This is a genomic window from Ruegeria sp. AO1 (genome assembly GCF_056535985.1).
The window spans coordinates 2,538,242-2,592,973 of record NZ_JBQFJC010000001.1 but is presented as its reverse complement, the minus strand read 5'-3'; the positions used below and the strand labels follow the sequence as shown (position 1 = coordinate 2,592,973).

Annotated in this window: 61 protein-coding genes, 1 tRNA gene and 2 riboswitches (1 of these 64 running past the window's edge); of the genes, 36 read left to right on the top strand and 26 right to left on the bottom strand. The window is 57.0% G+C overall.

The window, feature by feature from the left end:
* Positions 1-719 precede the first annotated feature (719 nt).
* Positions 720-989, bottom strand: a complete 270-nt coding sequence (locus tag ACR3FB_RS12820) for a hypothetical protein (protein ID WP_480563359.1) — start codon at positions 987-989, stop codon at positions 720-722.
* 237 nt (positions 990-1,226) lie between these two features.
* Between ACR3FB_RS12820 and ACR3FB_RS12815 the strand changes: the two genes are divergently transcribed.
* Positions 1,227-2,198 (top strand): hypothetical protein, encoded by a 972-nt coding sequence (locus ACR3FB_RS12815; protein ID WP_480563361.1) that lies wholly within the window; start codon positions 1,227-1,229, stop codon positions 2,196-2,198.
* A 35-nt stretch (positions 2,199-2,233) separates the two neighbouring features.
* Here the strand turns inward: ACR3FB_RS12815 and ACR3FB_RS12810 are convergent, their stop codons facing one another.
* Together ACR3FB_RS12810 and ACR3FB_RS12805 are read right to left on the bottom strand one after the other, a co-directional pair.
* A complete protein-coding gene (locus ACR3FB_RS12810; RefSeq protein ID WP_480563364.1) occupies positions 2,234-3,517 on the bottom strand; it encodes a DUF6602 domain-containing protein in 1,284 nt (427 codons plus the stop codon).
* A 116-nt stretch (positions 3,518-3,633) separates the two neighbouring features.
* Positions 3,634-3,936 carry a hypothetical protein gene (locus tag ACR3FB_RS12805; protein ID WP_480563366.1) on the bottom strand — a complete coding sequence of 101 codons (303 nt, stop codon included), beginning with the start codon at positions 3,934-3,936 and terminating at the stop codon, positions 3,634-3,636.
* An 87-nt stretch (positions 3,937-4,023) separates the two neighbouring features.
* Here ACR3FB_RS12805 and ACR3FB_RS12800 point away from each other — a divergent pair, with 87 nt between their 5' ends.
* Positions 4,024-4,527, top strand: coding sequence for a hypothetical protein (locus tag ACR3FB_RS12800; protein WP_480563368.1), 504 nt, complete (start codon positions 4,024-4,026; stop codon positions 4,525-4,527).
* A gap of 47 nt (positions 4,528-4,574) precedes the next feature.
* Here ACR3FB_RS12800 and ACR3FB_RS12795 read toward each other — a convergent pair whose 3' ends face one another.
* The 3 genes from ACR3FB_RS12795 to ACR3FB_RS12785 all read right to left on the bottom strand — a co-directional run bounded on the left by ACR3FB_RS12795 (position 4,575) and on the right by ACR3FB_RS12785 (position 6,134).
* Complete coding sequence (locus ACR3FB_RS12795; RefSeq protein WP_480563371.1) at positions 4,575-5,210, bottom strand: recombinase family protein; 636 nt, start codon at positions 5,208-5,210, stop codon at positions 4,575-4,577.
* Between the two features lie 375 nt (positions 5,211-5,585).
* Positions 5,586-5,798 carry a hypothetical protein gene (locus tag ACR3FB_RS12790; protein WP_480563373.1) on the bottom strand — a complete coding sequence of 71 codons (213 nt, stop codon included), beginning with the start codon at positions 5,796-5,798 and terminating at the stop codon, positions 5,586-5,588.
* A 135-nt stretch (positions 5,799-5,933) separates the two neighbouring features.
* Positions 5,934-6,134, bottom strand: a complete 201-nt coding sequence (locus ACR3FB_RS12785) for a hypothetical protein (RefSeq protein WP_480563376.1) — start codon at positions 6,132-6,134, stop codon at positions 5,934-5,936.
* A 184-nt stretch (positions 6,135-6,318) separates the two neighbouring features.
* Between ACR3FB_RS12785 and ACR3FB_RS12780 the strand changes: the two genes are divergently transcribed.
* A complete protein-coding gene (locus ACR3FB_RS12780; RefSeq protein ID WP_480563379.1) occupies positions 6,319-6,498 on the top strand; it encodes a hypothetical protein in 180 nt (59 codons plus the stop codon).
* A gap of 459 nt (positions 6,499-6,957) precedes the next feature.
* Here the strand turns inward: ACR3FB_RS12780 and ACR3FB_RS12775 are convergent, their stop codons facing one another.
* Positions 6,958-7,560, bottom strand: coding sequence for a VPLPA-CTERM sorting domain-containing protein (locus ACR3FB_RS12775; RefSeq protein WP_480563382.1), 603 nt, complete (start codon positions 7,558-7,560; stop codon positions 6,958-6,960).
* Between the two features lie 587 nt (positions 7,561-8,147).
* Between ACR3FB_RS12775 and ACR3FB_RS12770 the strand changes: the two genes are divergently transcribed.
* Positions 8,148-9,389, top strand: coding sequence for an adenylate/guanylate cyclase domain-containing protein (locus ACR3FB_RS12770; protein ID WP_480563384.1), 1,242 nt, complete (start codon positions 8,148-8,150; stop codon positions 9,387-9,389).
* Positions 9,390-9,523: 134 nt separating this feature from the next.
* Here the strand turns inward: ACR3FB_RS12770 and ACR3FB_RS12765 are convergent, their stop codons facing one another.
* The 5 genes from ACR3FB_RS12765 to ACR3FB_RS12745 form a co-directional block, all read right to left on the bottom strand.
* Positions 9,524-10,549 (bottom strand): hypothetical protein, encoded by a 1,026-nt coding sequence (locus ACR3FB_RS12765; protein ID WP_480563386.1) that lies wholly within the window; start codon positions 10,547-10,549, stop codon positions 9,524-9,526.
* A 975-nt stretch (positions 10,550-11,524) separates the two neighbouring features.
* The gene (locus ACR3FB_RS12760) at positions 11,525-11,872 is read right to left on the bottom strand and encodes a MarR family winged helix-turn-helix transcriptional regulator (protein WP_480563388.1); all 348 of its coding nucleotides are present in this window, start codon (positions 11,870-11,872) and stop codon (positions 11,525-11,527) included.
* 176 nt (positions 11,873-12,048) lie between these two features.
* Entirely contained in the window at positions 12,049-13,818 is a 1,770-nt protein-coding gene (locus ACR3FB_RS12755; RefSeq protein ID WP_480563390.1) for a DUF6538 domain-containing protein, read from the bottom strand.
* Between the two features lie 82 nt (positions 13,819-13,900).
* A tRNA-Ala gene (locus ACR3FB_RS12750) sits at positions 13,901-13,976 on the bottom strand.
* Between the two features lie 142 nt (positions 13,977-14,118).
* Complete coding sequence (locus tag ACR3FB_RS12745) at positions 14,119-14,445, bottom strand: TIGR02300 family protein (RefSeq protein ID WP_480563392.1); 327 nt, start codon at positions 14,443-14,445, stop codon at positions 14,119-14,121.
* Between the two features lie 100 nt (positions 14,446-14,545).
* On the opposite strand from ACR3FB_RS12745, the gene ACR3FB_RS12740 reads away from it, so the two are divergent.
* The 3 genes from ACR3FB_RS12740 (at position 14,546) to ACR3FB_RS12730 (ending at position 17,260) form a co-directional block, all read left to right on the top strand.
* Positions 14,546-15,241: a M48 family metallopeptidase gene (locus tag ACR3FB_RS12740; RefSeq protein ID WP_480563395.1), complete on the top strand. Its 696-nt coding sequence runs from the start codon at positions 14,546-14,548 to the stop codon at positions 15,239-15,241.
* Between the two features lie 30 nt (positions 15,242-15,271).
* Positions 15,272-15,919 (top strand): GntR family transcriptional regulator, encoded by a 648-nt coding sequence (locus ACR3FB_RS12735; RefSeq protein WP_480563398.1) that lies wholly within the window; start codon positions 15,272-15,274, stop codon positions 15,917-15,919.
* A gap of 210 nt (positions 15,920-16,129) precedes the next feature.
* A complete protein-coding gene (locus ACR3FB_RS12730; RefSeq protein WP_480563400.1) occupies positions 16,130-17,260 on the top strand; it encodes a lytic murein transglycosylase in 1,131 nt (376 codons plus the stop codon).
* A gap of 4 nt (positions 17,261-17,264) precedes the next feature.
* Here the strand turns inward: ACR3FB_RS12730 and ACR3FB_RS12725 are convergent, their stop codons facing one another.
* The gene (locus ACR3FB_RS12725) at positions 17,265-18,227 is read right to left on the bottom strand and encodes an acetyl-CoA carboxylase carboxyltransferase subunit alpha (protein WP_170639227.1); all 963 of its coding nucleotides are present in this window, start codon (positions 18,225-18,227) and stop codon (positions 17,265-17,267) included.
* Between the two features lie 123 nt (positions 18,228-18,350).
* On the opposite strand from ACR3FB_RS12725, the gene ACR3FB_RS12720 reads away from it, so the two are divergent.
* On the top strand, positions 18,351-19,184 hold the full coding sequence (locus ACR3FB_RS12720) for an AraC family transcriptional regulator (RefSeq protein WP_480563402.1): 834 nt from the start codon (positions 18,351-18,353) through the stop codon (positions 19,182-19,184).
* Here the strand turns inward: ACR3FB_RS12720 and ACR3FB_RS12715 are convergent, their stop codons facing one another.
* Complete coding sequence (locus ACR3FB_RS12715; protein WP_425083942.1) at positions 19,185-19,781, bottom strand: LysE family translocator; 597 nt, start codon at positions 19,779-19,781, stop codon at positions 19,185-19,187.
* A gap of 73 nt (positions 19,782-19,854) precedes the next feature.
* Between ACR3FB_RS12715 and ACR3FB_RS12710 the strand changes: the two genes are divergently transcribed.
* A complete protein-coding gene (locus ACR3FB_RS12710) occupies positions 19,855-20,307 on the top strand; it encodes an Lrp/AsnC family transcriptional regulator (RefSeq protein ID WP_425083941.1) in 453 nt (150 codons plus the stop codon).
* Between the two features lie 107 nt (positions 20,308-20,414).
* Positions 20,415-20,993 (top strand): PA14 domain-containing protein, encoded by a 579-nt coding sequence (locus ACR3FB_RS12705; RefSeq protein WP_480563405.1) that lies wholly within the window; start codon positions 20,415-20,417, stop codon positions 20,991-20,993.
* 54 nt (positions 20,994-21,047) lie between these two features.
* On the opposite strand, the gene ACR3FB_RS12700 is transcribed toward ACR3FB_RS12705, so the two are convergent.
* Positions 21,048-22,010 (bottom strand): L-malyl-CoA/beta-methylmalyl-CoA lyase, encoded by a 963-nt coding sequence (locus tag ACR3FB_RS12700; protein WP_425083939.1) that lies wholly within the window; start codon positions 22,008-22,010, stop codon positions 21,048-21,050.
* Positions 22,011-22,306: 296 nt separating this feature from the next.
* Here ACR3FB_RS12700 and dgcN point away from each other — a divergent pair, with 296 nt between their 5' ends.
* From dgcN to rplQ, 12 genes are all read left to right on the top strand, one after another.
* Entirely contained in the window at positions 22,307-23,308 is a 1,002-nt protein-coding gene (gene dgcN, locus ACR3FB_RS12695; RefSeq protein WP_425083938.1) for an N-acetyltransferase DgcN, read from the top strand.
* Positions 23,309-23,374: 66 nt separating this feature from the next.
* Positions 23,375-24,340: an N-acetyl-D-Glu racemase DgcA gene (dgcA, locus tag ACR3FB_RS12690; protein ID WP_480563407.1), complete on the top strand. Its 966-nt coding sequence runs from the start codon at positions 23,375-23,377 to the stop codon at positions 24,338-24,340.
* A 10-nt stretch (positions 24,341-24,350) separates the two neighbouring features.
* On the top strand, positions 24,351-25,211 hold the full coding sequence (locus tag ACR3FB_RS12685) for a D-amino-acid transaminase (protein WP_170477758.1): 861 nt from the start codon (positions 24,351-24,353) through the stop codon (positions 25,209-25,211).
* Positions 25,212-25,600: 389 nt separating this feature from the next.
* Entirely contained in the window at positions 25,601-25,816 is a 216-nt protein-coding gene (locus tag ACR3FB_RS12680) for a DUF1127 domain-containing protein (protein WP_170472137.1), read from the top strand.
* Between the two features lie 206 nt (positions 25,817-26,022).
* Entirely contained in the window at positions 26,023-26,496 is a 474-nt protein-coding gene (gene rplO / locus ACR3FB_RS12675; protein ID WP_170377635.1) for a 50S ribosomal protein L15, read from the top strand.
* A gap of 109 nt (positions 26,497-26,605) precedes the next feature.
* Positions 26,606-27,970: a preprotein translocase subunit SecY gene (gene secY / locus ACR3FB_RS12670; protein WP_170555668.1), complete on the top strand. Its 1,365-nt coding sequence runs from the start codon at positions 26,606-26,608 to the stop codon at positions 27,968-27,970.
* On the top strand, positions 27,967-28,611 hold the full coding sequence (locus tag ACR3FB_RS12665) for an adenylate kinase (protein WP_170377639.1): 645 nt from the start codon (positions 27,967-27,969) through the stop codon (positions 28,609-28,611). The genes secY and ACR3FB_RS12665 overlap by 4 nt, the downstream gene beginning before the upstream one ends.
* A gap of 79 nt (positions 28,612-28,690) precedes the next feature.
* Complete coding sequence (locus ACR3FB_RS12660; RefSeq protein ID WP_480563409.1) at positions 28,691-29,707, top strand: DUF1254 domain-containing protein; 1,017 nt, start codon at positions 28,691-28,693, stop codon at positions 29,705-29,707.
* A 208-nt stretch (positions 29,708-29,915) separates the two neighbouring features.
* A complete protein-coding gene (rpsM, locus tag ACR3FB_RS12655; protein ID WP_170377641.1) occupies positions 29,916-30,284 on the top strand; it encodes a 30S ribosomal protein S13 in 369 nt (122 codons plus the stop codon).
* A 15-nt stretch (positions 30,285-30,299) separates the two neighbouring features.
* Positions 30,300-30,689, top strand: coding sequence for a 30S ribosomal protein S11 (gene rpsK / locus ACR3FB_RS12650; RefSeq protein WP_008757289.1), 390 nt, complete (start codon positions 30,300-30,302; stop codon positions 30,687-30,689).
* 114 nt (positions 30,690-30,803) lie between these two features.
* Positions 30,804-31,820 carry a DNA-directed RNA polymerase subunit alpha gene (locus ACR3FB_RS12645; RefSeq protein WP_170377644.1) on the top strand — a complete coding sequence of 339 codons (1,017 nt, stop codon included), beginning with the start codon at positions 30,804-30,806 and terminating at the stop codon, positions 31,818-31,820.
* A gap of 118 nt (positions 31,821-31,938) precedes the next feature.
* Positions 31,939-32,358 (top strand): 50S ribosomal protein L17, encoded by a 420-nt coding sequence (gene rplQ / locus ACR3FB_RS12640; RefSeq protein ID WP_170334079.1) that lies wholly within the window; start codon positions 31,939-31,941, stop codon positions 32,356-32,358.
* Positions 32,359-32,461: 103 nt separating this feature from the next.
* Here the strand turns inward: rplQ and ACR3FB_RS12635 are convergent, their stop codons facing one another.
* The 5 genes from ACR3FB_RS12635 to ACR3FB_RS12615 are packed head-to-tail and all read right to left on the bottom strand — an operon-like array spanning position 32,462 to position 35,869.
* Entirely contained in the window at positions 32,462-33,112 is a 651-nt protein-coding gene (locus tag ACR3FB_RS12635) for an energy-coupling factor ABC transporter ATP-binding protein (RefSeq protein WP_425083933.1), read from the bottom strand.
* Positions 33,109-33,891, bottom strand: a complete 783-nt coding sequence (gene cbiQ, locus ACR3FB_RS12630; RefSeq protein ID WP_480563411.1) for a cobalt ECF transporter T component CbiQ — start codon at positions 33,889-33,891, stop codon at positions 33,109-33,111. The genes ACR3FB_RS12635 and cbiQ overlap by 4 nt, the downstream gene beginning before the upstream one ends.
* Complete coding sequence (locus ACR3FB_RS12625) at positions 33,891-34,469, bottom strand: cobalt ABC transporter permease (protein WP_480563413.1); 579 nt, start codon at positions 34,467-34,469, stop codon at positions 33,891-33,893. Before ACR3FB_RS12625 ends, cbiQ begins: the two co-directional genes overlap by 1 nt.
* Positions 34,466-35,077 (bottom strand): cobalt transporter CbiM, encoded by a 612-nt coding sequence (cbiM, locus tag ACR3FB_RS12620; protein ID WP_480563415.1) that lies wholly within the window; start codon positions 35,075-35,077, stop codon positions 34,466-34,468. Before cbiM ends, ACR3FB_RS12625 begins: the two co-directional genes overlap by 4 nt.
* Before the next feature lie 6 nt (positions 35,078-35,083).
* A complete protein-coding gene (locus tag ACR3FB_RS12615) occupies positions 35,084-35,869 on the bottom strand; it encodes a DUF4198 domain-containing protein (protein WP_480563417.1) in 786 nt (261 codons plus the stop codon).
* Between the two features lie 130 nt (positions 35,870-35,999).
* Positions 36,000-36,201, bottom strand: a riboswitch (cobalamin riboswitch).
* A 258-nt stretch (positions 36,202-36,459) separates the two neighbouring features.
* On the opposite strand from ACR3FB_RS12615, the gene ACR3FB_RS12610 reads away from it, so the two are divergent.
* The gene (locus tag ACR3FB_RS12610) at positions 36,460-36,888 is read left to right on the top strand and encodes an FKBP-type peptidyl-prolyl cis-trans isomerase (RefSeq protein WP_480563419.1); all 429 of its coding nucleotides are present in this window, start codon (positions 36,460-36,462) and stop codon (positions 36,886-36,888) included.
* A gap of 12 nt (positions 36,889-36,900) precedes the next feature.
* Here ACR3FB_RS12610 and ACR3FB_RS12605 read toward each other — a convergent pair whose 3' ends face one another.
* The 4 genes from ACR3FB_RS12605 to fabA are packed head-to-tail and all read right to left on the bottom strand — an operon-like array spanning position 36,901 to position 39,723.
* Entirely contained in the window at positions 36,901-37,080 is a 180-nt protein-coding gene (locus ACR3FB_RS12605; protein WP_475218671.1) for a hypothetical protein, read from the bottom strand.
* A 59-nt stretch (positions 37,081-37,139) separates the two neighbouring features.
* Positions 37,140-37,931, bottom strand: a complete 792-nt coding sequence (locus ACR3FB_RS12600; RefSeq protein WP_170377661.1) for an enoyl-ACP reductase FabI — start codon at positions 37,929-37,931, stop codon at positions 37,140-37,142.
* Between the two features lie 5 nt (positions 37,932-37,936).
* Complete coding sequence (gene fabB, locus ACR3FB_RS12595; protein ID WP_480563421.1) at positions 37,937-39,166, bottom strand: beta-ketoacyl-ACP synthase I; 1,230 nt, start codon at positions 39,164-39,166, stop codon at positions 37,937-37,939.
* Between the two features lie 47 nt (positions 39,167-39,213).
* Positions 39,214-39,723, bottom strand: coding sequence for a bifunctional 3-hydroxydecanoyl-ACP dehydratase/trans-2-decenoyl-ACP isomerase (fabA, locus tag ACR3FB_RS12590; protein WP_170378117.1), 510 nt, complete (start codon positions 39,721-39,723; stop codon positions 39,214-39,216).
* A gap of 187 nt (positions 39,724-39,910) precedes the next feature.
* On the opposite strand from fabA, the gene irrA reads away from it, so the two are divergent.
* Positions 39,911-40,330: an iron response transcriptional regulator IrrA gene (irrA, locus tag ACR3FB_RS12585; RefSeq protein WP_480564966.1), complete on the top strand. Its 420-nt coding sequence runs from the start codon at positions 39,911-39,913 to the stop codon at positions 40,328-40,330.
* Here irrA and ACR3FB_RS12580 read toward each other — a convergent pair.
* Positions 40,305-41,228, bottom strand: coding sequence for a LysR family transcriptional regulator (locus tag ACR3FB_RS12580; RefSeq protein ID WP_480563423.1), 924 nt, complete (start codon positions 41,226-41,228; stop codon positions 40,305-40,307). The genes irrA and ACR3FB_RS12580 overlap by 26 nt on opposite strands.
* 84 nt (positions 41,229-41,312) lie before the next feature.
* On the opposite strand from ACR3FB_RS12580, the gene ACR3FB_RS12575 reads away from it, so the two are divergent.
* Positions 41,313-42,110: a phytanoyl-CoA dioxygenase family protein gene (locus tag ACR3FB_RS12575; RefSeq protein ID WP_480563425.1), complete on the top strand. Its 798-nt coding sequence runs from the start codon at positions 41,313-41,315 to the stop codon at positions 42,108-42,110.
* Positions 42,111-42,174: 64 nt separating this feature from the next.
* Here the strand turns inward: ACR3FB_RS12575 and ACR3FB_RS12570 are convergent, their stop codons facing one another.
* Complete coding sequence (locus tag ACR3FB_RS12570) at positions 42,175-43,038, bottom strand: hypothetical protein (RefSeq protein WP_480563427.1); 864 nt, start codon at positions 43,036-43,038, stop codon at positions 42,175-42,177.
* A 122-nt stretch (positions 43,039-43,160) separates the two neighbouring features.
* Between ACR3FB_RS12570 and miaB the strand changes: the two genes are divergently transcribed.
* The 11 genes from miaB to cmk form a co-directional block, all read left to right on the top strand.
* Entirely contained in the window at positions 43,161-44,483 is a 1,323-nt protein-coding gene (miaB, locus tag ACR3FB_RS12565; RefSeq protein WP_480563429.1) for a tRNA (N6-isopentenyl adenosine(37)-C2)-methylthiotransferase MiaB, read from the top strand.
* A gap of 170 nt (positions 44,484-44,653) precedes the next feature.
* Positions 44,654-45,406 (top strand): outer membrane protein, encoded by a 753-nt coding sequence (locus ACR3FB_RS12560; protein WP_480563431.1) that lies wholly within the window; start codon positions 44,654-44,656, stop codon positions 45,404-45,406.
* Between the two features lie 122 nt (positions 45,407-45,528).
* A complete protein-coding gene (locus ACR3FB_RS12555) occupies positions 45,529-46,551 on the top strand; it encodes a PhoH family protein (RefSeq protein ID WP_170472113.1) in 1,023 nt (340 codons plus the stop codon).
* Positions 46,552-46,585: 34 nt separating this feature from the next.
* Positions 46,586-47,080 (top strand): rRNA maturation RNase YbeY, encoded by a 495-nt coding sequence (ybeY, locus tag ACR3FB_RS12550; RefSeq protein WP_425083923.1) that lies wholly within the window; start codon positions 46,586-46,588, stop codon positions 47,078-47,080.
* 36 nt (positions 47,081-47,116) lie between these two features.
* Positions 47,117-47,998, top strand: coding sequence for a hemolysin family protein (locus tag ACR3FB_RS12545; RefSeq protein ID WP_170640489.1), 882 nt, complete (start codon positions 47,117-47,119; stop codon positions 47,996-47,998).
* A complete protein-coding gene (gene lnt / locus ACR3FB_RS12540; protein ID WP_480563435.1) occupies positions 47,995-49,500 on the top strand; it encodes an apolipoprotein N-acyltransferase in 1,506 nt (501 codons plus the stop codon). The genes ACR3FB_RS12545 and lnt overlap by 4 nt, the downstream gene beginning before the upstream one ends.
* A 41-nt stretch (positions 49,501-49,541) precedes the next feature.
* A riboswitch (SAM-SAH riboswitch) is annotated at positions 49,542-49,590 on the top strand.
* Between the two features lie 5 nt (positions 49,591-49,595).
* Entirely contained in the window at positions 49,596-50,777 is a 1,182-nt protein-coding gene (gene metK, locus ACR3FB_RS12535) for a methionine adenosyltransferase (RefSeq protein WP_480563437.1), read from the top strand.
* A 108-nt stretch (positions 50,778-50,885) separates the two neighbouring features.
* Entirely contained in the window at positions 50,886-51,599 is a 714-nt protein-coding gene (gene trmB, locus ACR3FB_RS12530; protein WP_480563439.1) for a tRNA (guanine(46)-N(7))-methyltransferase TrmB, read from the top strand.
* A gap of 85 nt (positions 51,600-51,684) precedes the next feature.
* Positions 51,685-52,758, top strand: a complete 1,074-nt coding sequence (locus ACR3FB_RS12525) for an amidohydrolase family protein (RefSeq protein WP_480563441.1) — start codon at positions 51,685-51,687, stop codon at positions 52,756-52,758.
* 85 nt (positions 52,759-52,843) lie between these two features.
* Entirely contained in the window at positions 52,844-54,190 is a 1,347-nt protein-coding gene (aroA, locus tag ACR3FB_RS12520) for a 3-phosphoshikimate 1-carboxyvinyltransferase (protein ID WP_170691062.1), read from the top strand.
* A protein-coding gene (cmk, locus tag ACR3FB_RS12515) for a (d)CMP kinase (protein WP_480563443.1) crosses the window boundary here: on the top strand, positions 54,187-54,732 show its 5' portion. The gene runs 69 nt beyond the window's last position; 546 of the gene's 615 nt are visible here — the first part of the coding sequence; the start codon lies at positions 54,187-54,189; its stop codon lies off the right edge, out of view. Before aroA ends, cmk begins: the two co-directional genes overlap by 4 nt.

Genomic DNA, 54,732 nt, shown 5'->3' with positions numbered 1-54,732 from the left:
GATTGACCCGTGGGTTACGGAGTTCGAGAGCGAGGCTTTCCGCTCCTTTGAGTGAAAAACCAAATCGGCTGTTGCATTCCCACAAAGAAATCAAGACGTGAGGATACCTCCAAGGCCATCTGGCATCACATGCTCAACGCTCAATTCCTTAGTTACAAGACATGCGACACACCTAGGATGCTCCCACTCAATTCTCAATTTCAGTTCCTCAATGTTGAATGCGCGTTGGCCAAGTTGTCTGGATGAAGGTGATAGCACCGCGCGACATAAAGGTTTTGGACTGCCAAATTGGTTTCATTAGCCCAAGTGACAGCAGTTGAAATCAGCAGAATTCAGTAATACGTGGGGGTTAGTGTGGGGTTGAGAGCCCCTGACACGCAAAATGCGCAGTGTTTTCAAGAAGGTTTTGGTGGAGCCTAGGGGATGCGATCCTGAGGTGGTAGGTTTCAATTAAATCAGTAGCTTACGTATAATCTGTATCTTGCGCTGTAACAACCCACTGTAACACTTTTCGATCATCACTGCTTATTTGCTGGAACGCCAAGCTCTCACCTTGTCAGTAAGATCAGGACCGGCACTTAGCCCCCAGAGGACCCCGATCCCGGTAAAAACGAAGACCCCGGCAACGGCCACAAACGGACCTCCGACGATACCTGTTCCACCGCCTATCAAGAAGCCGATCAACCCGCCTGTGATAGCACCAATCACCCGTGACTTTCTCACTGTTCACTTTCCTGTTTTGTGCGTAGCGTCTTGCTGATCTCAACCAAGATACCCAGCGCCACGCCGACGAAGATAGCGATCATCCCCTCGTTGATTGCCTCACCTGTGTTTGCAGCGGCCAGAATTTGTCGGGCTGCGGCTTCGTTGTCTTCTGCACCAAATGCCAACAGAAACCCTACTACCACCCGAAAACCCCCGAGTGCCAACAAGAGCCACGCGATAATTGATCCTAGTCTTGTAAACGTCATACCTGTTTCTCGTTCCATAATGTCCAGCCTGTTCGAGACGAGGCTTGGCAACCTGTACTTGTAAGTGCCTGTATCAACCACCTGAGTTGCTTGTGCAATCCGTTCAACTAGCGCGAACGAAACGCTGCTATGGTCTCCGGCTAGTGCTGAGCTAAGCGGTTTGCATATTTGGCAGTTTTGCTTTCCTAATATCCCCGCAGATTGAATTTCGCTGACCGCATTTTGATTGAGATGAAATTCGACGGGAGGGAGTAAGTGGCCGAAAACGCGGAAACTGAAGAAGGCACCATTCCTCGCCCACCCCAAGAAGTCCTTGATGCAGTATTTGAACAGGTCCTGGTAATTACGCCTGAGCCAATTCTGGGGCCACTTGCGTCAGTCTCGAAGGGTGGGGAGCCGTGGCGAGATAGTTTTTTAGCAGCAGAGGCCGGACTGCGAAGCGTAATCAGTGCGGCTTCACTTCCGTTTTGGCTCATAAATCACTCTGTATTTGAGCGACACTTTGATCGTTTGCACATGGCACAGCGCATTAGCAGTCTGAAAGGCGTACCGCCGGGCAGCGGGCTTACAAAGGCGCACGAGGAAACAGCTTGGGCTGAAGCGAAGCAACAAATGGACGAGTTCGCCAACAGTAGACTTGGTGGTGAGGCGTTACGCAATGCTACCCTTCTTGAAATCTTTCAGCATTTGCAATCAGATGAGGTAAAGACCGCCGCTAAAGAACAACTTGTCCAAACTCTAATTTCCACATGGACTGTGTTCGAGAGTTTCGCCCGATCTTTTGCTGTCCATTGGATTAACGAAGACCCGTCGAGAGCAGCCCCGGTCATTTCATCGCCAGACTTGCGCGATTTCTTCGGTAAACAGACGGTGGATTTTCAGACGATTGGCGACCACGGTTTCAACCTTTCTCAGTCCATGGGATCGGTGATTTTCCACGGGAGGCGACTTGACAACCTCAAGGCGATCAAAGGAGTGATGAAGGCGCTTTTTAGCGATGACGAAGTCCAAAGAAATCTGAGTAGCGATCTTTGGATACTAAATCAGAGACGCAACCTTTTCGTCCACAACAGGGGTGTTGTCGATGAGCATTACTTGGCTCAAACTGGTGAGAGCGTCGCACTGGGTAGGCAACTCACTTTGACAAGCGTCGACGTGGAGAGGCACCTTCGTTCCGTTCAATCAGCGATACTCAATATTTCTAAAGCTGCTGTCGCCCACACCTGAACAAAAGCAAGCTCCGATCAGATTATCCGCGTAAACTAGGCTTTATGCTCTACAGGGCTTTTAGCTTTTTCTGTGGCCCACAAGTTCAATAGGTCAGAATTATCCGATGCCCAAAACTGTCCGTCGGGTGTCACCACAGTATGTATCGTTTTGCAGATTGGGTGCGCAACTCGCGTTGAAGCCCAAGAGAAAAGCCGTGCTTCGACTAGCCGGTCAGCGAATACCACCAGATTTACTTTAGCTTCCTCGGCTGCGCTGAGAATATCTTTGTTGTCTAAGTCGAGACCTCCTTCCATCACAAACAATTGGAGTAGAACGGACTCTTCCAGTGAAAGCGCGAACGGCGTCCACTCGCCGTTTTCCCGCTCGGCAAGTTGCTCACTGGTCAGTGACACAGCGTAATACATCCATCCGCGCCGTTGCTCTTGTACGACAAACTCACCTGTAACAAGCGGCGCGATGGCTTCAACGCTGAGGCTATCGTCTACAGGAAACTGGGCGTGAAACTGGTTGGCTAGCCGTGTCCAGATCATCTCCAGAAGCAGCGCAAATGGTGCTTTGGACGTGGAGCCAAATAGGTCCCATCTCCCGTTGTCGTGGATCGGAGCTACAAATGGATGCCCGGTCAGCTTGATGATAGTGTTTTTGCGGCAGATGATCAGGTTGGGGAGCAGACCGGGGGCTGCCGCGCCGCCTTTTATTGAGTCGACAGCGTCTAGAAACGCCGCTCTGAGGCCCGGTTCGTCTACATAGCCTTCATAGCCGAACACAACCCGTAAAGGCGCTAACTGTTCATGTGCAATAGTCCGTAGTATCTCGCCCCCCTGACCTTCCAAGTCATTGATTTCGTCGGGAAACGGGGAGCGACCCATAGCTTTCTCAAAGGCTTGAAGTGATGGGCCGAGGTGAGGTTGCATGTCTGACGAACGCAACAGCTCCACCTGTAGCTCAGACACACGGGACATCTTGGCGATGCTGTCGGCCAGCTCAGCCGCGTATAGGTTCTTCTTCACCTCAAAGACTGCCAAGACATCTTTGATTGGCCACGCCCACTTTTCCGTCTTTGGAATCCTGTGGCCACTGTCACCCATGACGAGCATTGCGTCGGTTTGATTGCTGTACGTGCCGTCTTTACCCACCACGAAGCCGTCTAAAAGCTTCAGGTTTAGAGCCTCGGGTATTGCTCGTTCCAACAGCTCACGGGTAAGGCCCTCGTACATATCACCTATTGTCGGCCCGTGTTTGACCTGCTCTTCTGATAGGATCGTTACTTCTTTGGCTTGGAGCTGTTCGAGAAATTCGGCGAAGGAGGTGATCATTAGCTAACACGATCCTTTTTATGCGGCCTACATCAGATAGGCGCGTTTCTTCGTGGTGAGGCAATTCCTACCTGTGACAACCTGTGACTGCTAGCGGCATTCTGGCCAAAACCGCCCTAGGCTTCGTCGTGGTCAATGTCGGGTAGTACATGGTGGTCGAATGCCGCCAGCGGAACGAACCAAACAGCCACCACAGCTAAAGCCCACCAGCCGAAGCTCTTAGCCGCCACGAAGACCACAGGGAAAAACGCGGCATTCCAAGCCCAGAAGAAGATAGCTTTAGCTAACCCAGCTGTTCTTACGGTTGACCTGAAGGCTGAACAAAGCAGGGTCAGGAGACCTACTGCGATCACCAGCGCAACAAGCTGAGCTAAGGGGTTGTCTGGCGAGATGAAGAAATCGGGGTCTGATGGGTCCATGTGCTTGATCTGAGTTTGTCATTTTGTTGTAAACACGAGCAAACATGCAACTCTTGCTTGTGAGATGCTAGAGCGCTGGAGACAAAATTGATAAATTCAAACCTGCCAACGGACAACCTCTACAAATTCATGGCGATAGCTGGATTGGTGGTCTTCTTGTTTGGCGGTTATACATTTGTCGTCAGTGTTCGGGACAGCCAATCAGCTCTTTGGCAGCGACTCACGGAGACACGTATTCTTGAGTTGGAGCAAGACAGGGTCGAGAGCTGGATAGCTGGGCTGGCGGAGAGAGTCGCGTTAGCGGAAGAGGACAGCGAAGTAAGCGAACGTGCGCTATCGAGGTTGATGGATGAACACGCGCGAATTGCGGCGGCAAACGCGACCCTCAGCAATAGGCTTACCAAAGCCAAAGAGAACAGATTGCTGGCAGCCAACGAGAACACATGGGCTTTGATCCTGCAGGTCAGCGGCTTTCTGTGTGCGAGTTTTGGGGCCTTGCTGGCATTCATTGGCTTCTCCCTGTGGTACAAGAGAGTGCAAGTGTATCAAGACAGAGCGCTAAAGAAGGCAGCCAAAAGCAATACACCCTGACGGCCTTTTTGGCACCGAACAATACAAATCAGAAGACAAGCACAAGATTAAAGACCCCACTTGGCCAAAGCTGCCTCTGCGGCTGCTGGGTCTTTCCTGATACGAAGGATTGTCTGGCGGGTTAGTGATGTTGCCTTAGCGATCTCTGAGGCACCTGCGCCCGTTGATAGCATGTCAACCACGTCTGTAAGCGTCTTCCGGTCGTAGCTGGGTTTCTTGCCCCGGTACTTGGTTTCGTCTTGCCGCGCAGCCTCTATGCCTGCCTTCTGGGCCTCCTTTGTGGCTTCAGCCTGAGCTTGAGCTGTGGCTGCCATAAAGGCTATCAGTGCGTCCCTCACGGCTTCCTGCATGGGGTCTGTTGTTGCCCCGTCGAAGGTGAGGTTATTGATCACTGTCCGCACGACAACACCCTGTCGCATGAAGTGTCTGATCGTGTCGGTTACGTCTTGGTAGTTGCGGCCCAAGCGATCCACCCAGCGGACCACCAGCGTGTCGCCATGTCTCAACTTATCATATAGCCGCTTCCCGTCGGGTCTTTCTTGCAGCGTCGTGCTGACACCTGACACCCCGTGGTCGGATACCACCTCGTCGATCTCAAACCCAGCAGCCTCAGCTTGTGCCCGCTGATGGTCTAGCGTCTGGTCAGCAGTCGAAACTCGTGCGTACAGAATGGTCTTGCTCATGTCGTCCTCGTGTCCGGTTGGGTGATGTACGTTGATAGTGATGTACGAATACGTAAGTCAACCCTTACGGACAGCCTTTGCCGCTTCCGCGTCAATGTACGTGGAGGTATACCCTTACGGCCAACCAAGCAACAAGCGTTTTAGAGCTGGTTGGGGAAGTTCGAGACCTCCCCGCTCTGTGTTTTCATTTCAATGCAGGACAGCTGAGTAGCCGTTAGTTTCGCGCAAACGACTATCCTTGATGACCGCTGAAAGAAACTCCATCGCTTCTACGACACGCGGCCTGTTTACAATTCTCTGAGGCGCTACTGGCATCGACGATAGCAGCTGCATCACGTCTGTTGGTTTTAGGCCAATTCGGTCGAAAACTATTTTTTAGGCATCCAACGCCGTAAACCCATCAAGAAGGGTGTTGTCTTTAGAGCCATAGAGCCCCACCACCAGAGCGTCTCGCTCTACAGTTTCAGTAAGTGCGCTGCGCGTCGAAGCGACAGACTCAGCAATATCAGTTGCGAGCTTTTTGACTTCCAGAACGGCATTGACGATAGCGTAGTCGTTTGCGGTTGCTTCTGTTGCGGTGATTGACATGGGTGTCCTTTCCTAGATGTCAGGTGCGCTTTTGCGCTGGAACAAAGAACCCGCCAAGCGGATGCCTGACGGGTGGTTCGGGGTTATTCTATGGTGGGCCCCAATTACCTGAGGGTGTCCAATCTGGCTGGGTGCCTACAGCTCAGCCGCAGCTTCGATTGTAAGCGTCGGACTGACCGAGTGGTTAATACGTTCGACACGCAAATCGATCAGACAGTCCCAGTGATAGCCTGCTTCGACAATGTCGTGGATTTCGTGGAGTTCTTCTACCTCGTGCGCCTCTTCGACCGCACCAGCCTCTGAGCGATACTTGATGGTTGCTTGCCAGCGTTTCATGTTCATTTCCAATTCTTGATTGATGAGGGTTAGCATCTAGCAGCGCGGCGGCCTCGCATTGAAAAGCCTGTGCTAGATCATTGGTGGAACTTATTTCCCTGAGGGTGAGTCACTCTGACTCAGTGCAGTGCTGGATTGTGCGGAATAGCGTCCAATTCAATCAAACTCTAACGAAGGAAGACCCATGAAGACCTACACCGTCGCGCTGCCATTCATTGGTGCCATTACGATTGAGGACAATGGCTCATTGTTGCCGTTCTGCCGCCCACATCTGGAGCGTTCAAGCGCTGGAGAGCTGAGGCTGTGCGCTGGGAAGGTGAAGCTGCACCTGACACATTGGTCGGCTTATCAACGCGCTGTCTGAGACGCATAGAGAAGCTGTAGGGGGTGGTGCGCTTCCCCTCTCGCTCAGGTCAGTAGCAGACCGAGTGAATGGCTGGCTATAGACCATCACGCTACACCCACCCCGGTCAATTCTCCCAGCCACACCCGTCGCGCGGTGGCGATGGGGGGAACGCTTTTTCACCGGATATCTATTGAGGCTTTAAGATTTTTGACCCCTGTTATGCCGTGACAGCTACTCGTCTAGTGTTCGGCACGTAACAAAAGATACCCGATGGAAGCAGCCATCCAACGCAAGCCCGCATCCCTGACCAAAACTGTCAGATGACGGCATTGAGTCCATAGCAGACGTTCAGATAGTTATGAAGGCCGCGGCTTCGAACTATAACAATCTTTTCAAGCTGTTGTGATGGTGACTTGCCGGAAACGAAAAAGGGCGCCTGAAACAGACGCCCAATAGTTTCGATGTGTGCGGCTGCGGCTACGCCTTTTTGCGGCGACGCATCATTGCAAAGCCACCTATGCTGCCCAGCAATAGCCACCCGGCCGCAGGAAGAGGAATCGGTGCGACACTCTCAAAATCTATCACAATGAAGTCGTTGTACCTGCCTGACGCGGTGCCACTTTGCGGGAAGAACTCAAGAAAGAGTGAACAACCTGCTCCTGCCGACAGGCTTGTGCCGCAGTCCGACTCTGCTGGCGATAGCGAGGATCTAGAGCTCGCCGGACCAACAAAGAAATTTGTTCCCGAGAACATCGAAATCGAATTGATTTGCGCATCTCCAGAACCCGTGTTGCGCAACTCCACTGTGAAAAACGTACTGAGACCAGCGAGTAGGTTTCCAAAGACAAACGGATCTTGAAGAGGGGTCACTCCGCGAAACAACATTAGACTAGCCGTTCCTGTAGGTGCCATGCTCAAACCAGGATCAGAAATAGTAAAATCCGCCGCAGAACCGCCTCCGACCACATTGCCTGCTACTTCACTCGTTAGCGTCACCGCGTTCGCGGCCCCAGTTGTCAAAGTCACAAGTCCAAACACCAAGAACGCCTTCGAGGCAAACTCTTTAAAAATCGAAATCACAGTATTCCCCCTTACATCCTGATGGACAAAGAACCCGAGTATTCAACTCTCGACATTCCGCATGTCCAGACACATAAGATACATCCTTGGCGAAGCCCTTGTCAAAACCTGGCCTCGGTTTCTCGTCTTCTGAGATATGAGAAAACAACTGATATCAGGAAAGGAAAGAGAACCCTGCAGAAGAACCTTTACCTTGTTGGGCTCACAGAAATCTCTTTCATCGTCTTCACGCGCTTGTGGGGGGGAAACACAAAAAAGCGGACGTTGTGCCTCTTCCGATGAAAGTCTATTTGGTCCGTAGCGCCGACACAGACGCTCGTCGCGACGAATGTCTGGAGCGAGCCCTAACCATCTATTTGTGACCAATTGACAGCGCGATCAGTGTTACCAAAGACACTTCTCTTCGACCTTTCCAGATTTTGCGTTTTTGTCGCTGGTTTTGACAGGGGTCAATTGTTGGCCTTAGGTTGCTTCTAGTGCGGCAGGTTTATTCTCGGTTTCAAAGGTATCAATATGACTGTCTTTGGTTGTGCGGACTACATACCTCGGTATTGGCAATCCGGCTCATCCGGTCAAGGACGTGTCTAATGGCAAATGATACACCAAAATCCGGTGATGGCCCCAGTATTCGCCGTAAACTCGCGGCAATATTCGCCGCTGATGTTGCCGAATTCAGCCGACTGATAGCACTGGATGAGGAAGCCACGTTACTACGACTTGCGGACCACCGCCGGTCGATGGATGCCATTATCGCGAAACATGGTGGCCGTATTGCCAATACTGCTGGCGACAGTGTCTTAGCTGAGTTCGAGAGCTCCGTGGAAGCCGTACGAAGTGCCGTCGAGGTGCAGGAAGCGTTGCGCTCGAAAAACGAAGGAGTACCGGAAGACCAGGCTCTTCTTTTTCGGATCGGCATCAATGTCGGCGATGTGATCGCTCAAGGCGACGACCTTCTGGGAGATGGTGTCAACGTTGCGGCACGGCTTGAAGCCTTGGCAGAACCCGGCGGGATTTGTCTGTCGAGTCAGGTACGCGACCAGATCGATGGAAAATTGACCCTTGAGTTCGTCTCAATGGGTAAACAGCGATTAAAGAACATTCCTAAGCCTGTGGCGGCCTACAAGGTTGCCGGAGAACACGGCAAGATTTCGATTTTGCTAAGTGCCTCTAATATTGTTCGTCGCCAGAGCTTGGCTTCGGCAATGCTGATAGTGGCGCTTATCGTAGTGGCAGGTCTGAGTGTCGCGTACAAAAATTGGCCAGCCACAGAACCTGTGGCTACTCCTATGTCCCCGGTCATTGGAGAGGCTTACAACCAACAGGACCTTGACAATTGGGCAGCGAGGTCTGCCGCGACGAGAAATGTTCTTGAGCGAGCCTCTTTTGAAGGTCACGATTATGCACTGGTGCATGCTTGGGGGATAAAATGGATGGAGGCCGAAGCAGAAGCACGTGCGCTGGGTGGTTACCTCGCTGCAATTGGATCGCAAGCTGAGAATGATTTTCTAGTGGATCTGGCTGCACAACAGGATGATGTATGGCGAATGCAAGACGAAGGTAGTAGATGGCAGCGTTTTGGACCATGGATAGGGTTTGTTCAAAGTGACCGGTCTCTGGAACCTGACGAAGGTTGGACATGGTCTAATGGCGAACCGGTTGTTTTTACAAACTGGTTTCGTCATCAGCCAGACAACTATGACGGCGTTGAGCACTTTGGAAGATTCCGGCAGTTCTCTGATCAGCCGGGGATCAAGTGGGACGATGCAAGGGCGGTTTCTACTGCCCGCGGGTATCTAGTGGAGTTCGACGCCCCTCCTAGTAGTGATTGAAGCGCTGGCGGGCTTCGGGTCGATCTCTTGACATTCGTGCTTGGTTCACCGGCGTTTTATTGCGCATCACAATGGATGGCTACGAGCCCGAACCAAGCATACGGCGTCTCGCCAAGCCTGCGCTTCTCCATCCCTCAGTATCGTCCATAGATGCAATCTGAATGGATCCCGATTTGAGTTCCGTAGTATGGCTTTCGATCCACCCGACGCAGAGCCTTATTCAAAGCACGCACTTCATTCGAAGCGCCCGAACTCGGAAAATGACTGAGATAAAGTGGAACCCAGGCCAAGTGAGTGCCCCACCCAGTCGCTCGGAAAATGCTGCGTGCCTGAGTGTCTGCGCCGGTCGTTGTTTCGAGCTTACCTGAGCCGACCTGAGTAACCTGCGAAGCGTGATAGGCAATTGCCTGATGTAGAGACGTTTTGCCCCATTTTTTGGAAAAGACATCAATCCCGTTTCGATACAAGACCGTGCCCGCGTGGACAACTTGGAGCATGACCTCGTTGTTAACTCTGATTTTGGCGTCAAATTCTGGCCCTGATCGCAGCTTTCTCAAAACGGGCTTTACTTGGTTGTAGCCTTTTGAGAACTGTTTTTTGTCACCAATCGCCGCGCCCCAGATAAGCCTCGCAGTTCCGATTGCCGCCTTATGATCAGGGCTGTTGGCCCGTTGTGTGGAGTTTTTTAAGAGTTTTTGGACCCACGCATTTATCTCACTAATTTCTTGAGGTGAGATTGAACCCGATGCGCGTAACTGGGCTACTCCGTAGGCCGTTGATTCTACGACGATGGCACTGACAAACGACGGGCTCGAACCGCCAGATCCCTCAAAGTCCAATTTGGTGAATGCCCCACTCCTCGCGGCGTTCAGCAATCTCTCCCGCATGGCCTGGCTTCCGCCGCGACCTGCGGCAATGGCATTTATTCCACGCGCGTTTCTATCTATGTATTCAATCGCGCTGCCTTTTGGATGTGGCCATTTGTGACCTTTGATTACCCTGCTGTGTTGCTCGGGTCCAACAACTCCGATGTGGCTACTACATTTGCTCCGGCTTACAAAAGATCCTGTCCACAGTTGTTGAGCTTGAACTGAGGTCCAAAATATCGACCCAAATATCACGAAGGTCATCCGGATAAAGAATTTGTTGTTAACTATCATTGCTCACCACTTTCCCCACAGCTTCTCTACGCCTCTTAAATTCTGCGGCCACCCCAAAATTATAGCAAGTTGTTCACGATTGAATGCAAAGGCAATTTTTTTCGGCGAAGACGAATGACGGCTCTTTGTCCACCTTTTTCAAACCCTAGTGCCATGCGGCGAAAAGGTAATCTGGATTTGCAAGCTTCTAGTCCGATTGAGTGGCTGCTTTGGTTAATGGGATCGCGACGCAGTAGGAATCCTGCCGCGAATGCAAACCGATGCTGCGTCTGCGCAGGTCAAAATTTGAACTCCTACTTTGGTCCGAATACCCTCCCCTCGAACCTTCGTACGAGCGACCGAGGGCTTTCTGGGGATATTCGTCATGCACCGAACACTAGCTACAGCGAAAAGTCATCCTCAGGGCCAAACAAAAAGCCCCCCAATGAAAATACGCTGGAGGGTTGTAGCTACATGCTAAAACCTAGCCACGGGGCTGGGTCATCCCCTATGGCTTTAGCTATAGGAACTATGACTATGGGATATATCGGGGGAGGGGATAAGCTGCAGAAAGCTACACTCATAGCTTTGGGTATAGCTACACCTATTAGGCTATAGGGTTATACCGGGGGGAGGAGTAGCCACAGGTAGCTACATACAAAGCTAGTACATAGCTATAGTATAGCGGGGGCATTTATCAATGGTGGAACCTATTTCCAAAGCATTGTTATTAAACGGTTTTCCAGGGTCCATTTCTGCGCTCGAAATCCCGCAACTATCCACCGCCGAAAACCACAGACGCTGTGCTGAAGCCCCCCGCCCAAAAGCGGGAGACCCGTTTGTTATTGTAGCCAAACCGGATCACTGATTGGCGAGATTGCCGTAGGCTTCCGTTCCCGAATGTCGTCGCGCGACGTTAACCCACAAACGAAAAAACCCCACTGTCCGAGCGGGACAATGAGGACGGCGTTCGTCGCGGTGTTGAAAAGGTGCTGTTTAAGAGGCTGTAGTAGTTTCAATCTTCGCCGTTATTTCCCCTACTCGTTTTCGTCCCAATTCGGTTAGTTTGTAACGGTATTTTCTGGGGTCAGATTTGTCGCGGGCGCTTACGACAAGATGCGGGGACTGCGTTTTACCAGGCCACTCTGCCCCGAGTTTTTGTGTTGTTCGGCTGGCGGTGCTTTGGGTAATGCCAAGGACTTGGCAAAGGTGCTTCGTCGTGCAGTTTTCTTCTGCGGCAATGGCCAACAGCATTCTGATGTTCAGTGTTGTGGTTTCCCGCGACCCTAGAGAGAATTCTTCGAGCGCACTTCTAAGCGGGTCAAATAGTGGGTTGACGTTCATGTGTAGTCCTTTCTGATTTTAGTGAGGTTCTGCCCGAGCGTTTCGGGTATTAATCAATGGTGGAACTAAATATGTTGGGTGGAATAGATGTGCGGCCCGCCTAGCAAACGAGGTGCTACACCAATGATGCTGTCGGTCGCAGCGACTGAACTCCCGCCGGCAACGATTGCGCCGCCTCAGGGTGTGGCTTTGAAGCGGAGGATTGCGCCGATGTCTAGCTCTGGGAAGCTGACCTTTTCCAGTTCTGAAGACAGCTTCTCAAGGAGAACTTTGCCGCTGCCATAGCGCCCAGCCATTCCGCCAAGTGAATGACCCTGCAGGAGGTCGGCTATATCTGATGGGACACCGCTGTTTCTGCAGGCGTCCTTGAAATTGTGCCGGAAGGAATGGAATGAGGTCTTGGCTGTCTTCGCGCCCAGTGCAGTCAGGTAGTTGCTAAAGTCCTTGGACGAACGGTCGGAGTAATACCCGTAAGCGTCGAGTTTCAGCGTAGGGAACAGTCGCTCATCTTTGGCTACATTGCGTGACAGGTAGTAATCCCAAAACCCCAAATCGATCAACGCAGAGTGAATGGGGACAACTCTTTCTGAATGACCTTTCACACGCTGGTCTTCGCGGTCTTCTCTGATCGACAAGTAACCAACACCTTGCAGTTCATTCACGTCACTGACCCTAAGTTGGCAAAGTTCGTTGAGCCGCGCCCCAGTGAATAGGCCAAGAAGCGGTAGCCAGAACCATGAAGTGTCGCTCAAGTTGACCTTACCTGCCTCCGCACGGCGACGCGATGAACGGCACCCAGTAAACAGCGGTCCTTGGAAGATTTGCCGCAATTGCTCAGTGGAGAACGGGTCTTTCTGGTCGCGGGCTCTTGTGGGGGCTTTCAGTTTCATTGGGCCGAAAATGTCAGAAACATCCTCGTCCATCTGACTATTCGCCCAGTTCCATGTCGCCTGTAGGCGTCCAAGTGCTTTGTTGATCGTGGAAATACTGAGGCAGGCTAAACCTTGTTGCTTAGCAATCGCCGCCGCCTCACTTGCTGATTTCCCTTTGGTTGCCTTGATCTTGTTGCGGTTGGTAGGCAGGGCCATCAACAGTTTCTTGAAATGGGATGCGTCAGTTTTCTTGTATTGGAGTATTGGGCGGTCGCCTGCCACTTCTATGAACAGCTCCGTCCAAGTGGTGTAGTCGTCTTGTAGCTTGGTGTTCCAATCGTCGGTCCGTATCGCTTCGGATTTTCGCTCAGCAAATAGCTCGGAAAGCAATTGCCCCTGAGAGAGCATCAGCGGGTCGCCCATGGGCCTCTCTGGGGTTTCCACTACGTCGCCAGCATTGCGCGACTGAATGGCCTCTGCAGCTTTGATTGTCGCTTCCTGTAGCGCTCTGATCAAACGCGGCCATGAAGGGGAATCTTTGGCTAGATTGATGCTGACCCCGTCCCAAGTCAAAACTTCCTCGGCCTCACTCTTGAAGAAGCTGTCCTGTTGGCCTTGCGCATATGCAGAGCGCGTTTCCTCTTGGCTAAAGTCGTTGAGTTCCGTGTATTCGCCGAAGCTATAGCGTGGGTCAGCTATGGCTCTTTCCGGCGTCAACTTGGGTGTTTCAGCGGAACGGAAGCCATCTAGGCGCGTTTCTTCATCTTCTTCCAGCCGGAAATGATAGTACACGGCCTTGATTTTGTTGATCTGATCGGAGGTCAGTTCAGCTACAGTTTCCCGTCCTTGGGCTTCGATCCAGCGTCGGTGGGCTTCGAATCGTTGGTCGACTTCAGCGGCTGCGACACGAACCTTCCGAATAGCATCAGCATGGTCCTTGGTTCTCAAAGAGAACGTTTCTTCAGTCTTCGGATAGCTTGCCGCGATGTCTGCAGGGATGGCTGCGCGATGGTAGTAGACGTCGCCACGTCGATAGAGTCTGGGGTGTCTGGGCATCTTCTCAAGCGCCTTCACTGTAACACCTCACTGTAACAGACTCGTTTCTAAGCCCTTGTAAGTTAAGGGGATAAAGTCAAATCAACAACTTATGGAGATTTGGTGGAGCCTAGGGGAGTCGAACCCCTGACCTCTTGCATGCCATGCAAGCGCTCTCCCAACTGAGCTAAGGCCCCTTCCAGATACTGCCGAAGCAGTGGGCGGACGTTTATGAGACAGCGCGCGCGAGCGCAAGAGCAAATTTTGAAATCTGCGAAAAACTATGCGCCGTCTCTCGCAACGAAAAAGGGCGGCCACTGGCCGCCCCCCCGTATCGGATCAGTTTTCGTCTTCCGACGACATGTCCTTGATGTCGTCCAGCGAAACATCATCATTGCCGTCGTCATCATCATCCAGCAGATCGTCATCCAGATCGACGTCGACATTGTCGTCATCATCCAGAGCCAGATCATCCTCGGATGCGTTTTCGCGCGCTTTCTTGGTTGCCGCATCTTCGGCATCGGCGGCGATCATCCGGCTCTTGCCGGTTTCAAGTTCCACGATCTCGCCCGTGTAGGGGCTGACGATCGGGTCTTTGTTCAGGTCATAAAACCGCTTACCGGTGGTCGGACAAACGCGCTTTACGCCCCATTCTTCCTTGGGCATGTCAAATCCCCTTGATATCAGGTGAGTCGTCTAAAAGATTCAGTTCACCTGCCACAGGCGGCGGGTGCTGTCAAAGCCTTTGCGCGGAAGAGGACGGGATATGGGGGAACACGCTTTGCCGGGCAGGCCGCCAGTGCCGCTGACGTTGCGCAAATCCGCGCGGGCGCGGCGGATCAGTCTGCGGATTTCCCAATTGGACGGACGAGTTACCCTGACCTACCCAAACGGCGTGCCCGAGGTTGAGGCGTTGAACTTCGCGCGCAGCAAGGAAGATTGGATCCGCCAGAATCTGGCGGGCCAGCCTGAGAGGGAAGACGTACGCGTCGGCGGCCTGATCCCAGTCGAAGGTATTGAGCGCCGAATCGTCCAGGCAACCGGTCGGCGCGTTCAGTTGGGCGCGGACACGGTGGCCGTCCCGGCAGGGGCTGAGGGGCGTCGATTGGCCCGCTTCCTCAAGGAACTTGCGCGGGATCGCCTAAGCGAGGCCTGTGATGACTACGCCGCCATTCTGGGCCGGTCCTATACGACCCTGTCGCTGCGGGACACGCGGTCGCGTTGGGGGTCGTGCAGTTCCCACGGCGGGCTGATGTTCTCGTGGCGCTTGATTCTCGCCCCGCCCGAGGTTCTGCACTATGTCGCCGCGCATGAGGTGGCGCATCTGGCCGAGATGAACCACTCGCCGGCCTTCTGGGCGCAGGTAGAGCGTATATTCGGCCCCTACGATGCCCCGCGTCGCTGGCTGAGAGACAACGGAGCCGTGTTGCATCGTTTCCGATTTGACGGGCCAGCGAGTTGACGTCACCGAATTTTGTGATCACATGAGGGCATGACAACCACACGGCCCACGGACTCGAGCATCGCTACGCATGATCGGGTTTATCGCACACTGAGATCGCGCATCCTGCACGGAGAGATTGCGCCGGGCGAGGCTTTGACCCTAAGGGGAATCGGCAAGGAATTCGGGGTCTCGATGACGCCTGCGCGCGAAGCGGTGCGCCGACTGGCAGCAGAGGGCGCTTTGTTCTTGTCGTCATCGGGGCGCGTCTCGACGCCTGAGCTGACAAATGACCGAATTGAAGAGCTGGCAGCCCTGAGGGCGCTGTTGGAGGTTGAGCTGGCCAGCCGTGCTTTGCCTCGCGCACATATGGCGCTGATCGACCGGTTGCAGAGCATCAATATGAACGTCGCCGAGATGGTGACCAAGCGCGATGCGGTGGGCTATATCCGAACGAACCTGGAATTTCATCGAACGCTTTACCTGCGTGCGCAGGCGCCTGCGATGCTGGCCATGGCGGAAACTGTTTGGCTGCAGCTTGGCCCGACCATGCGCGCGCTTTATGGTCGTTTACGGCGCACCGAGCCGCCGCATTACCACAAGCTGATCATTGCCGCGCTGAAGGCGGGGGACGAGCCGGGCCTGCGCCTTGCGGTTCGGTCGGATGTGACGCAGGGCTTGCGGTTGCTGGTCAGTTAGATCGTTTGCGTTTGATTTGAATCGAAATACGTTGCGTCGCCCTAGGGTCGACGCGCATTTCGATGGTCCTTCCCAAAGTGAAACGCAAAATGCTTTAGGCGGCCAATTGCCGACTTGCCCAGTCGGCTACTGAAGGGGTCAGTCGTTCTGGTTTGCGGGCGCGGACTGCGCTACGCTGGGGCAAATCACAAACCAGAGCAGATTTCGGTCATGATCAATAGACGCAGTTTTTCACTCAGCCTCGGTGCGGCATTTTTGGCGGCGTGCAGTGATGCGACCTCACCTGCGCGCGCGCCTGCATCCCGAATGCAGCCTGTATCCAATGCGGGCTATGACGCTTGGGTGGCGGGTTTCAAATCCCGTGCCTCCTCTCAGGGCATCTCACAATCCACACTGAACCGCGCGTTTCAGGGGGCAGGCTATCTGCCCGGTGTAATCGAACGGGACCGCAATCAGGTTGAGTTCAAACGCTCGCTTGAGGACTATCTGGCCATCGCCGCCTCGGATGAGCGGATCAGTACCGGCAGACAGATGCTGCAGCGCCATAACGGTGTTCTGTCGCAGATCGAGGCGCAATACGGCGTCGACAAAGAGGTCGTCGTGGCCGTTTGGGGGCTGGAGAGCCGCTACGGAGCACGACGCGGTGATGTGCCGGTGATCTCGGCAACCTCGACCCTGGCCTATGACGGGCGGCGCGGTGCGTTTTTCGAAAAGCAACTGATCGCGGCCTTGCAGATCATTCAGGCGGGCGACACATCGGCGGACAACATGACCGGCAGCTGGGCGGGTGCGATGGGGCATACGCAGTTCATTCCGACCTCGTATCTGGCCTACGCAGTCGATTTCACCGGCGATGGGCGGCGCGATATCTGGTCCGAGGATCCGTCGGACTCATTGGCCTCAACCGCTGCCTATCTGTCGCGGGCCGGTTGGGTGCGTGGTCAGCCCTGGGGCGGAGAGGTCGGCTCCGTTTCCGGCACCCCCGTCGCGGTATTGCAACCGCAAGTGCCGGGGCCAAAGATCGCCGTGTTCCGCAATTTCAACGTGATCAAACGCTACAACAACTCGGACAGCTACGCGATCGGCGTGGGCCATCTGTCCGACCGAATCGCCGGAGGTGGCCCGTTCAAGGCGTCGTTTGGGCCGGATGAAACAGGGCTCACGCTGGAAGACCGTAAAGAGCTGCAACGCCGCCTGACCTCGGCCGGGTTCGATACCGAAGGCGCGGACGGGGTGATTGGCAAGAAATCCGAAGCCGCGATCAGCGGCTATCAGCGCGCCAACGGCCTGCCTGTCACCGGTAAGCCTTCGGTTGAGCTGTTGCGCCGGTTGGGCGGCTGACGGTTTACGCCGCCAACCCTTTTGAGCCGATATCCAGGAACTTTTGACGACGGTCCTTGATCAGGGCCGCCGCGTCCTTACCGTCCAGCTCTTTCAGCATGGCCGCAATGGCGGCACGGACCGATTCAATTGCAGCCGGACGATCGCGATGGGCGCCGCCTTTTGGTTCGGTGATGATGCGATCGCAGACACCCAATTTGTAAAGGTCCTGCGCGGTCAGGCGAAGTGCCTCGGCAGCCTCGCGCATCTTCTCGGCGTCTTTCCAAAGGATCGAGGCGCAGCCTTCGGGTGAGATCACCGAATAGACCGAATGCTCCAGCATCGCGACGCGGTTCGCCGTTGCAAAGGCGACGGCCCCACCAGACCCACCTTCGCCGATGATGACCGAAACCAAGGGCACTCCGATTTTCAGGCACATCTCGGTCGACCGGGCAATCGCTTCGGACTGACCGCGCTCCTCTGCGCCCTTGCCGGGGTAGGCCCCTGCGGTGTCGATCAGGGTCACGACCGGCAGACCAAACCGCCCGGCCATCTCCATCAGGCGGACGGCTTTGCGGTAGCCTTCAGGGCGGGCCATGCCGAAATTCCGCTCGATCCGCGACTTGGTATCCGAACCTTTTTCATGGCCGATCACCATCACCGGCTGATCGTTGAACCGGGCCAACCCGCCGATCACAGCCAGATCGTCGGCAAAGTTGCGATCCCCGGCCAGCGGCGTGAACTCAGTAAACAGCTCTTTGACATAGTCCTGACAATGGGGCCGTTCGGGGTGGCGGGCGACCTGACACTTCCGCCAGGGGGTCAGATCGGCATACAGCTCATCCAGCAGCTTGGCGGCTTTGGCATCCAGAGCTGAGGCTTCTTCGGCCACATCCATCTCTTCATTGGCGCGGGCCAGGGCGCGCAGCTCTTCTGCTTTGCCTTCGATCTCGGCCAGCGGTTTTTCGAAATCCAGATACTGGGTCATGACGCCTCTCAACGCGGAAGTTCCCTGCTATATGACGCGTGGTCGCTTGGGATGCAACTCAGCAAGATTTGTGAGAGCCGATTATGCGACCACGATTGGGCAGAGAGAAGGAAGGGATGCCAGATGGCAACCAGTTACGAGGACCGCATCCTGCGGGTGCTGACCTATATCCACGATCACCCCGATGGGGATTTGTCACTGGATGCGCTGGCTGATGTCGCCGCGATGTCGCGGTTTCATTGGCACCGCGTGTTCCGCGCATTGACAGGCGAAACCTGCGCCCAAGCGGTACGTCGGATACGGCTGCACCGTGCGGCGGTCCAACTGGTCCGGTCAGACAACTCGGTGTCGCAGGTTGCGTATTCCGTTGGCTACCCCAACCCGAACTCTTTCATCCGGGCCTTTACCGAGGCCTATGGCAGCAGCCCCGCGGCCTTTCGCAAAGCCGGTCAGTTTCTGCCAGCTCATCCAAACTTCAAAACCGGAGGATATCCGATGCATCCCGTGACCACCCGAACCGAACCCGCTCGCCGCGTGATCGCCTTGCCGCACAAAGGCGCATATTCCGAAATTGGCAAAAGCTTTGAAGCGTTCGGCGCTTTGTGCGAATCCCGTCAGCTTTGGCCGCAAGTTGGCCCTGTAGTTGGTATCTACTTTGATAGCCCCGATGAGGTGCCAGAGGATCAGTTGCGCAGCTATGCGGGGGCCGAATTCCGTGGGGACGGCACCCCCGATGGGATGGAGGACGTGCAGATCGCCGGGGGAAAGACGGCGGTTTTAACCTACAAGGGGCCCTATTCTGGCCTAGAGGCCGCCTACCACAGTCTTTTTGGAAACTGGCTGCCCGAGTCAGGGGAAGAGCCAGCAGATCAACCCTGCTATGAGATCTACCTCAACGATCCGCGCGAAACTGCGCCCGAAGATTTGTTGACCGAGATCTGCCTGCCGCTGAAGTGATCAGCTCGGCCACAATACCGGATAGAGCGAGGCCACAAGCAGGGCTGCCATTGTCCAGTTGAACACCACCAACCGGCGCGGATTCGTCAGGAGCCGCGCCATTTGTTGCCCCAGAACCGTCCAGGTGCTGACCGAGGGCAAATTGACCGCTCCGAACACAAGCGCAACGATGATGATGACATTGAGGGTCTGCCCTGGCGCATAAGCCGTTGTCGCGGTCAGTGCCATCGCCCAGGCCTTTGGGTTGACCCATTGAAAGGCGGCGGCCTGCAGAAAGCTCATCGGCGTGCCCACGTCAGCGCCTTTCACAGCCGGTGCGGCATGCGCGACCTTCCACGCCAGATACAACAGATACGCGACCGAGGCCGCCTTCAGCACCGTGTAGCTGACCGGGTATTGGTTGAAAACCTGCACCAGACCCGCGCCAACCAGCAGCACCATGAAGGTGAAGCCAAGCCCGATACCCAACATATGCGGAATCGTACGCCGAAAGCCGAAATTGGCGCCAGATGCCATCAGCATCAAGTTGTTCGGTCCCGGCGTAATGGACGAGACGAAGGCAAAGGCGATCAGGGCCAGAAGGATATCGTAGGTCATGCGGGGGATATTTACCGCAAATGGCGCAAATGAAATTGCGTTATTGTGCGTGAATGATCTAGTTTGACAATTTATGACTAAGATGGATCGAATAAACCGCGAAATATTGCGTGAACTCTCATCGGATGGGCGCATCAGCAACCTTGAGCTGGCAGATCGTGTCGGGCTATCTCCCTCGGCCTGTTTGCGCCGCGTGCAAGAGTTGGAGAAGGCCGGAGTCATTACCGGTTACCGCGCTATTCTGGACCCGACCGCGCTTGGCAAGGGGTTTGTCGCCTATATCGGCGTTGGTCTGGGAGAGCATACAAAAGCCGCTCAGGAAGGGTTTGAACGGGCCTTGCAGCGCGCGCCCGAAGTGGTTGAATGCCACAATATCACCGGCACGATCGAATACCTTTTGCGCGTGGAATGCGCGGACCTTCCGTCCTACAAGGTATTTCACACCGATGTGCTGGGAACACTGCCCCATGTCACGTCGATCACGTCTTACGTGGTTATGGGGTCGCCCAAGGATTTGCGGGCCTAGCTTTCCTCTCACGCTGGCATCACACCCTTGCGGGGTAAAAGCTCAGGTCTTAGGGTCGTCATCAAAGACGCCCAAGACAAAAAGGGCGCGTTTACTGGGAGACCAACATGAACCAACTTCAAATTGGGTTGATCGCGGCCGCGCTCACCATTCTTGCTGGGCACGTCGGAGCGGCCCCGCTCAAGCTGGAACCGGCTGACCCGCAACCTGGAAATGTGCAATCCGGCCTAGACGTAAAATACGCTTGGAACGGAAATAGCCGCAAAATTCGCGACTTGAGCCACGCCAAATCCTTGCTGCCTAAGGCCGAGGCCGGGACACCTCTGCTTGGATTGGACTACCGTGACACCAACAAGGGTGAACCTGTTCTGACCTTTGCGGAAGCCTTCAACGTCGCGGCCGACATAAACGGCTACATTCGCTTTGATTCCCCTGGCATTTATGAGCTTGAAACCTGGTCCAATGATGGGATTGAGGCATTTGTCGGGGGGCAACAAATCGGGTATGTAAGGGGCATTCAGGGTTGCGAGGCCAACCAAAGAACCGAAGTCGAGGTTCCAAAAGCCGGATGGTATCCACTTCACATCGTCTACTTCCAGAAGCTCGGCACCTCTTGTTTGATGATGAAATGGGGCAAGCAGGGCGAAGACTTTACTTGGACACCTGATAGCGCATTCGGCCGTTGAAAGCAGGACCCGCAGTAAAAAGAGCGCCAAATAGGCGCTCTTTCATTTTTTGGCTTAGCCGTTCGCTGCGATCAGTTCGGATTGCGCCACGATGACCTCGGCTTGTTTGATCGAAGCGATGTCGACCAGGCGGCCTTTGTAAACAGTGGCCCCTTCGCCATTTGCTTTGGCCTTTTCCATCGCGGCCAGGATTTCGCGGGCCTCGGATACAGCCTCGTCCGACGGGGTGAAGACCTGATTGGCCAGCGCGATCTGCTTGGGATGGATCGCCCATTTGCCGACCATGCCCAAAGTTGCTGAGCGTTTGGCTTGCGCGATATAGCCCTCATCGTCGCTGAAGTCCCCAAAGGGTCCATCGACCGGCAGAACGCCATGGGTGCGGCATGCGGCGACGATGGCCGCTTGCGCCCAATGCCACGGGTCTGACCAGTGCTTTTCACCTTCGCGCAGCATGTAGTAGTTTTCTTGCGTGCCGCCGATCCCGGTGGTCTGCATGCCCATGGACGCCGCGAAATCCGCAGCACCCAAGCTCATCGCCTGCATCCGGGGCGATGAGGCTGCAATTTCCTCGACATGGGCAATGCCGGCCGCGGATTCGATGATCACCTCGAACGAGATCGGCTTGCTCCGACCCTTGGCGCGCTCAATTGCGGTGACCAGAGCGTCCACGGCGTAGACATCCGCCGCGCAGCCGACCTTGGGGATCATGATCTGGTCAAGGCGGTCTCCGGCCTGTTCCAGTAGGTCCACTACATCGCGGTACCAATAGGGCGTATCCAGCCCGTTGATCCGAACGGACATGTATTTGTTGCCCCAATCGACGGAGTTCAGCGCCTCGATGACATTGGCGCGGGCGAAGTCCTTGTCAGAGGGTGCAACCGAATCCTCAAGATCCAGGTTGATCACATCCGCAGCAGAGGCCGCCATCTTCGGGAACAGCTTGGTGTTCGAGCCGGGGCCGAACAATTGGCAACGGTTTGGCCGCGCCGGAGCGGCGGGTTGGATGCGGAAACTCATCGGGACCTCGCAAGAGTAATGAAGTTACGTTTTGGTTCTCGTTTGGGATATTAAATTGCGCAATGCGGCGCAAGGGTCATTGTGCAGATGCGGCAATGCGCGCGCAGCATTTCTTGCGCAAGGCGCGGTTCGCGGGTGCTTAAAGTTTGTTCAGTTTAAAAACTTCGAAGAATTTTGCGATCAGACGTCAAAACGCGCGAAAAAATATTGGTGAGGGGGCATATGTGGTGAAAATTCGCGAAACGCTCGTTCACGTGGTTCTTTAGTTTGGCGCGGAATCAAAGGAGTGCGATGCAATGATCGAGACACCGTATCTGTTGTTTTTGGGCGATGCGCCCGACCAGTTGGCTGCGAAAGTTGCCATCGGCATCCGTGACTGGCGTCCAGAAAACGCTGTAGGCCAGTACCGCATGGAGGGCTGCAAGGCCGATCTGGGTATGACCGACATGACTTTGGCCGCGGCCAAAGAGGCCGGCGCGAAGACGCTGGTTATCGGTGTCGCCAACCGCGGCGGCGTGATCAGCGAGGCCTGGAAAACCGTTCTGATCGAGGCGTTGGAAATGGGCTATGACATCGCGTCGGGCCTGCACAACCTGTTGCGGGACGAAGGCGATCTGGTTGCGGCCGCTCAGACCCACGGCTGCACCCTGCACGATGTGCGTGTGCCGACCGTTGGTTACCCCATCGCAAACGGCAAGAAGCGCAGCGGCAAGCGTTGCCTCGCAGTTGGCACCGATTGCTCGGCGGGTAAGATGTACACGGCGATGTCGATGGATGCCGAGATGCGCAAGCGTGGCATGAAATCCACGTTCCGCGCTACCGGCCAGACCGGTATTCTGATCACCGGCCAAGGTGTTCCGCTCGACGCGGTTGTTGCGGATTTCATGGCGGGTGCTGTCGAATACCTGACGCCCGACAATGATGAAGATCACTGGGATCATATTGAGGGGCAGGGCTCTTTGTATCACGTGTCCTATTCGGGCGTTACGATGGCTCTGGTTCATGGCGGCCAGCCTGATGCGCTGATCCTGTGCCATGAGCCGACCCGGACCCATATGCGCGGCCTGCCCGAATACTCGCTGCCGACGCTGCAGCAGCTGCGCGACACGGCCCTGCCGCTTGCACGGGTTGGCAATCCGGCCTGTCAAGTTGTTGGCATCTCGGTCAACACCCAGCACCTGAGCGAGGATGAAGCCACGGCCTATCTGGCCAAGGTCGAGGAAGAGATGGGCCTGCCTACTACTGACCCTTACCGCTTTGGTGCGGGAAAACTGGTGGATGCTCTGTCCGCTCTGTGATCAAAGAAACCCGCCGGTGGATCGCCTCCGGCGGGCGAATTTTTGAAAAGATGAAGGAGCAGGCGCGTGCAGGTTGAGGTCTCTCGTGATGTGTTTCGGCTGGCGCAGGTGTTTACCATCTCGCGCGGGTCGCGAACCGAAGCAAAGGTTCTGACGGTTCGAATTTCAGACGGAACCCATCAGGGCTGGGGCGAATGCGTGCCCTACGCGCGCTATGATGAGACGCTTGAGTCGGTCGAGGCTGAAATCGCGGCGCTGCCTGTCGAGTTCACGCGGCAATCGCTGATGGACCTGCTGCCCGCCGGGGCCGCGCGGAACGCTGTGGACTGCGCTCTTTGGGATTTGGAGTGCAAGCGTGCGGGCAAGCGCGCTTGGGACCTGGCCGGTCTGCCGGTTCCGGGGTCTGAAATCACCGCCTATACCCTGTCTTTGGCGACGCCCGTCGCGATGCAGAAGCAGGCAGCAGAAAACGCGCATCGGCCGCTTTTGAAGATCAAGCTGGGCACCCCAGACGACATGCCCCGGTTGGAGGCCGTGCGCGCGGGCGCGTCAAAATCCAAGATTATTGTCGACGCCAACGAAGGTTGGTCGGCTGAGGTTTATGCGGACCTGGCACCGCATCTGGTGCGGCTGGGTGTAGAACTGGTCGAGCAACCCTTGCCCGCTGGCGAGGACGACGCGCTGATCGGGATGGAGCGTCCGGTGCCTGTCTGTGCTGACGAATCCTGCCATGATCGGACCAGCCTGCCCAAACTAAAGGGCAAGTATGATGTGGTGAACATCAAGCTCGACAAGACCGGAGGTCTGACTGAGGCTTTGCTGCTGCGTGAGGCGGCGTTGACTGAGGGCTACAAAGTCATGGTCGGCTGCATGGTCGGCAGCTCTCTGGCCATGGCCCCTGCGACATTGCTGGCACAGGGTGCGATGGTGACAGACCTTGACGGCCCGCTTCTGTTGGCCGAAGACCGCACCAACCCGCTGATTTTTGACGACGCCGGAGTGCATCCGCCTAGCGTGGACCTCTGGGGCTGAGGAGAGTGACATGACCCGCACCGTTTATGTGAATGGCGAATACCTGCCCGAAACCGAGGCCAAGGTATCCATTTTTGACCGTGGTTTCCTGATGGCAGATGCTGTCTATGAGGTGACCAGCGTTCTGGATGGCAAGCTGATCGACTTTGAAGGCCACGCGGTGCGCCTGAAACGTTCTTTGGACGAGCTGCAGATGGCTGAGCCTTGCACCAAGGATGAGTTGCTGGAGATCCACCGCAAGCTGGTCGAGTTGAACGAGATTGACGAAGGTCTGGTCTATCTGCAGGTCTCACGCGGCAGCGATGGGGACCGGGATTTTGTGTTCCCCTCCGCCGACACCAAGCCGACGCTGGTTCTGTTCACGCAAAACAAGCCTGGTCTGGCGGATAGTCCTGCGGCGCAAAAGGGCGCCAAGATTATCTCGATCGAGGATATCCGCTGGGGACGTCGTGACATCAAGACCGTACAGCTGCTCTACCCGTCGATGGGCAAGATGATGGCCAAGGCTGCCGGGTGTGATGATGCGTGGATGATCGAAGACGGTCATGTCACCGAGGGCACCAGCAACAACGCCTATTTCGTGAAGAACGGCAAGATCGTCACCCGCCCGCTGTCGAACGAGATCCTGCACGGTATCACCCGCAAGGCCGTTCTGCGCATGGCTGCCGAGGCGCAGATGGAGGTCGAGGAACGCCTATTCACTATCGACGAGGCCAAAGAGGCGGATGAGGCTTTCACCACCTCAGCCAGTGCCTTTGTTATGCCGGTGGTTGAAATTGATGGCGTGGCGCTGGGCGACGGCACCCCTGGCCCAATCGCCAAACGTCTGCGCGAGATCTATCTGGATGAAAGCCGCAAGGCAGCCATTTAAGCGCGCTGGATCAGGGCCTTTTGGGTAAGGCTCTGATTAATACACATTGGTTGGCTGTAGATCGTGCCAACCAATCCGTGCAAGAGCTTTAATTGCTCTGAGTTCTGACCCGATCCGCGATTTTCCTGCATTCTGCAGCTATCCTCCGCGCATGAAGTGTTCAAAGGTCATGTAAGCCTGCGCGAATTGCGCGGTCAGCAAGGTCGGTTGGTCATCGCAGGGGTTTTTTCGCCGATCTCCTTCCAATCAGTGTTGGATATGTCCGCCTTGCATAGCGGCTAGACCGTAACTGGCGTTGTCGGCCACGCGGCCCTTTCCTATCTGCTCGCTGTATCCAAAAGGAACACAAAAATTGCCGGGGAATACGCCTCGGTCTGAAAGGAAAGAAGATGGCACATACTGCAACACTCACCCCCTCGACCTTCAATTTCGGCGCACGCGTTTCCGCACTTATTGAACGCATCAAAGTCGCACGGGCTCGGGCTGCCGAATACCAGCGGACCTACTCCGAACTGCAGCGGCTCAGCAATCGCGAGCTGGACGATATCGGAGTCCGTCGCTGCGATATCGCTGATATTGCGCACAAGCACGCTTACTGCGCCTGACCTACCCCACCACTCACACGCGAAGAGGCGTCCTTCTGGGCGTCTCTTTTGCATTTGATGGGCTGCACATCCACGCGCCACTTGCAACGAGGGCCACAAAGCTGTAGAGCGCCCCGGTGGCATTGCGTCCACGAGAATCAAAACCAAGAAACGCCGTGTTTGGCCCATCACGCTTCGGGGGTCACATCCGGCTTAGGAGAAGCGATATGAAACTGAACGAATTGCGCGATAACCCAGGCGCCGCACCGAAACGGACCCGCGTTGGCCGTGGTCCGGGCTCCGGCAAAGGTAAAATGGGTGGCCGTGGTATCAAAGGTCAGAAATCCCGTTCGGGTGTGGCCATCAACGGCTACGAAGGCGGCCAGATGCCGCTGTACCAGCGTCTTCCCAAGCGTGGCTTCAACAAGCCGAACCGCAAGGAATTCGCCGTTATCAACCTGGGCCTGATCCAGAAATTCGTCGACGCCGGTAAGCTGGACGCCAAAGCTGCGATCACCGAGGACGCTCTGGTTGCTTCCGGTCTGGTTCGTCGCAAGCTGGACGGTATCCGCGTTCTGGCCAAAGGCGAGGTTAGCGCCAAACTGAACCTGGAAGTGACAGGTGCTTCGAAAGCTGCCGTTGAGGCAGTTGAAAAAGCGGGCGGCTCTCTGACGGTCACAAAAGCTGCTGCGGCAGAGTAAGCGCTTGTGAGCGGGCGAAGACCCGCTTACATAGAGCACTAAGTTTTCCCAGACGCCGCCCGAGCCGGAAAACGGTTCCGGGCGGTGTTTTCATAAGAGAGACCGATTTATGGTATCAGCAGCAGAACAAATGGCAGCCAACACAAGCTGGTCTGCCCTTGGCAAAGCCACCGATCTGCGCAACCGCATCCTGTTTACACTGGGTTTGTTGATCGTTTATCGCCTGGGCACCTTCATTCCGGTGCCGGGAATCGACGGACAAGCGCTGCGTGAATTCATGGAGCAAGCGGGGCAAGGCATCGGCGGCATGGTTTCGATGTTCACCGGCGGGGCGCTGGGTCGAATGGGTATCTTTGCCCTCGGCATCATGCCCTATATCTCGGCCTCGATCATCGTGCAGCTGCTGACTTCCATGGTTCCCGCGCTCGAGCAACTCAAGAAGGAGGGCGAGCAGGGCCGCAAGAAGATCAACCAATACACTCGTTTCGGTACTGTGGCGCTGGCCACCGTGCAGGCCTATGGTCTGGCCGTTTCGTTGGAATCGGGTGATTTGGCGACCGATCCGGGCCTGTTCTTCCGCATGTCGACCATGATCACTCTGGTCGGCGGCACCATGTTCCTGATGTGGCTGGGTGAGCAGATCACTGCGCGCGGCATCGGAAACGGGATCTCTCTGATCATCTTCGTCGGCATCATCGCCGAAGTTCCGGCCGCTCTGGCTCAGTTCTTTGCCTCGGGTCGTTCGGGCGCAATCAGCCCGGCCGTGATCGTTGGTGTAATCCTCATGGTCATCGTCGTGATCACCTTTGTGGTGTTCATGGAACGGGCCCTGCGAAAGATCCACATTCAATACCCGCGCCGTCAGGCCGGTATGAAGGTTTACGAAGGCGGCTCGAGCCACCTGCCGGTCAAGGTCAACCCGTCGGGCGTTATCCCTGCGATCTTTGCAAGCTCGCTGCTGTTGCTGCCGGTGACGATTTCGACCTTCTCGTCGGGTGCGGCCAACGGTCCGGTCATGTCGTGGCTGCTGGCGAACTTTGGCCCGGGACAGCCGCTCTATCTGCTGTTCTTCGCGTCGATGATCGTGTTCTTCGCGTATTTCTATACGTTCAACGTATCTTTCAAACCGGATGACGTGGCCGACAACCTGAAAAAGCAGAACGGTTTTGTGCCCGGCATCCGCCCTGGCAAGAAAACCGCCGAGTATCTCGAATACGTGGTCAACCGCGTTCTGGTTCTGGGTTCGGCCTATCTCGCGCTGGTCTGTCTGCTGCCCGAAATCGTTCGGAACCAGTTTGCCATCCCGTTCTACTTCGGTGGCACCTCAGTTCTGATTATCGTCTCTGTAACCATGGACACGATCCAACAGGTTCAGAGCCACCTGCTGGCGCATCAATATGAAGGGCTGATCGAAAAGTCCCAACTGCGCGGCAAAGGCAAGAAACGCGGCAGAAAGGGAGCTGCTCGTCGATGAATATCATTCTGCTTGGCCCCCCGGGTGCCGGTAAAGGTACCCAGGCGCGTCATCTGGTCGAAACACGCGGTATGGTGCAGCTTAGCACTGGTGATATGCTGCGCGAGGCCAAGGATAGCGGCACCGAGATGGGCAACCGTGTGGCCGAGGTTATGGCCAAAGGGCAGCTTGTGACCGATGAGATCGTGATCGGTCTGATCCGTGAAAAGCTGGACGCAGGTGCAGAGGGCGGTTTCATCTTTGACGGCTTCCCGCGCACATTGGCACAGGCCGACGCGCTGGGTGAGTTGCTGGACAGCACCGGCAACAGCCTGGACGCCGTGATCGAGATGGAAGTCGACGATGCCGCTCTGGTCGAACGGATCACCGCGCGGTCGACATGTGGCGGCTGTGGCGAGGTCTACAACGACATCACCAAGCCGATTCCCGCAGACGGCAAATGCTCCAATTGCGGCAAAGAGAATGACTTCAAGCGCCGCGCGGATGACAATGAGGAAAGCCTCAAGACCCGCTTGATGGAGTACTACAAGAAAACCTCGCCGCTGATCGGCTACTATTATGCCAAGGGTCAACTGACCAAGATCAACGGACTGGGCGAAATCGAAGAGGTTCAGGGCGCAATCGAAGCTGCCCTAAGGTAACACATCTTGACAATTGAATGCGTGCGTTTGACGAGGTATCACTTCGGACAACGCGCGCATTTTTTGTTGGGAGATAGCTATGAGCCTTTCGCTTAAATCGCTCGCGATGACGTCCGCTCTGACTGTGGCAGCAATCGGCGCCTATGCAGATCCGACGCCAGTGACCATTGATAATTTTGTCCGAGCGGCGACCGATATCGAATTTCGGAAGTACCTGGCGCAGTCCGGCTGCGTCAACACGCTATTTCATGTGCGCGAGCCTACACCGTTGGATATGCAACCGACGATCCGCATGAACCGGGATACTCTCTATAGCATGGCGGTGGTTGATATTTCAGACGGCGCTTTGCTGACCGTGCCGGAGACCGGGGATCGCTATGTCTCGGTTCAGGTTGTCAATCAGGATCACTACGTCAACGACGTTTTCCTTGGCGGTGGAACTTATGAGCTGAGGGCCGAACAGTTCGATACGCCCTACGTTGCGCTGTTGTTTCGGTACCTCGTCGACTCGGAGGACCCCGCAGACATAGCCGAAGTAACCGCATTGCAGGATGGTGTCACGCTGCAGGCTAATTCTGCGCCTCCTTTCGACGAAGCGCATTACGACAAGGATGCGTTTGAAGAGGTGTTGAGCGCCGTGTTGGAGCTGGCGCGTTTCTCGCCCGACAGCACTGGCACTTTCGGCTCGAAAGAGGCGGTTGACCCTGTGCGGCATCTGCTGGGAACAGCGTTCGGCTGGGGCGGTCTGCCAGAGGCGCAGGCCTTCTATCTGAACGTCGAACCGGGGCTGGAACTGGGGGCGTACAAGCTGGAAGTTCCCGCCGAGGTTCCGGTTGGCGCGTTTTGGTCGGTCAGCCTGTATAACGCGGCGGGGTTCTTTGAAGAGAATGATCTGGGTGTCTACGTGATCAACTCGGTGACGGGCGACAGCAATCCGGATGGATCGATGACGGTGCATTTCGGTGGTTGCGACGACGGCCGTATGAATTGCCTGCCGATTATGGAGGGCTGGAACTACACCGTGCGTCTGTACCAGCCCGCGCCCGAAGTGATTGACGGGACCTGGACCTTCCCTGAAATCGAGCTTGCGGAATGAATTCGGGATCAATATGCGATCTGCGCTTGACGCGCGGGTCGCGCGACACTAATTGACGCTATCTCGGAAGAGAATCGAATTGTGCGCGGGTATTCCGTTCACATGATCATATCATAAAATGCTGAGCCCTCTGGCGACACTGCCACGGTTAGGCGTTGTGAAAAAAGGTTCTGGAGTTACGGAACCGCAACGAAAAGGAAAGTGACACGTGGCACGTATTGCCGGCGTAAACATCCCGACTGCAAAGCGGGTACCAATCGCCCTCACATATATCACCGGAATCGGCAACACCTCGGCCAAAGCGATCTGCGAAGCCGTGGGCATTGAAGCGACCCGTCGCGTCAACGAACTGTCCGACGCCGAAGTTCTGAAGATCCGTGAATTCATCGACGAAAACTTCACCGTCGAAGGTGACCTGCGTCGTGAAGTTCAGATGAACGTCAAGCGCTTGATGGACCTGGGCTGCTACCGCGGTCTGCGTCACCGCCGCAACCTGCCGGTTCGCGGTCAGCGTACCCACACCAACGCTCGTACCCGCAAAGGCCCCGCAAAGGCCATCGCTGGTAAGAAGAAATAAGGGAGGGTCTGACTGATGGCACGTGACAAGACTCGCGTTAAGCGCAAAGAGCGTAAGAACATCGCATCGGGCGTCGCCCATGTGAACTCGACCTTCAACAACACCAAGATCCTGATCTCGGATGTACAGGGCAACGCCATTTCGTGGTCGTCTGCCGGTACCATGGGCTTCAAAGGATCGCGGAAATCGACACCCTACGCCGCTCAGATGGCTGCAGAAGATGCAGGCAAGAAGGCGCAGGAACATGGCGTTAAGACGCTGGAAGTCGAAGTTCAGGGCCCCGGTTCGGGTCGTGAATCGGCTCTGCGTGCACTGGCTGCCGTGGGCTTCAACATCACGTCGATCCGCGACGTGACTCCGATCGCTCACAACGGCTGCCGCCCGCCGAAGCGCCGCCGCGTCTAAGCGATTTTGAATTCAGCTGGGGCTGCGTTTTTGCGCGGCCCCAGCATGTCATTTTGAACCTCGGGCGTCTGCACCTTGTTGGTCATGGGGCGCGGACAGGAATGGAGGGATTACATGATCCACAAGAATTGGGCAGAATTGATCAAGCCGACCCAGCTGGACGGCAAGCCGGGCAACGACCCTGCGCGTCAGGCAACCCTGGTTGCTGAACCGCTGGAGCGTGGCTTTGGTCTGACACTGGGCAACGCGCTGCGCCGCGTTCTGATGAGCTCGCTGCAAGGTGCGGCCATCACCAGTGTTCAGATTGACAACGTCCTGCACGAGTTCTCGAGCGTGGCGGGCGTGCGTGAAGACGTCACCGACATCATCCTGAACCTCAAAGGCGTGTCGCTGCGCATGGAAGTCGAAGGCCCCAAGCGCCTGTCGATCAATGCCAAAGGCCCCGCAGTTGTCACCGCAGGTGACATCAGCGAAAGCGCGGGCATCGAGGTTCTGAACCGCGATCACGTCATCTGCCACCTGGATGATGGCGCCGACCTGTTCATGGAACTGACCGTCAACACCGGCAAGGGCTACGTCTCGGCTGAGAAGAACAAGCCTGAAGATGCACCCATCGGCCTGATCCCGATCGACGCAATCTACTCGCCGGTCAAAAAGGTTGCCTATGACGTTCAGCCGACCCGTGAAGGTCAGGTTCTGGACTATGACAAGCTGACCCTGAAGATCGAAACTGATGGCTCGATCACTCCGGAAGATGCACTGGCCTATGCGGCTCGTATCCTGCAGGATCAGCTGTCGATTTTCGTCAACTTCGACGAGCCGGAATCGGCTGGCCGCCAGGACGAAGACGATGGTCTGGAGTTCAACCCGCTGCTGTTGAAGAAAGTCGACGAGCTGGAGCTGTCGGTCCGTTCGGCAAACTGCCTGAAGAACGACAATATCGTTTACATCGGCGATCTGATCCAGAAGACCGAAGCCGAGATGCTGCGTACGCCGAACTTTGGCCGCAAGTCGCTGAACGAGATCAAAGAAGTGCTGTCCGGCATGGGTCTGCACCTCGGCATGGATGTCGAGGATTGGCCGCCCGACAACATCGAAGATCTGGCGAAGAAATTCGAAGACGCGTTCTAAGCGCGTCTTCCCCAATGCCCGGGATTTCCGGGGACAATACGGGCACTTCCGCCCCAAGGAGAGTCGGTGACACGCATCGCCGGCCAGACAAAGCAAAACGCAAGATAGGAATTGAAAAATGCGTCACGCACGTGGTTACCGCCGCCTAAACCGTACTCATGAGCACCGCAAGGCTCTGTTTGCAAACATGGCAGGCTCGCTCATCGAGCATGAGCAAATCAAAACAACTCTGCCCAAGGCAAAAGAACTGCGCCCGATCATCGAAAAGCTGGTCACTCTGGGCAAGCGCGGCGACCTGCACGCCCGTCGTCAGGCCGCAGCACAGCTGAAAGAAGACAAAGACGTCGCAAAGCTGTTCGAAGTTCTGGGTCCCCGCTACGCCGAGCGTCAGGGCGGTTATGTCCGCATTCTGAAAGCTGGCTTCCGTTATGGCGACATGGCTCCGATGGCGATCATCGAATTCGTTGATCGTGACGTCGACGCCAAAGGCGCAGCTGACAAAGCTCGCGTTGCAGCCGAAGAGGCCGCAGAAGAATAAGAAAGCCTACAGCTTTCAAAAAAAAGAACCCCGTGTCCTCGACGCGGGGTTTTTCTTTGCGCAGTACAAACTGTTTGCTTCGGCGTGACCAAGATGGGCTATCTCACACAGCGACCAGCTTACCGTCTTGCAATTCCAGCCTGTCCGGGGCCAGCGCATCGCGAAATGCAGGAGAATGGCTGACCAGAAGGATAGCCTGAGGCAGCGATTGCAGGATTTCAAGCAACCGCGCCTCGTTTTTAGTGTCCAGCGCATTGGTCGGCTCGTCCAGCAGCAGGGCCTGTGGCTCCATCGCCAGAACAGTTGCCAGCGTGATCAGGCGCTTTTCGCCGCCTGACAGTTTATGTGTGGTCCGATCCTTCAGATGCATGAGGTTGAGATCACCCAATACTCGATCCACGATTGCCAAGGCCTCGGCGCGCGTCTTGCCGAGGTTCAGTGGACCAAAGGCAATGTCCTCGGCCACGGTGGGGCAGAACAGTTGGTCGTCAGGGTCTTGAAAGACAAGCCCGATGTGGCGGCGCACTTCATGGAAATCTGCCTCAACCTGTCGTGGTTTGCCAAAGACGGTCACCGTACCCGAGGACGGTCGCTGCAGACCAAGTGTGATACGTAGAAGCGTGGATTTCCCGGCTCCGTTCGGGCCGGTCAGTGACAGGCGTTGCCCGGCCTCCAGCCGCAGGTTTGCGCCGTTCAGAACCGGTGCTTGTCCAGTATAGGCAAAGCAGATGTCGTCCAGCGCGATTAGGGTCATGCGAATTCCACTAGGATCAGGGCTAGACAGAGGGCTCCAAGCCCGGCAGCAAAGACAATATCACGTCGGTTGATGCTATAGTCTTGCAGCAACAGCATCTTGCCTGAAAACCCCCGGCATTTCATCGCGCCGAGGATGCGCTCGGACCGTTCGATTGCCCGGACTAGCATCATGCCGACCAGATAGCCAAAGCTGCGATAGGTGTGCCAGTTGGTACCGGGGCGGAAGCTTCGGACCTTCATGGCTGCGCGGAGGCGTTGGTATTCCTCATGCAGGACGTCGATGTAGCGGATGGTGAACATCAGAAGATGCACCAGTGTTTCCGGGCAGCGGAGCCGGTGCAGGGCGTGGCCCAAGGTGACAGGTTCCATCGTGCCGACCAGAACCATCAGGGCCAGAATCACGGCATTTGCGGTCAGCGCGATTTCCAGGGCTTTCCAGAACCCCTGCCAGCTGGCCGGAAACCCCGAGATGGTAAACATCGGGTCCCCGGGCATGGTGAAGGGCAAAAGGACCAGCATGAAGATGATGAAACTGTCCATCATCGCCATCCGCTTGAGCGTTTTGCGCCAAGGTAGCCGGGATATCACCAGCAGAGACAGCGCGACCATCAGCGCCGCCGTAAGGGCGGGCAGGGACGATAAGGAGACCACAACGACCGCAAAGACAGTGGACATGACGATGCGCACACGCGGATCAAGCGAGGTGATCAACCCCCGTTGGCCGACCGTGCCAGCCTCGGCCAGCGTCCGTTCCTGTGGTCCCAGTACGTGTGCCATCAGCCTGCCAGTTTCCTCCGCGCTGCGAGGTAGAAGCCCAGCCCGAACAGGCCAAAGATGTATCCGATGCCGCCGAGAATGGTCTGGAGGTCGTTATGTTCGCGATAGGCGGCGATTTCCCGGCGCAGCGGGCGTATTTCGTCACGCACGGCTGCCGCGATGGCTTGACGTTCCTCATCGCTGAGGGAGGCCACTGTGACGCCCTCTGAGGCGGGAGTTGGTGTAGGCGACGCTGCAGGCGTGTTCTGAACGGCGACGCCCATGATCTTGGCGACGTCCTCGGCGGGCATCGTCACCTCGGCCACGTGACCGGCGCCAAGGTCGGCAAAGAAGGTATGGGCGACGGCAGTGGTGGGCGTGTAGATGAAGAACCCGTCTGCATCGGTCGTGGCTCGGCCCAGCTCGACCCCATTGGGATCGGTCACGACAACCTCGGTATCGGTCGCCATGGTGCCGTTGGAGAAGCCGATTTCCCCTTCGATCGCATCGCCGGATGCAAAGACCCCGGCAATCACCTTATGGGCCAGCGCGGGCAGAGGGGCCGTGCATAGGGCCAAGATGAAGGCAAGCTGTCTCATGTGGCGGGCCTTGTCAGAAACAACTCGGGTTTGACCTTTCGCGCCAGAAGGACGGCAAATCCGGTCAGAACGGCCTCGATGACCATCACGGGGATATGGGCAAAGAAGACCAGCTTGGCGGCGGGCAGGAACTCGTCCCCTGACAGGGCCAGTGAGATGCCCACCATGACAGTGGTGGCCGCAATGGCAAAGGCCCCGCCTATGCCGCCCCAGATCGCGCCATGAACAGGCGAACCGCGTCCGATCAGGGGTCGGAACAATAGCCCCGCCAGAACGGCCGGACAGGCGATGTTGAGCGTATTGATCCCCAGCACCGTCAGCCCGCCGAAGCCAAAGAAAACGGCTTGCAGTAGCAGACCCACAAACAGGGCCGGGAAGGCGGCCCAGCCGAGCAGAAGCCCGGCCAGACCGTTGAGGATCAGATGCACCGACGACGGCCCGATCGGCACGTGGATCAGCGAGGCCACAAAGAAACTGGCCGCCAGCACCCCAGCCGTGGGGATACGGTCCAGATCCAGCGACCTGAGGCCCATGGCCACCCCACCAGCGGCGGCAATAGCGCCGCCGATGACGACCGGGTTGGACAGGGCTCCGTCGACGATGTGCATCTGGGGTTACTCCATGTCCCAGGCGCGGATCCAGATCACCGCGTCTTGGCTCAACTCTTTGCCTTCATGTTCGGTTTCAGGACCAGCGCCGAGGGCAGCAAAGCCCCAGTAGCCAGCTTTCGGGACACCGAAGGAGAAATAGCCATTGGCGTCGGAAATGGCGACAACGGCGCCACCCGGCATCGGCGAAACGGTCGGCTCGGAGGAGGCTTGGCTGTCAAAGCTGGGTTTGGCGGCCATGTACTCGATCTCGATCTCAGCGCCAGCAACCGGTTCGCCATTCGCCAGAACCTGACCAGTGAAGGTTGAGCCTGCGATGATGTTGTAGGGCTTGTTCAGCGGCACGATCTCGGTCGCCAGACCTGCGGGGTTCATCCAGTCGGTCGGCAGTTCGTTGCGGTTCAGGAACGCCTTGGTGATCTGTTGGATATAGATGTCCTCGGCCTCTTCGTAATAGGGCTGAGGCACAGTGACCATCACGTAGTCGCCCGAACGCTTGACCGGAACAGTTCCCTGAAAGGCCGCGCCTTCGTTTTCGGGGCTCGAAAACCGGATGGGCTCCAGCGTGTCCAGCAGGTCGGTCTTTTCGCCATTGTGGATCACATAGAATTCCTGCGGCTTGTCCAGATCCATGACATGGCCGTTCTCAAACGGGTGCCAGAAGATCAGCTTGACCGGCACATTGCCCGGTGCCTCGATCAGCGTGTCCGTGGTGTATTCCAGCAAAAAATGCGCATGCGCCATGGCTGGAAGTGCCAGCGCAGCCGTAGCCGTGCAAAATAGTTTCTTCACAAGGTCTTTCCCTCGTCCCTTCGTGCCAACCCCGGCACGTTTTGTTATTTGACATCGGGGAGAACGGAGCCATCAGCCCTAAACGAGGGCACCGGCCCAATGCACACCCCGGCATCGGTGACACACCCCTACCGAGGGTGCAAATCCGGCAGGTCTCCTGACTTGCGGGTCAAAGCATGGGGCTGGCCTTCCCGGGTGAAACCCAGTGGCGTGTCAGCCCTGCTCACCGCCTACAGTTGCGGGGGCAGTTGCGGCATTGGGTGGAACAGAATTCCCCGCACCGCATTCCCTTTTCTCCGGGCGAACCCGGAACCGGACATGAGGACGCTGATGACAGAGATTCCCACTACCGGTCAATCTCTATTTCAACCCTTAGCGATAACATCCTGTCGATAGGATCGGGTGTTCTTGTTCTGCCAGCCGGGTATTGTTTTTAGCGAAGACGTGCTTGCAAGCGACGACAAGAGAATGCGCGCGCTTACAACGCAATCTGGACATCAGAATCAGATGCATGCATCCTGCGCCGCGTCAGACTCCGGCGTAGCGCGCTTGTGTTCGGCGCCCAATTCCCCACAAGCCCCGGAGGCCCAATGTCTGAGATCAAACAAGGCGACACAGTTCGCATCCACTATACCGGCACGCTGCTGGACGACACCGTCTTTGACAGCTCGGACGGGCGCGATCCGCTGGAGTTCGTTGTCGGTTCGGGCCAGATCATCCCCGGCCTCGACAGTGCCATGCCAGGACTGGCGGTTGGCGACAAGAAACGGGTCGAGATTGCCTGTGTCGACGCTTATGGCCCGATCAACCCGGCGATGCGGCAGGACATCCCGCGTGAGGGTATTCCGGATGACATCCCGCTAGAGCCTGGAACCCAGTTGCAGATGCAGACCCCCGACGGTCAGGCGCTGCCTGTTACGGTTGTCGAAGCGAACGAGGCCACGGTGACGCTGGACGCCAATCACCCGCTGGCTGGTCAGGACCTGGTTTTCGATATCGAGGTTGTCTCAGTGAACTGAAGGGTTGGGGGATTAGCCCCAAAGCCCGTCAAGCGCTGCGCGGACCTGCGGTTGCGTGAGGAACACGAACAAGACCAGCAATGTGGTCAGCGTCAAAAGCAGAACACGGGCGCGGGGGCTCAGGAACCCCGTTTTCCGTTTGGTCTGGGTGCCACGCGTATTGCTGGCAAGGATCTGGTCAGTTTTGCTCATGCCCATATCCGTGACGCCGAAAGATGGTCAAATCTTGGCGGCGTCTGGGAAAGATGTGGTCACATGAAATCCGGCTGTGGCATTCCAAGCACGTGGAAACCGCCGTCCACCCGGATGATCTCACCCGAGGTGCAAGCCCCCGCGTCCGAGGTCAGGTAAACCGCTGTGCCACCAACGGCCTCCAGAGTAGCGTTCGAGCGCATCGGCGCGTTCTGGTCGCAGAACTTGTAGGTCTTGCGCGCTCCGCCAATTGCAGCACCGGCCAGCGTCTTCATCGGACCGGGCGAGATTGCGTTCACGCGGATGCCTTCGGGGCCGAGATCATTGGCCAGATAGCGTGTCGCCGATTCCAGCGCGGCTTTGGCAACGCCCATCACGTTGTAATTCGGAACCACACGATTCGAGCCTTGATAGGTCAGCGTCAACAGCGAGCCGCCATTGTCCTTCATCAGCGGATAGGCACGGCGGGCGACCTCGATGAACGAGTAGGCCGACACATCCATCGAGTGCTTGAAATTAGCTCGTGTGGTGTTCAGGAACCGGCCTGTCAACTCGTTCTTGTCCGAATAGGCGATGGCGTGGACGACAAAGTCGATGGTGGGCCAGCGCTCTCCCAGCTCGCCAAAGGCGCGGTCCAGCGAGGCGTCATCGGTGACATCCGCATCGACCATGAAGTCGCTGCCGAGGCTTTCGGCCAATGGCTGCAGACGCTTCCCGAACGCGTCGCCCTGATAGGTGAAAGCCAGCTCAGCCCCTGCTTCGTGCATCGCTTTCGAGATACCCCAGGCAATCGACCGGTCATTGGCGACACCCATGATAAGGCCGCGTTTCCCTTTTAGAACTTCCGACATCTCGTTCACCCGTTATACTTTGACAGGATCATGGATCCGTTTGTGCCGCCAAAGCCGAAGCTGTTGGTCATGACCGAATCCAAACCTGCATTTTCAACCACTTGAGTTGCAATTTCACCGGGCTGGATGCCTTCGGCTAGTGTGTCGACATTGATCGACGGTGTTATGAAATCATTGTCCAGCATGAGCAGGCAGAAGATAGCTTCAAGCGCGCCGGCCGCGCCCTGTGCGTGCCCGGTCATCGACTTGGTGGATGAGATCGGAGGTACCTGACCTTCGCCGAAGATACGACGCACGGCTTCAACTTCGCCCACATCTCCGACCGGGGTCGAGGTGCCGTGCGCGTTGATGTAACCAACCTTGCGGCCTTCGGGCAGAGTCGACAGAGCCAGACGCATCGCACGCTCACCGCCTTCGCCAGACGGGGCCACCATGTCGTGACCGTCTGAGGTTGCAGCATAGCCGGTCACCTCGGCGTAGATCTTGGCTCCGCGCGCCAGCGCATGGTCCAGATCCTCAAGCACAACAATGCCGCCACCACCCGAAATCACGAAGCCGTCACGGTCCTGATCGAACGCGCGAGAGGCTTTCTGCGGAGTGTCGTTATACTTCGACGACATCGCGCCCATCGCGTCGAACAGGCAAGACAACGTCCAGTCCAGCTCTTCTCCGCCGCCTGCGAACACTACGTCCTGCTTGCCCAGCATGATCTGTTCCGCCGCGTTGCCGATGCAATGCAGCGAGGTCGAGCATGCCGAGGTGATCGAGTAATTGATACCCTTGATCTTATAGGCGGTGGCAAGGTTCGCGGAAATCGTGGAACACATGCATTTAGGCACGGCAAAAGGCCCGATCCGCTTGGTAGCGCCGTTCTTCAGTACCGTCTGATGCGCGGTCAGCATCGCGCTGGTGGACGGTCCGCCAGAACCAGCGACCAGTCCGGTGCGCGGATTGACGACCTGATCCTCGGTCAGCCCGGAATCTGCAATAGCCTGTCCCATTGCGATGTGAGCGTAGGCCGCACCTGGCCCCATGAAACGCAGGGTACGTTTGTCAACGTGTTCGGACACGTCAATCTTGAGCGACCCGGCGATCTGGCTGCGAAAGCCATGTTCGACCATCTGCTCATTGGCCTCGATGCCGGATTTACCTGCTTTGAGCGAGGCGAGAACCTCTTCGGCATTGTTCCCGATCGAGGAGACGATCCCCAAACCGGTGACGACGACGCGACGCATATGCGTTCTCCTGTGTTCCGTTCCTGTTGGCGTAATGTCCGCTGGCGTCAGCTTTCGGACAGTGCAACCTTCATATCTTTGACTTGATAAATCACTTCACCATCCGCTTCGACACGGCCATCCGCGACCCCCATGGTCAGACGGCGTGTTTGTACGGCTTTGGTAAAATCAACATAATAGGTCAGCATCTTACGGTCCGGGCGGACCATGCCGGTCAGTTTGACTTCGCCCACGCCCAACGCATAGCCGCGCCCCTGCCAGCCGCGCCAGCCCAGGTTGAAACCGGTCAGCTGCCACAGGCCATCCAGACCCAAGCAGCCCGGCATGATCGGGTTGCCGGGGAAGTGGCAGTCAAAGAACCAAAGATCAGGCGTGATGTCGAATTCCGCGACAACATGGCCTTTGCCATGGGCGCCTCCGTCACCCGAAACATCGGTGATCCGGTCCATCATCAGCATCGGAGGGGCAGGCAATTGCGCATTGCCGGGGCCAAAAAGTTCGCCTCGCGCGCATTTCAGCAGATCCTCTTTGTCAAAACTGCTTGGGAATTGGGCCATTCTTGCCGCCTCTTCTGCCTTGGGTCCGTTCATTACATTTGGCCTCACCTAGCACCCGTATGCAAGGTCCTGCAAGAGCGGCGGTCAGATGATGTTGCGTCCCGACGGTCTTTGCGAATGAATTTCATTTGAAATTGGTATCCCTGCGCCCCTATATATAAAAGCAGCAAAAATGGGTATCGGATTCATGACACCTCAGAGCCGTAAGATAGCTACAGACTGGTTGGAGAACGCCGGATTGCGCCCGACGCGACAGCGTGTTGCGCTGGCCGAGTTGCTTGTGGGCGATGGTCGTCACCGGCATGTCACAGCGGAAAGCCTGTTTGACTCCGCCAAGACCAAGGGTGATGCCGTTTCGCTTGCGACCGTCTACAATACGCTCCGCGCGTTCTGCGATGCGGGCGTGCTGCAAGAGATCACGGTGGATGGGTCGAAAAGCTATTTTGACACCAACACCCATGATCACCCGCATTTCTATTGGGAAGACGAAAGCCGGCTGAGCGACGCTCCGTCCGAAGAGTTGGTGATCCAGCGCCTTCCGCAGGCACCGGAAGGGGTAGAGATCGCCTCGGTCGATGTGGTTATCCGTCTTCGCAAGAAGCCTTAGTTCTATCCTCGGACAACGCATCAAACAGAATACGTTCCGCTGAGGCCAATGTGGTTTCGACGGGGCCAGTTCCGTGGCGCGCCAATACGACAGGCTCAGCGGCATCCTTGTCCAAGATCGGTAGGCGGGTCAGCATACGATTATCGTAACTCATCGAATTGTTTGGGCTGGCGTAGCTGATTGCGATTCCTTCCCCATGGGCTGCGAGGCTGCGCTGAATCTCAAGCGTAGCTGCCCTGTGGGCGACTGTTGGGTTCAGGCCTTTGCGCCGAAACAGGTTCAGGACGTGCTGCGCAGACAACCCCTCCTTTGACAGGATCAGGGGTTCCAGTTCCAGATCGACCAAAGTGACACTGTGGGCTGTTGCAAGCGGGTGATCAGGTGGGAGCAAGGCGTGCGGGACACTGTCGAACAGCTCTTGCCGAGTAAACCCTGCATCCATGCCAAGGTCATACGTGATCGCGATATCCGTCTGGCCGTTGATCAGCCCGTCCAGCAAGCCCTCGAAACTGTCCACCTGATACGAGATGGTCACATCGGGCAGGGCTGTTTGCAGACTATGCAAGGCAGAGGCCAGATGAAACGGCGCCAGGTCAATGAAGCAGCCCAACCGCAGGTGTGAAGACCCGTGCGGCGCATATGTCGGATTTTCGATCTGCGCGGCAGAGTGCAACAGCTTTTCCGCCTGTTCGATGAAAAGACGGCCCTGAGGGGTTGTGGTCATCGCCGCCCCTCGTCGACGCATGAACAGCGGATATCCCAGAAGCGACTCAACCCGCGTCAGCGCCGTTGACAGGGCAGGTTGTGACACGTTCAGCGCATGAGCTGCGGCAGACAAGCTGCCATGACGGCCGATGGCGCAGACATATTCGTATTGGCGCAGTGAGACATATAACATCAGGTTAATTATTACTTCGAAAGATATGATTTGAACAGAAGGCTTTGTTGTCCTTTAAACGAGGGCAAGCACAAGGAGAACGCCATGCCACACCCTCTTGTTTCTCAGGACATGATCGACGCCTATCAGGAAGACGGCGTTGTCCTGATCAAAGGGCTTTTTGCCGATCATGTGGACGCGTTGCGCGACGGGGTTGCCGCCAACATGGCCGAGCCGGGACCCTATGCCTCGGATAACAAGAAAGAGGGGCAGACCGGGCTGTTCTTTGATGACTACTGCAACTGGACCCGTATTCCGCAGTTCCGCAAGGTGATCGAGACCTCTCCGGCAGCTGAGGTCGCAGCGGACCTGATGCAGTCGAAAACCGTGCAGATGTTTCACGACCATGTGCTGGTGAAAGAGCCAGGCACCTCAATGGCGACGCCCTGGCATCAGGACGGGCCGTACTACTTTGTCGAAGGGCAGCAGACGATCAGCTTTTGGTCGCCCTTGGATCCGGTGAAACAGGCCACCCTGCGCTGTGTTGCGGGATCGCACAGGTGGGAGAAAGAGGTGCTGCCGACACGTTGGGTCAGCGAAGAGGGGTTTTTTGCTGATGAAGGCCAATACATCCCGGTCCCTGACCCGGATGCGGAAGGGATGAAAGTGGTCGAGTTCGAAATGGAACCCGGCGACGCGGTTGCGTTCAACTACCGTACCCTGCATGGGGCGCGGGGGAATCACTCGGACAGTCGTCGTCGGGCGTTTTCACTAAGGCTGGTCGGGGATGATGCGCGCTATGTCGAGCGTCCGGGCCGCACGTCGCCTCCGTTTCCGGGGCATGACATGACGCCCGGTCAGCGTTTGCGGGAAGACTGGTTCCCGATGCTGCTGCAGCGATAGGGGGCTCTGCCCCCGCCGCCTGCGGCGCCTCCCCCGGGATGTTTTCAGCCAGGTGAAGAGCGGATTAGAACCACTGGCCGGGTTCGATCAATCCCAGATCGAGCAATTGGCGCGATGTCCATTCGAACGAGACGGAATTGTGCCAGCTGAAGCTCGAGATGTCGAAGGCCGAACCTGCGTTGCTTTTCAGAGCTTTTGCCGCCCGGAATGAGCAGATCGCAGCCGTTAGATTGTGATGCCAAGGGCAGGCATAGGTGTTGTATTCGGCCTCGTTGAACGTGTGATCGGGCTGCAGGACCAGGTCTTTGCGGGTCTTGAACAGGGCGATTCTGTCAATCCTGCGGCGTTCATAGGGAATGTGATCTTCGAACCGCCAGCGCAAGCCGCCGGACATGTCCAATTGGCGCTCGACCGGGCGGCCCGTGGGATCGTGGCGGGTGTGGGCATAGTAACCGGTGCTGTCCAGCATGGCCTGATCGGGGGCTACACCATTCGGGAACTGTGTCAGGTCGCCGGCATAGAGGTCGATCACGTGGCACAACATTGCGTTTCGGCGTTCCTCGGCGTGGAAGGCCAGCAATTCCCCTACGCTGCGTGTTTCGCAGAAAGGGTAAAACAGGTATTCGGCGTTGTAGCAGTAGTACATCCAGACGCTGGGTGCGGCTTTTGTGATGCGGTTGATCGCGTCGAACACCACAGTCCGGGGCGCGCATCTGTGCGTCACGCGATGTATCCGCGCGGACAGGTCCTCGCTGAGGGTGAATTCGGCGGGCATAAAGGCCACGACGGACTTGAAGCCGAGGCTTAGATGGTGGTGTAGCGTACTTTCGACCTCGGTCTCGTCTTCGGCGAAAATAAGTGCCACGGGGCCTTTTGACAGGGCGGATTGGCCTGAATTCAGAAGGCTGTCGAGGGATTCGTACTGCATCGCCGGTTTTCATTCGCGTCTTGCTGGAAAGTTTCGCCAAATTCGGGTAATTGCGCCGGCATTGCAAGCGGCGTTCGAAGCATATAGATGACGCCGATCCAGCGACTACAAAGGCCCGATCCATGTCTGAACCCAAAAAGCTGTTTATCAAGACCTATGGCTGTCAGATGAATGTCTATGACAGCGAGCGTATGGCCGAGGCCTTGGGCGGGCAGGGATATGTCGAGACCAAATCGCCGGACGATGCAGACATGATCCTGCTGAACACCTGCCATATCCGCGAAAAAGCTGCCGAAAAGGTCTATTCCGAGCTTGGCCGGTTCAAGGGGCTGAAGGCAGATAAGCCCGATCTCAAAATCGGTGTAGCAGGCTGTGTTGCACAGGCCGAAGGCGAAGAGATTATGCGCCGTCAGCCCCTAGTCGATCTGGTGGTTGGACCGCAGAGCTATCACCGTTTGCCGGAGATGGAGGCCAAAACCCGCGAGGGGGCCAAAGCTCTGGACACGGATTTCCCCGAAGAGGACAAGTTCGAAAAGCTCAAGAACCGTCCCAAGGCCAAACGCGGCCCGACGGCGTTTTTGACGGTACAGGAGGGTTGCGACAAGTTCTGCGCCTTCTGTGTTGTGCCCTATACCCGTGGGGCCGAGGTCAGTCGCTCTGCAGACCGCATCATTCGTGAAGCGCAGGATCTGGTCGAACGTGGCGTGCGCGAGATCACTCTGCTGGGTCAGAACGTCAACGCCTATCACGGTGCCGGTCCCAATGGGGACATGACGCTGGCCGGGCTGATCTGGGAATTGAACAAGGTCGACGGGTTGGAGCGTATCCGTTTTACCACCTCGCACCCCAACGACATGGCGGATGATCTGATCGAAGCGCATGGCACGTGTGAAAAGTTGATGCCCTACCTGCACTTGCCGGTGCAGGCAGGGTCGGACCGGATCCTCAAGCGGATGAACCGCAGCCACACGGCGGACAGCTATTTGCGCCTGATTGAACGTATCCGCGCTGCGCGTCCGGATATCGTGATGTCGGGGGATTTCATCGTCGGCTTCCCGGAAGAAACTGAAGAGGATTTCCAGGCGACTTTGGACTTGGTCGAGCACGTCAAATACGGCTATGCCTACTCGTTCAAGTACTCGACCCGTCCGGGGACTCCGGCGGCGGAACGCGCCCAGGTTGACCCGGCGGCGGCGGATGACCGCTTACAACGCTTGCAAGCTCTGATCACCAAGCATCAGCGCGAGATTCAAGATTCCATGGTCGGTCGCACTGTCGGCGTTCTGTTTGAGAAGCCCGGGCGGCTCGAAGGGCAAATGGTTGGAAAATCGGACTATCTTCACTCGGTGCACGTGGTTGGGTCTGACCTGAACGTGGGAGACCTGCGGAAGGTGCGTATCGTGAAGTCTGGCGCGAACTCTTTGGCCGGGGAACTGTTGCAATAAGGTGGTTCTTTGCGGGCACGTCGTGTGAGTACGAATATATCTAAAATTTACCCTTGATTTATTAATTGGAACTATGTTCCGAGAGGAGCCAAGTTTTCTGATGGGCCTCGAACGCTTGCGGAAGGTTTGTTTTTGCCGATCACGAAAGTGGCGTCGATGGAGGGTATTGAGTGGTAGTTCTGAAGTGCAGAGGTCTCTGGTCTGTGTCGGTCGCAACTTTGGTGGCTTTGGGGGCCAGCGCGACGTGGGCGAGTGATCAAACGGGGGACATATCTGATCCCGAGGTGATCAGTAACAAGCGCTTCAGCGACGATGTCAGTGCTTTTTATCTTGGTTTGACGGCAGGTTATGGCGGCGGGGGCGATGACCGGTTCGGCCTGACCACGCCAACCGATACTTTTGCAATCGGCGATCAGGACATCAGCGGAACCTATGGCGGCGTGCGTGGCGGCTGGCGCGGTGTCCTGCCGGCTCGGGGTGGTCGTGACTATGTATATGGATTTGAGCTGGGATATGATTTCGGATCGCTGGACGACAGTGTATCCTCTGTAGTCGGCTCTGAGACGGTTCAGGGCGGGTCAGAAGTCTCGGATATTGTCACCTTGCGGTTTCGGAATGGCCTCACCAACCGTAGCGGTCGAATCCTTTATTTCGTCAGTGTCGGTTACCTTTGGGGTGACGTCGAGACCACAAACAGTATTTCCTCCACCACTGGCACGCAGTCGTTTGAGGCCTCGGATCGGCGCAACGGGTTCTCGCTCAGCATTGGTGCGGAACATTATCTGACGGAAAATTGGTCGATCACGGGTGAGTATGAATATGTCCAGTTCGACTCCAAGGATATTGAATTCTCTTCGGGTTTTTCGACAAAATCCACGCCGAACTATCGCGGTCTGAGGTTCGGTTTGAACTACAAGTTCTAAACCAGAGCAAAGCGCCAGATCGGCGCTTTTGTCATCGCCGTGCGAATTTTTGAAACTGTGGCTTGCACCCGGTCCGAGTTCTTGTCTACGCTCAAGGTGAAACGCCAAGACAGGAGAACGGATTGGCCATCGGTGCCCTTACCCCACCGCAAGATGAGATGCCCCAGCGCGAGGCATTTGTAGAATTCCCAGACAACCGCTTGTTGATTGATTTATGTGGCGAATATGACCGCAACCTGACCGAGATCGAACAGAAGCTCTCGGTCCAGATTGTGCGCCGTGGCAATCAGTTGGTGGTGATGGGCGAAGAGGATTCGCAGAAAAACGCCATTGAGGTTTTGCAGGCCCTCTATACCCGTCTGGAAGGCGGGCGCGATGTTGAAGCCGCTGATGTGGACCGAGAGTTGCGAATGGGTGGCTCGGAACAGGGGACCGGTAGTCGAGACGGCGACCAGCTTGAGATGTTCAAGGGCGGTACCGTTGAGATCAAGACCCGCAAAAAGCTGGTCGAACCCCGAACGGATGCACAAAAAGCCTATGTGCAGTCGCTCTTCCAGAATGAACTGGCCTTCGGAATCGGCCCGGCGGGTACGGGCAAGACATATCTGGCCGTTGCTGTTGGCGTGTCGATGTTCATCGGCGGCCATGTGGACCGCATCATCCTCAGCCGTCCCGCGGTCGAGGCCGGGGAAAAGCTGGGCTATCTGCCCGGCGATATGAAGGACAAGGTCGATCCGTACATGCAGCCACTTTATGACGCGCTGAACGACTTTTTGCCCGGAAAACAGCTCGCCAAACTGATCGAGGAAAAGCGAATCGAGATCGCTCCGTTGGCGTTCATGCGAGGGCGGACGCTGGCCAATGCGTTCGTGGTACTGGACGAGGCGCAGAACGCGACGACCATGCAGATGAAGATGTTCCTGACCCGTTTGGGCGAAGGTAGTCGCATGGTTATCACGGGTGACCGCTCTCAGGTCGATTTGCCGCGTGGGGTTCAATCCGGGCTGGCGGATGCTGAACGCCTGCTGAAAACGATCCCGAATATCAGCTTCAACTACTTTACTTCGAAAGATGTGGTGCGGCACCCGCTTGTCGCCGCAATCATCGAAGCGTATGAGGCCGATTCAGGGCGCGAGACAGGATAACTCAAGGCCCGACATCAGGCTTTGAGGCGACAGGATGAATCTTGAACTCACCGTGGAAGATGACCGCTGGCAGGGGCTAGAGCTTCTGTGTTCGCGCGCGGTTGACGCGGTTCTGCACCATTGCGGGCTGGACCCGGATTTGTGTGAGGTCAGCCTGCTGGCCTGCGATGACACCCGAATTGCCGAACTGAACGCCGAGTTCCGGGAAAAGCCGACACCGACGAATGTTCTGAGCTGGCCCGCCGAAGACCTCGCAGCGGAAGTTGCGGGTGAAACGCCCGAACTGCCAGAACCCGATTTTACCGGCGAAATCGCGCTAGGGGATATCGCGATCTCATACGACACCTGCGCGCAAGAAGCTGCTGAGGCGGGCAAATCCATGTCTGATCACGTGACTCATCTGATCGTTCACGGAACGTTGCATTTGCTGGGGTATGATCACATTCGTGACCCCGATGCGACCTTGATGGAAGGGATTGAGGTCAAGATACTTGGCAAACTGGGTATCAATGACCCATATAATAGATGAAGCGGGTTATTTCACCCGATCAATTGGAAGAGGACAATGGGCGATACAGACGGCAGTTCTAGGGCGGCGCAAAGCGCGCAGTCTGAGAATTTGGACATTGAAGAGAAAAGCGGTTTCTTTTCGCGGATTATGGATGCCATTTCGGGGGCCGAAGAGGAGCAAAGTGCTCCGGTCAACGGGCATGAAATAGCCGACAATCAACATCGCGGCATGGTTAACCTGCGTCGCAAGCGGGTTGAGGATGTCGCCATTCCGACCGTTGAAATCGTCTCGGTTCCCTCAACGATTTCCAAGGATGAGCTGGCGCAGGTCTTTCGCGAAAGCGGCCTGTCGCGGATACCTGTGTACGAAGGTACGCTGGATACGCCGCTGGGTTTTGTCCACCTCAAGGATTTCGCCCTGACCCATGGGTTCAATGGCGGCGGCGCCGAGTTCGACCTGACCTCGATGCTGCGCACGCTGTTGTTTGTGCCGCCCTCGATGCCGATCGGAGTTTTGCTGACCAAGATGCAGACCGAGCGTCGCCACATGGCGCTGGTGATTGATGAGTATGGCGGCGTTGACGGTTTGTTGACCATTGAAGACCTGATTGAGCAGGTCGTCGGCGAAATCGCGGATGAGCATGACGCGCATGAAGATCAGCTTTGGCTGCAGGAAAAGCCGGGTTGTTACGTCGTTCAGGCCCGCGTTCCGCTTGAGGATTTCGAAGCCGAGATCGGGCGCTCGCTGACCAGCCACGAGGATGTGGACGAGGAAGAGATCGAAACTCTGGGCGGTCTGGTCTTCATGTTGTCGGGTCGTGTTCCGGCGCGGGGTGAGGTCGTACTGCATCCCGAAGGCCCGGAGTTCGAGGTGATCGATGCCGACCCGCGCCGCATCAAGCGTCTGCGCGTCATGTTGCCGGACGTCGCTGCATGATCCCTGTCCGGGGTTGGCCTTTCTGGCTTAGGTTGGGTGCTTCAGGGGCCTTAGGGGCGATGGGCGCTTATGGTTTGGCGCCGTTTGGCTACTGGCCGCTGACTCTAGTTGCGCTGATCGTGATTCCAGCGTTTTTTCTGGCCTGTGAAACCCGCGCGCGTGCCGCGTGGTTGGGCTGGGCCTTTGCCACCGGCTATTTCGCCCATGCGCTGAGTTGGATCATCGAGCCTTTCCAAGTGGACGCCGAGCGCCATGCGTGGATGGCTCCGTTTGCGCTGGTTTTCATGGCTGGCGGCCTGGCCTTGTTCTGGGCGGCAGCATTCTGGGCGGCGCGGCGGTTTGATGCTCCGGCTGTACGACAGGCTGTGTTGCTGGCCCTGGCATTGTCACTGGCTGAGTTTGGGCGTGGCTATCTTCTGACCGGCTTCCCCTGGGCCGGGGTTGCGCAGGTCTGGGTCGACACACCGGTTGCGCAACTTTTGTCTTTGGTTGGTCCGTATGGGCTGGCTGCGCTGACCTTCGCGGTGACGTTTTCGCTTGGGGCAGCGATAGCGCAACCTGTAGCTCTCCGCTCGCTTTTGGTTCCGGTCGTTGGGTTCGCCGGTGCCGCCGCTCTTGCCATGGTCTACGCCTCCAACAGGCCGACCATAGAGTATGGTGAAAACACTGTCCGACTGATCCAGCCGAATGCGCCTCAGCATCAGAAATGGGATCCTGCATATGCGCCCCTTTTCTTCGCTCGGCAGATCGAATTCACCGCGGCAGAGCCACGTCCCGACCTGATCGTCTGGCCCGAGACTGCAATTCCGGCGTGGCTCAGCAGCGCCGGTCCTTATCTTGAGGCCGCCACGGATGCGGCTCAGGGCGTTCCGGTTATTCTGGGCATTCAGCGAGGGGACGGCCCGCGCATCTACAACTCGATGATCTATCTGGATGAGAACGGACAGCAGACGGGCCTGTATGACAAGCACCATCTGGCCCCGTTTGGCGAATATGTCCCGTTCGGAAACCTGATGGCCCGTTTCGGTATTCACGGCATGGCCACAACGGCTGGTCATGGGTTCAGTTCGGGGCCGGGGCCTGCTGTGATGCAGGCAGGTAAGCTGGGTCAAGCCCTGCCGCTGATCTGCTACGAGGCCGTCTTCCCGCAGGACGTCAACGGCGCGCCTGAACGCGCCGATTTCATCTTGCAGATCACCAATGATGCGTGGTTCGGAACCCGTTCCGGCCCTTACCAGCATCTTGCCCAGGCCCAGATGCGGGCGATTGAGCAGGGGCTGCCACTTATGCGGTCCGCCAACACCGGCATTTCGGGGATGATCGATCCTTTGGGTCGGATTACCGCATCGCTTCCTTTGGGGCAGGCGGGGTTCGTAGAAGCTGATCTGCCGCTGCCTCTTGCGCCAACCGTCTATTCCCGCATTGGGGACCTGCCCGTGTTGTTGGTCTCGCTCTTGTTGGCCGTGTTGTTGTGGCGCATGCCGCGGCCGCGCAGCACCTAGTTTCCGATTGACGCCATTTCGCAAGGCGCGTATGCCCTTGGTGCCTGTCACAACGGCTTCCTGGCGTGGCAGAGGAACTTCAATGGAGCACATTTATGTCCCGACAGAACTACACCTTTACTTCGGAATCGGTTTCCGAAGGGCACCCGGATAAAGTCTGTGACCGGATTTCGGACGCCGTACTCGACGCATTTCTGAATGAAGAACCCGAAGCGCGCGTGGCGTGCGAAACCTTTGCTACGACCGATCGGGTCGTCATCGGTGGCGAAGTAGGTCTGTCTGATCAGGAAAAGCTGCACGACTATATGGGGCGCATCGACGAGATCGCGCGCGCCTGTATCAAGGATATCGGTTACGAACAGGACAAGTTTCACCACGAAACAGTCGAAGTGACGAACCTGCTGCATGAACAGTCTGCTCACATCGCTCAAGGCGTTGATGCCTCGGGTGACAAGGATGAGGGCGCAGGCGATCAGGGCATCATGTTCGGCTACGCCACGACGGAAACCCCTGCGTTGATGCCGGCCCCGATCCAGTATTCGCACGCGATCCTGCGTCGTCTGGCCGAAGTGCGTAAAAACGGCACCGAACCTGCGCTGGGCCCCGATGCCAAATCGCAGCTGTCCGTCGTCTATCGCGATGGCAAGCCGGTTGGCGTCAGCTCGATCGTTCTGTCCACGCAGCATCTGGATGAGGCGCTGACGTCGGAAGACATCCGTGCGATCGTCGAGCCCTACATTACTGAAACCCTGCCCGAAGGGTGGCTGAGTGCAGATACCGAATGGCACGTGAACCCAACCGGCAAGTTCGTGATCGGCGGCCCGGACGGGGACGCAGGCCTGACGGGTCGCAAGATCATCGTCGACACCTATGGTGGCGCAGCCCCTCATGGTGGCGGAGCGTTCTCGGGCAAAGACCCGACCAAGGTGGATCGCTCGGCTGCTTATGCTGCGCGTTACCTGGCCAAGAACGTGGTTGCTGCCGGTATGGCAGAACGCTGCACCATTCAGTTGAGCTATGCGATTGGCGTCTCCAAGCCGCTGTCGATCTACGCCGACACTCATGGAACCGGCCAGATTGCTGACGCCGTGATCGAAAAAGCAGTTGGTCAGGTCATGGATCTGACCCCGCGCGGCATTCGCGAGCATCTGCAACTGAACAAGCCGATCTACCAGCGCACCGCAGCTTACGGTCATTTCGGCCGTGAACCCGCAGCCGATGGCGGTTTCAGTTGGGAACGCACTGATCTGATCGACGCCCTGAAAGCGGCGGTCTGATCCAAGACAAAAGGGGCGCGTCTCGCAGGATGCGCCCTTTCTCTTTCTCGAGATGCTCCGAGGGTCAGCCCCTTGTCACAAGACGCGCGCCACAGTAAGGGCACCGCCATGAGCAACCAGACACCCCAACGCCCCCGCAGAAACTTCTATGGCCGCTTCAAGGGCAAAACCCTGAAGCAAAGCCAGAAGACGTATCTGAACGAAGACCTCGATGCCCTGTCCCCCGGCGCTGTCGATTGGGAGACGAACCCCGAACGCCACCCGCTGGACCTCGACGCGCTTTTTGGCGGTAATGATGTCTGGCTTGAGGTCGGCTTTGGCGGTGGTGAACATCTGGTGCATCAGGCCGCGAACAACCCCGATATCGGGATCATCGGGGCCGAGCCATACATCAACGGCGTTGCCATGCTGCTTGGTAAGATCCGTCAGGCTGGGGTCGAAAACCTCGCGGTGCATCCCGGTGATGCGCGCGACTTGTTCGATGTGCTGCCCGAGGCCAGTATTTCACGCGCCTTCCTGCTCTATCCCGACCCGTGGCCCAAATCGCGCCACCATCGCCGCCGCTTCGTGACTCCCGAACATCTGGAGCCTCTGGCACGTGTCCTGAAGCCGGGCTCGATCTTCCGCGTGGCCACCGACATTCCTGACTACGTGCGCCAGACGCTTGAGGAAGTACCACGCGCTGGTTTCGAGTGGTTGGCTGAACGCCCTGTCGATTGGCGCGAGCCTTGGGACGACTGGATATCGACCCGCTATGAGCAAAAGGCCCTGCGGGAAGGGCGGACACCGCACTATCTGACCTTCCGCCGGACGGACGCCTGATCGGTTTCAAATTTTTGTAATCCTGCACGCTATGCTAGGCTGTGCGCGTTACGCGTTTTCAGCATAGCTTATTTCAAGGATTACCATGTCTGATATTCGGATTACCAACTGCCACACGCATCTGTTTCACTCGCGCCACGTGCCCGAGGACTATCCCTATCCGGCGCTCAAACCGTTCAAGAAGATGCCATGGTTGATCAAGGCTCTGGCTTTCGGTGCCAGACTGATCGGCCAGCCTGGCGTCGCCGAAAAATTGGATCGGCTCTATCGTTTTCAGCAGGAAACGGATGAGGGCAGCCAGCGTGAGATTCTGGACAACCTGCAGCGACACTACCCCAGCGACACCCGTTTTGTCGTTTTACCGATGGATCTGTCGGCCTTTGGCTTCGGCGCGCCCGAGGCGCCGCTGCGCGACCAGCATGACGAACTGGCACAGCTGTCCACTGACCCTGAGGTTGGCCCCTCGGTGATTCCCTTTGCAACGATTGACCCGCGGGCTGATCCCAATGCCACTGAGCTGTGGCGCGCCATTGACGATCTGAGGTTTCGCGGGGTCAAGCTCTATCCTCGTTTGGGGTTTGCACCGAATGACCCAGTTCTGATGCAACATGTCTATCCGCAGTTGCAGGACAAGAACCTGCCAGTGATGTCGCATTGTTCACGTGGCGGGGTGCAGGGGCGGTACCTTTCCGACCATTGGGCCGACCGCTATACCGAGCCAGAGGCATTTATCCCGGTGATGCGCGCCTTTCCCAACCTTCGGATCTGTCTGGCACATTTTGGTGGGCAGCGAGACTGGCATGCCTACGTCAATCCCGATCACAGCGACCCTTTGGACGATGCATTCAACCGGAATTGGCTGAGATCCATTCGCGACTTGATCGGCAGCGGAGACTTCGAAGGCCTGTGGACGGATATCTCCTACACCCTTTTCCAGTTCGAAGACTATGCGCCGTTCCTGCGTTTGTTCCTGATGGGCGAGGATGAGGAAAGCGAACGCCTGCGGTCGCGCGTTTTGTTCGGGTCGGATTACTACATGACCCGGCAAGAGGCGCTGTCGGAAAAGGCGGTCTGTATCCGGTTGCGCAACGTTCTGGGCGAAGAGATCTTTCGCCAAATCGCCGAGGAAAACCCGGCAAAATGGCTGGGAGAGACCTGAGAGGCACCCATACCCTCATTGCCGCTGGACCAACTGGTCCCAATTCGCTAATCGGCATGGACTGATAGCGAAAACAGGAGCCCCCATGTCCGGACACGGTACGCCCATCCCGATGACCTCGCATCCCTGCGGCCCGTTGAACGGAACGGCTGAGGTGCCCGGCGACAAGTCGATCTCGCACCGGTCACTGATCCTTGGCGCGATGGCTGTTGGGGAAACCAAGATCTCGGGCCTGCTTGAGGGCGAGGATGTTCTGGACACCGCCAAGGCCATGCGTGCCTTCGGGGCCGAGGTGACCGACCATGGCGGCGGTGAATGGACCGTGCATGGTGTCGGTGTCGGTGGCTTTGCCGAACCCGATCAGGTGATCGATTGTGGCAACTCGGGCACCGGCGTGCGGCTGATCATGGGTGCAATGGCGACGTCTCCGATCACGGCGACCTTCACGGGTGATGCTAGCTTGAACAAACGCCCGATGGCGCGGGTCACAGATCCGCTTGCGCTGTTCGGCGCGCAGTCGGTTGGCCGCTCGGGTGGACGCCTGCCGATGACCATCGTGGGCGCAGCGGAACCGACCCCGGTCCGCTATGAGGTTCCGGTTCCTTCGGCGCAGGTGAAATCGGCCGTTCTGCTGGCGGGCCTGAACGCCCCCGGCAAGACCGTTGTGGTCGAGAAAGAAGCCACTCGTGACCACTCAGAGCGGATGCTGTCTGGTTTCGGGGCCGAGATCACCGTTGAAGATACAGATGATGGCCGCGTGATCACGCTGACCGGTCGGCCCGAGCTGAAACCTCAGGTCATTGCCGTGCCGCGTGACCCGTCGAGCGCAGCTTTCCCGGTTTGCGCGGCGCTGATCACCCCCGGTTCGGACGTGCTGGTGCCCGGCATCGGTCTGAACCCGACCCGCGCGGGCCTGTTCACCACTCTGCGTGAGATGGGCGCGGACCTGACCTATGAAAACGAACGCGAAGAGGGCGGTGAGCCCGTTGCCGATCTGCGTGCCAAATACTCGCCCAACATGAAGGGGATCGAGGTCCCGGCCGAGCGCGCCGCCTCGATGATCGACGAATATCCGGTTCTGTCCGTGGTGGCGGCCAATGCGACCGGCAACACGATGATGGCTGGCGTGAAAGAGTTGCGCGTCAAGGAAAGCGATCGGATCGATGCGATGGCGCGCGGTCTGCGGGCCAATGGCTTGACCGTGAATGAAGGCGATGATTGGTGGTCGGTCGAAGGGCTGGGTATAGGCAACGTTCCCGGCGGCGGCACCTGCGAGAGCTTTCTGGACCACCGGATCGCGATGTCCTTCATGGTGATGGGCATGGGCGCAAAAACGCCCGTTTCAGTCGATGATGGCGGCCCGATCGCAACCTCGTTCCCGATCTTCGAGCCGCTGATGGCCTCGCTTGGCGCTAAGGTCGAACGGGTATGAGCTTTACCGTCGCTATTGATGGCCCAGCGGCGGCGGGCAAGGGGACGATCTCGAATGGCGTTGCGGCGCATTTCGGGTTCGCTCATCTGGATACGGGGCTTCTGTATCGCGCGGTTGGGCGGCGCGTGTTGGATGGAGTCGAACCCGTCGCGGCGGCCCAAGCTCTGACCGCAGAAGAATTGGGGCAAGGCGATCTTCGCACAGCTGAAATCGCGCAGGCAGCCTCGAAGGTTGCGGTCATCCCCGAGGTAAGGGCCGCACTGGTTGATTTCCAGCGTACCTTTGCCCGGCGCGCGGGCGGTGCAGTATTGGATGGGCGCGATATCGGGACGGTGATCTGCCCAGAGGCTGAGGTAAAGTTGTTCGTCACTGCCAGCGCGGAGGTGCGGGCTGAACGCCGGTTTTTGGAACTTAGCGCCAAAGGGTCTGATGTAACGCGTGATCAGGTCCTGGCCGATGTGCGCGAACGGGATGCGCGCGATGCGGAGCGTAGCACCGCCCCCATGAAGCCCGCCGAAGACGCAGTTCTGCTGGACACGTCC

What these genes read in the sequence shown, in the direction of transcription:
- ACR3FB_RS12820 (WP_480563359.1), bottom strand. Translation starts at nt 989, where the DNA reads ATGGAACGAGAAACAGGTATGACGTTTACAAGACTAGGATCAATTATC.
- ACR3FB_RS12810 (WP_480563364.1), bottom strand. Translation starts at nt 3,517, where the DNA reads ATGATCACCTCCTTCGCCGAATTTCTCGAACAGCTCCAAGCCAAAGAA.
- ACR3FB_RS12805 (WP_480563366.1), bottom strand. Translation starts at nt 3,936, where the DNA reads ATGGACCCATCAGACCCCGATTTCTTCATCTCGCCAGACAACCCCTTA.
- ACR3FB_RS12795 (WP_480563371.1), bottom strand. Translation starts at nt 5,210, where the DNA reads ATGAGCAAGACCATTCTGTACGCACGAGTTTCGACTGCTGACCAGACG.
- ACR3FB_RS12790 (WP_480563373.1), bottom strand. Translation starts at nt 5,798, where the DNA reads ATGTCAATCACCGCAACAGAAGCAACCGCAAACGACTACGCTATCGTC.
- ACR3FB_RS12785 (WP_480563376.1), bottom strand. Translation starts at nt 6,134, where the DNA reads ATGAAACGCTGGCAAGCAACCATCAAGTATCGCTCAGAGGCTGGTGCG.
- ACR3FB_RS12780 (WP_480563379.1), top strand. Translation starts at nt 6,319, where the DNA reads ATGAAGACCTACACCGTCGCGCTGCCATTCATTGGTGCCATTACGATT.
- ACR3FB_RS12770 (WP_480563384.1), top strand. Translation starts at nt 8,148, where the DNA reads ATGGCAAATGATACACCAAAATCCGGTGATGGCCCCAGTATTCGCCGT.
- ACR3FB_RS12765 (WP_480563386.1), bottom strand. Translation starts at nt 10,549, where the DNA reads ATGATAGTTAACAACAAATTCTTTATCCGGATGACCTTCGTGATATTT.
- ACR3FB_RS12760 (WP_480563388.1), bottom strand. Translation starts at nt 11,872, where the DNA reads ATGAACGTCAACCCACTATTTGACCCGCTTAGAAGTGCGCTCGAAGAA.
- ACR3FB_RS12745 (WP_480563392.1), bottom strand. Translation starts at nt 14,445, where the DNA reads ATGCCCAAGGAAGAATGGGGCGTAAAGCGCGTTTGTCCGACCACCGGT.
- ACR3FB_RS12740 (WP_480563395.1), top strand. Translation starts at nt 14,546, where the DNA reads ATGGGGGAACACGCTTTGCCGGGCAGGCCGCCAGTGCCGCTGACGTTG.
- ACR3FB_RS12735 (WP_480563398.1), top strand. Translation starts at nt 15,272, where the DNA reads ATGACAACCACACGGCCCACGGACTCGAGCATCGCTACGCATGATCGG.
- ACR3FB_RS12730 (WP_480563400.1), top strand. Translation starts at nt 16,130, where the DNA reads ATGATCAATAGACGCAGTTTTTCACTCAGCCTCGGTGCGGCATTTTTG.
- ACR3FB_RS12725 (WP_170639227.1), bottom strand. Translation starts at nt 18,227, where the DNA reads ATGACCCAGTATCTGGATTTCGAAAAACCGCTGGCCGAGATCGAAGGC.
- ACR3FB_RS12720 (WP_480563402.1), top strand. Translation starts at nt 18,351, where the DNA reads ATGGCAACCAGTTACGAGGACCGCATCCTGCGGGTGCTGACCTATATC.
- ACR3FB_RS12715 (WP_425083942.1), bottom strand. Translation starts at nt 19,781, where the DNA reads ATGACCTACGATATCCTTCTGGCCCTGATCGCCTTTGCCTTCGTCTCG.
- ACR3FB_RS12710 (WP_425083941.1), top strand. Translation starts at nt 19,855, where the DNA reads ATGACTAAGATGGATCGAATAAACCGCGAAATATTGCGTGAACTCTCA.
- ACR3FB_RS12705 (WP_480563405.1), top strand. Translation starts at nt 20,415, where the DNA reads ATGAACCAACTTCAAATTGGGTTGATCGCGGCCGCGCTCACCATTCTT.
- ACR3FB_RS12700 (WP_425083939.1), bottom strand. Translation starts at nt 22,010, where the DNA reads ATGAGTTTCCGCATCCAACCCGCCGCTCCGGCGCGGCCAAACCGTTGC.
- dgcN (WP_425083938.1), top strand. Translation starts at nt 22,307, where the DNA reads ATGATCGAGACACCGTATCTGTTGTTTTTGGGCGATGCGCCCGACCAG.
- ACR3FB_RS12685 (WP_170477758.1), top strand. Translation starts at nt 24,351, where the DNA reads ATGACCCGCACCGTTTATGTGAATGGCGAATACCTGCCCGAAACCGAG.
- ACR3FB_RS12680 (WP_170472137.1), top strand. Translation starts at nt 25,601, where the DNA reads ATGGCACATACTGCAACACTCACCCCCTCGACCTTCAATTTCGGCGCA.
- rplO (WP_170377635.1), top strand. Translation starts at nt 26,023, where the DNA reads ATGAAACTGAACGAATTGCGCGATAACCCAGGCGCCGCACCGAAACGG.
- secY (WP_170555668.1), top strand. Translation starts at nt 26,606, where the DNA reads ATGGTATCAGCAGCAGAACAAATGGCAGCCAACACAAGCTGGTCTGCC.
- ACR3FB_RS12665 (WP_170377639.1), top strand. Translation starts at nt 27,967, where the DNA reads ATGAATATCATTCTGCTTGGCCCCCCGGGTGCCGGTAAAGGTACCCAG.
- ACR3FB_RS12660 (WP_480563409.1), top strand. Translation starts at nt 28,691, where the DNA reads ATGAGCCTTTCGCTTAAATCGCTCGCGATGACGTCCGCTCTGACTGTG.
- rpsK (WP_008757289.1), top strand. Translation starts at nt 30,300, where the DNA reads ATGGCACGTGACAAGACTCGCGTTAAGCGCAAAGAGCGTAAGAACATC.
- ACR3FB_RS12645 (WP_170377644.1), top strand. Translation starts at nt 30,804, where the DNA reads ATGATCCACAAGAATTGGGCAGAATTGATCAAGCCGACCCAGCTGGAC.
- rplQ (WP_170334079.1), top strand. Translation starts at nt 31,939, where the DNA reads ATGCGTCACGCACGTGGTTACCGCCGCCTAAACCGTACTCATGAGCAC.
- ACR3FB_RS12635 (WP_425083933.1), bottom strand. Translation starts at nt 33,112, where the DNA reads ATGACCCTAATCGCGCTGGACGACATCTGCTTTGCCTATACTGGACAA.
- cbiQ (WP_480563411.1), bottom strand. Translation starts at nt 33,891, where the DNA reads ATGGCACACGTACTGGGACCACAGGAACGGACGCTGGCCGAGGCTGGC.
- ACR3FB_RS12625 (WP_480563413.1), bottom strand. Translation starts at nt 34,469, where the DNA reads ATGAGACAGCTTGCCTTCATCTTGGCCCTATGCACGGCCCCTCTGCCC.
- cbiM (WP_480563415.1), bottom strand. Translation starts at nt 35,077, where the DNA reads ATGCACATCGTCGACGGAGCCCTGTCCAACCCGGTCGTCATCGGCGGC.
- ACR3FB_RS12610 (WP_480563419.1), top strand. Translation starts at nt 36,460, where the DNA reads ATGTCTGAGATCAAACAAGGCGACACAGTTCGCATCCACTATACCGGC.
- ACR3FB_RS12605 (WP_475218671.1), bottom strand. Translation starts at nt 37,080, where the DNA reads ATGAGCAAAACTGACCAGATCCTTGCCAGCAATACGCGTGGCACCCAG.
- ACR3FB_RS12600 (WP_170377661.1), bottom strand. Translation starts at nt 37,931, where the DNA reads ATGTCGGAAGTTCTAAAAGGGAAACGCGGCCTTATCATGGGTGTCGCC.
- fabB (WP_480563421.1), bottom strand. Translation starts at nt 39,166, where the DNA reads ATGCGTCGCGTCGTCGTCACCGGTTTGGGGATCGTCTCCTCGATCGGG.
- fabA (WP_170378117.1), bottom strand. Translation starts at nt 39,723, where the DNA reads ATGGCCCAATTCCCAAGCAGTTTTGACAAAGAGGATCTGCTGAAATGC.
- irrA (WP_480564966.1), top strand. Translation starts at nt 39,911, where the DNA reads ATGACACCTCAGAGCCGTAAGATAGCTACAGACTGGTTGGAGAACGCC.
- ACR3FB_RS12580 (WP_480563423.1), bottom strand. Translation starts at nt 41,228, where the DNA reads ATGTTATATGTCTCACTGCGCCAATACGAATATGTCTGCGCCATCGGC.
- ACR3FB_RS12575 (WP_480563425.1), top strand. Translation starts at nt 41,313, where the DNA reads ATGCCACACCCTCTTGTTTCTCAGGACATGATCGACGCCTATCAGGAA.
- ACR3FB_RS12570 (WP_480563427.1), bottom strand. Translation starts at nt 43,038, where the DNA reads ATGCAGTACGAATCCCTCGACAGCCTTCTGAATTCAGGCCAATCCGCC.
- miaB (WP_480563429.1), top strand. Translation starts at nt 43,161, where the DNA reads ATGTCTGAACCCAAAAAGCTGTTTATCAAGACCTATGGCTGTCAGATG.
- ybeY (WP_425083923.1), top strand. Translation starts at nt 46,586, where the DNA reads ATGAATCTTGAACTCACCGTGGAAGATGACCGCTGGCAGGGGCTAGAG.
- ACR3FB_RS12545 (WP_170640489.1), top strand. Translation starts at nt 47,117, where the DNA reads ATGGGCGATACAGACGGCAGTTCTAGGGCGGCGCAAAGCGCGCAGTCT.
- lnt (WP_480563435.1), top strand. Translation starts at nt 47,995, where the DNA reads ATGATCCCTGTCCGGGGTTGGCCTTTCTGGCTTAGGTTGGGTGCTTCA.
- metK (WP_480563437.1), top strand. Translation starts at nt 49,596, where the DNA reads ATGTCCCGACAGAACTACACCTTTACTTCGGAATCGGTTTCCGAAGGG.
- trmB (WP_480563439.1), top strand. Translation starts at nt 50,886, where the DNA reads ATGAGCAACCAGACACCCCAACGCCCCCGCAGAAACTTCTATGGCCGC.
- ACR3FB_RS12525 (WP_480563441.1), top strand. Translation starts at nt 51,685, where the DNA reads ATGTCTGATATTCGGATTACCAACTGCCACACGCATCTGTTTCACTCG.
- aroA (WP_170691062.1), top strand. Translation starts at nt 52,844, where the DNA reads ATGTCCGGACACGGTACGCCCATCCCGATGACCTCGCATCCCTGCGGC.